General features: G+C 71.4%; 51 protein-coding genes (1 of these 51 only partly in view). 21 read left to right on the forward strand and 30 right to left on the reverse strand.

From position 1 onward, the window contains the following. The 3 genes in view from ACIGDI_RS16445 to ACIGDI_RS16455 are tightly spaced (each overlapping or abutting the next) and all read left to right on the forward strand, a layout consistent with a single transcriptional unit that may run on beyond the window. On the forward strand, window positions 1-565 hold the 3' portion of the coding sequence (locus ACIGDI_RS16445; RefSeq protein WP_399896491.1) for an ABC transporter permease. Its footprint begins 209 nt before the window's first position; the window shows 565 of its 774 coding nt (coding positions 210-774); its start codon lies off the left edge, out of view; it ends in the stop codon at window positions 563-565. Next, window positions 562-1341: an ABC transporter permease gene (locus ACIGDI_RS16450; RefSeq protein ID WP_200699653.1), complete on the forward strand. Its 780-nt coding sequence runs from the start codon at window positions 562-564 to the stop codon at window positions 1339-1341. Before ACIGDI_RS16445 ends, ACIGDI_RS16450 begins: the two co-directional genes overlap by 4 nt. Continuing rightward, entirely contained in the window at window positions 1338-2156 is an 819-nt protein-coding gene (locus tag ACIGDI_RS16455; RefSeq protein ID WP_399896494.1) for an ABC transporter ATP-binding protein, read from the forward strand. Before ACIGDI_RS16450 ends, ACIGDI_RS16455 begins: the two co-directional genes overlap by 4 nt. Before the next feature lie 3 nt (window positions 2157-2159). Here the strand turns inward: ACIGDI_RS16455 and ACIGDI_RS16460 are convergent, their stop codons facing one another. The 17 genes from ACIGDI_RS16460 to ACIGDI_RS16540 all read right to left on the reverse strand — a co-directional run bounded on the left by ACIGDI_RS16460 (window position 2160) and on the right by ACIGDI_RS16540 (window position 20478). Further along, on the reverse strand, window positions 2160-2555 hold the full coding sequence (locus ACIGDI_RS16460; RefSeq protein WP_399896498.1) for a group 1 truncated hemoglobin: 396 nt from the start codon (window positions 2553-2555) through the stop codon (window positions 2160-2162). 143 nt (window positions 2556-2698) lie between these two features. Then, window positions 2699-4840: a discoidin domain-containing protein gene (locus ACIGDI_RS16465; protein ID WP_399896503.1), complete on the reverse strand. Its 2142-nt coding sequence runs from the start codon at window positions 4838-4840 to the stop codon at window positions 2699-2701. A gap of 70 nt (window positions 4841-4910) precedes the next feature. Continuing rightward, window positions 4911-6509: a glycoside hydrolase family 13 protein gene (locus ACIGDI_RS16470; RefSeq protein WP_399896506.1), complete on the reverse strand. Its 1599-nt coding sequence runs from the start codon at window positions 6507-6509 to the stop codon at window positions 4911-4913. A gap of 30 nt (window positions 6510-6539) precedes the next feature. Beyond that, on the reverse strand, window positions 6540-7400 hold the full coding sequence (locus ACIGDI_RS16475; RefSeq protein WP_384810370.1) for a carbohydrate ABC transporter permease: 861 nt from the start codon (window positions 7398-7400) through the stop codon (window positions 6540-6542). Then, window positions 7397-8353: a carbohydrate ABC transporter permease gene (locus ACIGDI_RS16480; RefSeq protein WP_399896510.1), complete on the reverse strand. Its 957-nt coding sequence runs from the start codon at window positions 8351-8353 to the stop codon at window positions 7397-7399. The genes ACIGDI_RS16475 and ACIGDI_RS16480 overlap by 4 nt, the downstream gene beginning before the upstream one ends. A gap of 5 nt (window positions 8354-8358) precedes the next feature. After that, complete coding sequence (locus ACIGDI_RS16485; RefSeq protein WP_399896513.1) at window positions 8359-9708, reverse strand: ABC transporter substrate-binding protein; 1350 nt, start codon at window positions 9706-9708, stop codon at window positions 8359-8361. 149 nt (window positions 9709-9857) lie between these two features. Then, window positions 9858-10853: a LacI family DNA-binding transcriptional regulator gene (locus ACIGDI_RS16490; RefSeq protein ID WP_390627099.1), complete on the reverse strand. Its 996-nt coding sequence runs from the start codon at window positions 10851-10853 to the stop codon at window positions 9858-9860. A 56-nt stretch (window positions 10854-10909) separates the two neighbouring features. Further along, on the reverse strand, window positions 10910-11611 hold the full coding sequence (locus ACIGDI_RS16495; protein ID WP_385238803.1) for a GntR family transcriptional regulator: 702 nt from the start codon (window positions 11609-11611) through the stop codon (window positions 10910-10912). Between the two features lie 98 nt (window positions 11612-11709). After that, window positions 11710-12711 carry a proline racemase family protein gene (locus ACIGDI_RS16500; RefSeq protein ID WP_399896518.1) on the reverse strand — a complete coding sequence of 334 codons (1002 nt, stop codon included), beginning with the start codon at window positions 12709-12711 and terminating at the stop codon, window positions 11710-11712. Between the two features lie 14 nt (window positions 12712-12725). Further along, window positions 12726-13616 (reverse strand): dihydrodipicolinate synthase family protein, encoded by an 891-nt coding sequence (locus ACIGDI_RS16505; protein WP_399896521.1) that lies wholly within the window; start codon window positions 13614-13616, stop codon window positions 12726-12728. Next, window positions 13613-15022 (reverse strand): FAD-dependent oxidoreductase, encoded by a 1410-nt coding sequence (locus ACIGDI_RS16510; RefSeq protein WP_399896524.1) that lies wholly within the window; start codon window positions 15020-15022, stop codon window positions 13613-13615. Before ACIGDI_RS16510 ends, ACIGDI_RS16505 begins: the two co-directional genes overlap by 4 nt. Further along, window positions 15015-15317 carry a (2Fe-2S)-binding protein gene (locus tag ACIGDI_RS16515; protein ID WP_399896527.1) on the reverse strand — a complete coding sequence of 101 codons (303 nt, stop codon included), beginning with the start codon at window positions 15315-15317 and terminating at the stop codon, window positions 15015-15017. Before ACIGDI_RS16515 ends, ACIGDI_RS16510 begins: the two co-directional genes overlap by 8 nt. Then, the gene (locus ACIGDI_RS16520) at window positions 15314-16465 is read right to left on the reverse strand and encodes an NAD(P)/FAD-dependent oxidoreductase (protein WP_399896530.1); all 1152 of its coding nucleotides are present in this window, start codon (window positions 16463-16465) and stop codon (window positions 15314-15316) included. Before ACIGDI_RS16520 ends, ACIGDI_RS16515 begins: the two co-directional genes overlap by 4 nt. A 57-nt stretch (window positions 16466-16522) precedes the next feature. Beyond that, window positions 16523-17338, reverse strand: a complete 816-nt coding sequence (locus tag ACIGDI_RS16525) for an ABC transporter permease (RefSeq protein ID WP_399896533.1) — start codon at window positions 17336-17338, stop codon at window positions 16523-16525. Between the two features lie 12 nt (window positions 17339-17350). Continuing rightward, the gene (locus tag ACIGDI_RS16530; RefSeq protein WP_399896536.1) at window positions 17351-18214 is read right to left on the reverse strand and encodes an ABC transporter permease; all 864 of its coding nucleotides are present in this window, start codon (window positions 18212-18214) and stop codon (window positions 17351-17353) included. Window positions 18215-18217: 3 nt separating this feature from the next. Next, on the reverse strand, window positions 18218-19411 hold the full coding sequence (locus ACIGDI_RS16535) for an ABC transporter substrate-binding protein (RefSeq protein ID WP_399896539.1): 1194 nt from the start codon (window positions 19409-19411) through the stop codon (window positions 18218-18220). A 29-nt stretch (window positions 19412-19440) separates the two neighbouring features. Next, window positions 19441-20478, reverse strand: coding sequence for an ABC transporter ATP-binding protein (locus ACIGDI_RS16540; protein WP_399896542.1), 1038 nt, complete (start codon window positions 20476-20478; stop codon window positions 19441-19443). Between the two features lie 113 nt (window positions 20479-20591). Between ACIGDI_RS16540 and ACIGDI_RS16545 the strand changes: the two genes are divergently transcribed. Continuing rightward, on the forward strand, window positions 20592-21332 hold the full coding sequence (locus ACIGDI_RS16545; protein ID WP_399896545.1) for a FadR/GntR family transcriptional regulator: 741 nt from the start codon (window positions 20592-20594) through the stop codon (window positions 21330-21332). A 47-nt stretch (window positions 21333-21379) separates the two neighbouring features. Then, window positions 21380-22147, forward strand: coding sequence for a cache domain-containing protein (locus ACIGDI_RS16550; protein WP_399896548.1), 768 nt, complete (start codon window positions 21380-21382; stop codon window positions 22145-22147). 34 nt (window positions 22148-22181) lie between these two features. On the opposite strand, the gene ACIGDI_RS16555 is transcribed toward ACIGDI_RS16550, so the two are convergent. Beyond that, complete coding sequence (locus ACIGDI_RS16555) at window positions 22182-22844, reverse strand: hypothetical protein (protein WP_399896551.1); 663 nt, start codon at window positions 22842-22844, stop codon at window positions 22182-22184. A gap of 224 nt (window positions 22845-23068) precedes the next feature. On the opposite strand from ACIGDI_RS16555, the gene ACIGDI_RS16560 reads away from it, so the two are divergent. After that, on the forward strand, window positions 23069-23722 hold the full coding sequence (locus tag ACIGDI_RS16560) for a helix-turn-helix transcriptional regulator (protein ID WP_200704909.1): 654 nt from the start codon (window positions 23069-23071) through the stop codon (window positions 23720-23722). A 36-nt stretch (window positions 23723-23758) separates the two neighbouring features. On the opposite strand, the gene ACIGDI_RS16565 is transcribed toward ACIGDI_RS16560, so the two are convergent. Then, window positions 23759-24769: an alpha/beta fold hydrolase gene (locus ACIGDI_RS16565; RefSeq protein WP_399896554.1), complete on the reverse strand. Its 1011-nt coding sequence runs from the start codon at window positions 24767-24769 to the stop codon at window positions 23759-23761. Between the two features lie 220 nt (window positions 24770-24989). Between ACIGDI_RS16565 and ACIGDI_RS16570 the strand changes: the two genes are divergently transcribed. Next, complete coding sequence (locus ACIGDI_RS16570) at window positions 24990-25217, forward strand: hypothetical protein (protein WP_142144240.1); 228 nt, start codon at window positions 24990-24992, stop codon at window positions 25215-25217. A 29-nt stretch (window positions 25218-25246) separates the two neighbouring features. Here the strand turns inward: ACIGDI_RS16570 and ACIGDI_RS16575 are convergent, their stop codons facing one another. Continuing rightward, the gene (locus ACIGDI_RS16575; RefSeq protein WP_399896558.1) at window positions 25247-25930 is read right to left on the reverse strand and encodes a 4'-phosphopantetheinyl transferase; all 684 of its coding nucleotides are present in this window, start codon (window positions 25928-25930) and stop codon (window positions 25247-25249) included. A gap of 147 nt (window positions 25931-26077) precedes the next feature. Beyond that, window positions 26078-26938 (reverse strand): metallophosphoesterase family protein, encoded by an 861-nt coding sequence (locus ACIGDI_RS16580; protein WP_399896561.1) that lies wholly within the window; start codon window positions 26936-26938, stop codon window positions 26078-26080. A gap of 305 nt (window positions 26939-27243) precedes the next feature. Here ACIGDI_RS16580 and ACIGDI_RS16585 point away from each other — a divergent pair, with 305 nt between their 5' ends. Next, window positions 27244-28389, forward strand: coding sequence for an ATP-grasp domain-containing protein (locus ACIGDI_RS16585; protein ID WP_399896564.1), 1146 nt, complete (start codon window positions 27244-27246; stop codon window positions 28387-28389). A 145-nt stretch (window positions 28390-28534) separates the two neighbouring features. Further along, the gene (locus tag ACIGDI_RS16590; RefSeq protein ID WP_399896567.1) at window positions 28535-30220 is read left to right on the forward strand and encodes a carbohydrate binding domain-containing protein; all 1686 of its coding nucleotides are present in this window, start codon (window positions 28535-28537) and stop codon (window positions 30218-30220) included. A gap of 10 nt (window positions 30221-30230) precedes the next feature. Here ACIGDI_RS16590 and ACIGDI_RS16595 read toward each other — a convergent pair whose 3' ends face one another. The 5 genes from ACIGDI_RS16595 to ACIGDI_RS16615 form a co-directional block, all read right to left on the reverse strand. Then, the gene (locus ACIGDI_RS16595) at window positions 30231-31061 is read right to left on the reverse strand and encodes a sulfotransferase family protein (RefSeq protein ID WP_399896570.1); all 831 of its coding nucleotides are present in this window, start codon (window positions 31059-31061) and stop codon (window positions 30231-30233) included. Between the two features lie 203 nt (window positions 31062-31264). Continuing rightward, complete coding sequence (locus ACIGDI_RS16600) at window positions 31265-32515, reverse strand: alpha-L-fucosidase (protein WP_399896573.1); 1251 nt, start codon at window positions 32513-32515, stop codon at window positions 31265-31267. A 3-nt stretch (window positions 32516-32518) separates the two neighbouring features. Then, window positions 32519-35563 carry an alpha-mannosidase gene (locus tag ACIGDI_RS16605; protein ID WP_399896576.1) on the reverse strand — a complete coding sequence of 1015 codons (3045 nt, stop codon included), beginning with the start codon at window positions 35561-35563 and terminating at the stop codon, window positions 32519-32521. Window positions 35564-35632: 69 nt separating this feature from the next. Continuing rightward, window positions 35633-36970: a 6-phospho-beta-glucosidase gene (locus ACIGDI_RS16610; protein ID WP_399896579.1), complete on the reverse strand. Its 1338-nt coding sequence runs from the start codon at window positions 36968-36970 to the stop codon at window positions 35633-35635. Further along, complete coding sequence (locus tag ACIGDI_RS16615) at window positions 36967-37731, reverse strand: DeoR/GlpR family DNA-binding transcription regulator (RefSeq protein WP_399897644.1); 765 nt, start codon at window positions 37729-37731, stop codon at window positions 36967-36969. Before ACIGDI_RS16615 ends, ACIGDI_RS16610 begins: the two co-directional genes overlap by 4 nt. A 127-nt stretch (window positions 37732-37858) precedes the next feature. Here ACIGDI_RS16615 and ACIGDI_RS16620 point away from each other — a divergent pair, with 127 nt between their 5' ends. From ACIGDI_RS16620 to ACIGDI_RS16660, 9 genes are all read left to right on the forward strand, one after another. After that, a complete protein-coding gene (locus ACIGDI_RS16620; RefSeq protein ID WP_399896582.1) occupies window positions 37859-38908 on the forward strand; it encodes a carbohydrate kinase family protein in 1050 nt (349 codons plus the stop codon). A 56-nt stretch (window positions 38909-38964) separates the two neighbouring features. After that, window positions 38965-40242: an ABC transporter substrate-binding protein gene (locus tag ACIGDI_RS16625; RefSeq protein ID WP_399896585.1), complete on the forward strand. Its 1278-nt coding sequence runs from the start codon at window positions 38965-38967 to the stop codon at window positions 40240-40242. Between the two features lie 124 nt (window positions 40243-40366). Then, the gene (locus ACIGDI_RS16630) at window positions 40367-41251 is read left to right on the forward strand and encodes a carbohydrate ABC transporter permease (RefSeq protein ID WP_399897647.1); all 885 of its coding nucleotides are present in this window, start codon (window positions 40367-40369) and stop codon (window positions 41249-41251) included. After that, the gene (locus ACIGDI_RS16635) at window positions 41248-42096 is read left to right on the forward strand and encodes a carbohydrate ABC transporter permease (protein ID WP_399896588.1); all 849 of its coding nucleotides are present in this window, start codon (window positions 41248-41250) and stop codon (window positions 42094-42096) included. Before ACIGDI_RS16630 ends, ACIGDI_RS16635 begins: the two co-directional genes overlap by 4 nt. A gap of 53 nt (window positions 42097-42149) precedes the next feature. Further along, a complete protein-coding gene (locus ACIGDI_RS16640) occupies window positions 42150-43184 on the forward strand; it encodes an alkaline phosphatase family protein (RefSeq protein ID WP_399896591.1) in 1035 nt (344 codons plus the stop codon). Next, window positions 43181-46126 carry a glycoside hydrolase family 2 TIM barrel-domain containing protein gene (locus ACIGDI_RS16645; protein WP_399896594.1) on the forward strand — a complete coding sequence of 982 codons (2946 nt, stop codon included), beginning with the start codon at window positions 43181-43183 and terminating at the stop codon, window positions 46124-46126. The genes ACIGDI_RS16640 and ACIGDI_RS16645 overlap by 4 nt, the downstream gene beginning before the upstream one ends. 55 nt (window positions 46127-46181) lie before the next feature. After that, window positions 46182-48020 (forward strand): LamG-like jellyroll fold domain-containing protein, encoded by a 1839-nt coding sequence (locus tag ACIGDI_RS16650; protein WP_399896598.1) that lies wholly within the window; start codon window positions 46182-46184, stop codon window positions 48018-48020. A 17-nt stretch (window positions 48021-48037) separates the two neighbouring features. Next, complete coding sequence (locus ACIGDI_RS16655; RefSeq protein ID WP_399896601.1) at window positions 48038-49708, forward strand: histidinol-phosphatase; 1671 nt, start codon at window positions 48038-48040, stop codon at window positions 49706-49708. A 35-nt stretch (window positions 49709-49743) separates the two neighbouring features. Continuing rightward, window positions 49744-50577 carry a PaaX family transcriptional regulator C-terminal domain-containing protein gene (locus tag ACIGDI_RS16660; protein WP_399896604.1) on the forward strand — a complete coding sequence of 278 codons (834 nt, stop codon included), beginning with the start codon at window positions 49744-49746 and terminating at the stop codon, window positions 50575-50577. Here ACIGDI_RS16660 and ACIGDI_RS16665 read toward each other — a convergent pair. From ACIGDI_RS16665 to ACIGDI_RS16680, 4 genes are read right to left on the reverse strand one after another with little or no spacing between them, the layout of a single operon-like run. After that, window positions 50568-51023, reverse strand: coding sequence for a MaoC family dehydratase (locus tag ACIGDI_RS16665; protein ID WP_200705201.1), 456 nt, complete (start codon window positions 51021-51023; stop codon window positions 50568-50570). The genes ACIGDI_RS16660 and ACIGDI_RS16665 overlap by 10 nt on opposite strands. Before the next feature lie 11 nt (window positions 51024-51034). After that, window positions 51035-52543, reverse strand: coding sequence for a long-chain fatty acid--CoA ligase (locus tag ACIGDI_RS16670; protein WP_399896607.1), 1509 nt, complete (start codon window positions 52541-52543; stop codon window positions 51035-51037). A gap of 10 nt (window positions 52544-52553) precedes the next feature. After that, window positions 52554-53429, reverse strand: a complete 876-nt coding sequence (locus tag ACIGDI_RS16675; protein ID WP_399897650.1) for an amidohydrolase family protein — start codon at window positions 53427-53429, stop codon at window positions 52554-52556. Window positions 53430-53440: 11 nt separating this feature from the next. Then, complete coding sequence (locus ACIGDI_RS16680; protein WP_399896610.1) at window positions 53441-54358, reverse strand: SDR family NAD(P)-dependent oxidoreductase; 918 nt, start codon at window positions 54356-54358, stop codon at window positions 53441-53443. Window positions 54359-54578: 220 nt separating this feature from the next. Here ACIGDI_RS16680 and ACIGDI_RS16685 point away from each other — a divergent pair, with 220 nt between their 5' ends. The 3 genes from ACIGDI_RS16685 (at window position 54579) to ACIGDI_RS16695 (ending at window position 57215) form a co-directional block, all read left to right on the forward strand. After that, entirely contained in the window at window positions 54579-55004 is a 426-nt protein-coding gene (locus ACIGDI_RS16685) for a MarR family winged helix-turn-helix transcriptional regulator (RefSeq protein WP_142147491.1), read from the forward strand. Window positions 55005-55092: 88 nt separating this feature from the next. After that, window positions 55093-56463 carry an alpha/beta hydrolase family protein gene (locus ACIGDI_RS16690; protein ID WP_399896613.1) on the forward strand — a complete coding sequence of 457 codons (1371 nt, stop codon included), beginning with the start codon at window positions 55093-55095 and terminating at the stop codon, window positions 56461-56463. Continuing rightward, window positions 56460-57215 (forward strand): IclR family transcriptional regulator, encoded by a 756-nt coding sequence (locus ACIGDI_RS16695; RefSeq protein WP_399896616.1) that lies wholly within the window; start codon window positions 56460-56462, stop codon window positions 57213-57215. Before ACIGDI_RS16690 ends, ACIGDI_RS16695 begins: the two co-directional genes overlap by 4 nt. Window positions 57216-57671: the final 456 nt, after the last annotated feature.

Genomic DNA, 57671 nt, shown 5'->3' on the forward strand with positions numbered 1-57671 from the left:
CGCGGTCGGCGCGGGCGTGGTCGCCGGCGTGCTGATCGCGATCGTGCCGTACCTGCGGGAGACGACGGCCTCCACGATCGAGTTCCTGCGCCCGATCCCCTCGGTCGCCCTGATCCCGCTGGCGGTCCTGCTGTACGGCACCCAGCTGAGGTCGGTGCTCCTCCTCGTCGTCTACGCCTCCTTCTGGCAGGTCCTCATCCAGACCCTGTACGGGGTCCAGGACGTGGACCCGGTCGCCGAGGAGACGGCACGGTCGTTCGGGCTGGGCACCTGGGCGCGGGTACGGCATGTGCTGTGGCCGACCGCGCTGCCGTACGTCATGACCGGCGTCCGGCTGGCCGCCGCGGTGGCGCTGATCCTCGCCGTCACCGCCGAACTCGTCATCGGAGCACCGGGGTTGGGCCAGCGGATCGCGGTCGCGCAGGCCTCGCAGGCGGTGCCGGAGCTGTACGCGCTGATCGTGGTCGCCGGGCTGCTGGGCCTGGTCGTCAACGTCGGCGCGCGCACGGTGGAGCGGCGGGCTCTGGCCTGGCACCAGTCGGTGCGCGGGGAGGTGGCGGTGTGAGGCGTCCGCTGCTGCGGCTGGTGTTCGTCGTCGCCCTGCCGGTGGTGCTGGTCGCGGTGTGGTGGGCCGCGTCCGACGGCAGCACCGACCCCTTCTGGCCGCCGCTGCGCACGATCCTGAAGACCTTCCCGGACGTCTGGACGGCCGACCGGCTGCGCGCGGACGTCCTGCCGAGCGTCCTGCGCCTGGCGGCCGGGTACGCGCTCGCGGCGGTCGTGGGCGTCGCGCTCGGCACGTTCATCGGCTCCTACCGGCGGGTGCGCGCGGTGTGCGAGCCGGTCCTGGAGTTCCTGCGGGCGATCCCGCCGCCCGTCCTGGTCCCGGTGATCATGCTGTTCGCGGGGATCGGCGACACGATGAAGATCGTCGTGATCGCGAGCGGCTGTGTCTGGCCGGTCCTGCTCAACACCGTCGAGGGCGTGCGCGCGGTCGACCCGGTGATGCTGGAGACGGCCCGCGGTTACGGCATCACCGGCGTGGCCCGCCTGCGTGACCTGGTGCTGCGCTCGGCGAGCCCGCAGATCTTCGCGGGCCTGCGCCAGGCGCTGTCGATCGGCATCATCCTGATGGTCATCAGCGAGATGTTCGCGGCCAGCGACGGCATCGGCTTCACCATCGTCCAGTTCCAGCGCGGCTTCGCCGTCCCCGACATGTGGACCGGCATCCTGGTCCTCGGCCTGCTGGGCTTCCTGCTCTCCGTCCTCTTCCAGCTGGTGGAGCGGCGTGCCCTGGCCTGGTACCACGGCCTGCGCGCCGCCACCCGGCGGTCATCGTGAAGCTCGTGAAGGGGCGGCCCGTGCACGCGCTCGTCGTATCCGGCCTGCGGAAGGTCTACGAGGGTTCCGGCCGCCGCGTCGAGGCGCTGCGCGACCTCACCTTCACCGTGGAGGCGGGCGAACTGGTCTGTCTCGTCGGCCCTTCGGGCTGCGGCAAGACGACGCTGCTGAAGTGCGTGGGCGGGCTGCTCGCACCCACGGCCGGCCAGGTGGTGCTCGCGGGCCGGCCGGTCACCGGACCGCCGCCTGGCATGGCGTTCGTGTTCCAGGAGTACGGGCGCAGCCTCTTCCCCTGGATGCGGGTCGGGGAGAACGTCGAACTGCCGCTGAAGCAGAAGGACTTGAGCCGGGCGAGGCGGCGGGAGCTCGTCGCCGACGCGCTGGAGTCGGTCGGACTCGCGGATGCCGCGGGGGCGTATCCGTGGCAGCTCTCGGGCGGTATGCAGCAGCGGGTCGCCATCGCCCGCGCCCTCGCCTACGAGCCGCAGGTGCTGCTGATGGACGAGCCGTTCGCCGCCGTGGACGCCCAGACCCGCGCCGAACTGGAGGACCTGGTGCGCGGGCTGTGGCGGGAGCGCGGGATCACGATCCTGTTCGTCACGCACGACATCGACGAGGCCGTCTACCTCGGCGAGCGGGTGGTGGTGCTGTCCGCCTCGCCCACCGTCGTGCAGGAACAGCTGAAGGTGGATCTGCCCGTCGAGCGCGACCAGTTGCACACCCGCGTGGACCCGCGCTTCGCCGAGCTGCGCACGCATGTGTACGAGCAGATCCAGGCGGCGAAGCGCGGACCGGCGGCGTCCGGCCGGGGCTGAACGTCAGGCGGTGACGATGTCCGCCTTGAGCGGCAGCAGGGCCTGGGCGATCGTGCCGATGGTCGCCTCGTCCACCCCGGCCTCGGTGAGGGCGCCGGCCAGGTGGTCGACGACCTTGCCGAAGGCGTCGTCGGTGATGGCCAGATGCTCGTGCGCATTGCGCATGGAGCGGCCGGAGTAGGGGCGGGTGGCGCCCAGGGCCTGGCCGATGAAGCGGCGTTGGTGCTGCTTGAGGCGGTCCAGGTCCACCCCCGTGAAGTACGGCTGGAGATCGGGGTCGCCGAGCACCCTGTCGTAGAAGAGGTCGACGACGGCCCCGACGGCGTCCTCCCCTCCGAGCTGCTCGAAGAGGGTCGGGGAAGCGGCCGGGGCCGGCGTGCCGGAGGTGGTGTCGGTCATGGGGTCAGCGTCGCGACGCCGTCTTGCCGGAGCGTGAGGAGACGGTTTCCGGGCTGTCAGAAGGCCCTCCGGCGGCCCCGGGACCGCGGTGAACTCTTCGCAACCGGCTCCTCACCCGGCGAGTGGACGCCGGAAACAGTGGGTCAGCTGGTCAGGTACGCCTCCACCTCGCTGAACTGGCCCGCGGGCCAGCCGGTGTTGGCGCTCACCGACAGCCGCAGGTACCGCAGGTTCGTGCTCGCGGGCAGCGAGACGGTGGCCGTGTTGCCGGTCGCCGGGTCGAAGCGGTAGCCGGCGGAGCCGATGACGGTCGAGTAGGAGGAGCCGTCGGTGCTGCCCAGCACGGTGATGGTCTGGGTGCGCGCGCCCCACGCGGAGGACGGCGGCAGCTTCAGCACCAGTCGGCGGACGGCGTAGGACGAGCCGAGGTCGACCGTCCAGGACTGCGGGAAGGCGTTGTTGGCCGACTCCCAGTAGCTGTTGGCGTCACCGTCGACGGCCTTGCCGGGCGTGTAGACGTCCTGCGAACCGGTCGCGGTGGCCGGGCGGCCCTTGGCCAGGTTGCGGTTGGGGTCGGGGTCGGGGTTGCCCTGGCCCGGCTGCGGCCAGGTGGAGCAGTCCGCCCAGGTGCTGCTCCAGCCGGAGTTGCCGCCGCCGTCGGTGAGGCTGAAGGTGCCCGAGCTCGCCGGGTAGGGGCAGTTGTAGACGCCGGCGACGCCGACAGCGGCGGCGCTGACGTTGCGGAAGGTGGCGGCGCCCTGCGCCTCGGCCTGGACCACGACCGTGCCGGTGTTCTTCACGGTGGCGCCGTCCACGGTGACGTTGCGGACCGGGTAGCCCTGCCCGCCTCCGGAGACGAACTCGAAGGCGCTGTAGGGGCTGTCGGTGATCGTGGTGTTGGTGATGTTCACCGTCGCGTTGATCGCGCTGTCGTAGGAGTCGACGCGCAACGCGCCCATCGGGTGGTTCCAGTTGGGGTTCATCGCGCCCGCGCGGACGAGGGTGTTGCCGTCGACCGTGATCGTGCCGGCGAGCGGGGAGAACGGGTCGAGGAACTTCTGGTTGGAGATCGCGATGCCGCTGCCGAGGGCGTTGGTGTCGGAGACCAGGTTGTTCTTCACGGCGATGTCGGTGCCGCCGTAGATCGCGATGCCGTTGGCGAGGTTGGGCTGGGAGATGGTGTTGTTCTCGAAGCTGCTGTTGCTGTCCGCCCCGTTCAGCGACCACATGGCGAGCGAGTCGTCGCCCTGGTTGCGCAGGAAGTTGCCCCGCACCCGGACGCCGTGCGCGTTGCCGTTGAGGTTGAGGCCGTCGGCGGTGGTGTCGAGGATGCGGCTGTTCTCGACGACCAGGTTGTCGTTGTTGCCCATCAGCCACAGGCCGACCTTCATGTGCTGGATCCACATCCCGGAGACCGAACTGTTCGGCCCCAGAGCCCCGTTGACGAAGTTGTCGGGGTTGGAGTCGACGCGTTCGGTGACCTCGCCCATGACCGCGAAGTCCTTGATGTGGACGTTGCCGGAGGAGCTGGACTGGTCGATGAAGCGGGAGGTGTGCACGACCGAGTACCAGCTGCCCGCGCCTTGGAGGGTGACGTTCTGGACGCCGCCCAGGGAGGAGGTCAGCCGGTAGTCGCCCGGCGGGATCCACACCACACCGCCCTGCGCGGCGGCGATGGCGTCCCGGAAGGCCTGGGTGGAGTCGCCGCTGCCGGTGGGGTCGGCGCCCTTGGAGGTGACCGAGACGGAACCGGCGGGCTGGCCGGCGGCCTGGCCGACCTGCTCGAAGTCGGCGACGTCGACGGTGACCTGGGTGCCGGTGGCCTGGAAGGCGACCTTGTCGCCCTGCTGGACGTTCTGGCCCAGCAGGAGCCGGGAGTTGTCGAAGAAGTGGTGCGTCTTGGCGCCGGGGATCCAGCCGGTGTCGATGTAGGAGTACTTGGAGGTCACCGGCAGGGTCTTGGAGATCTTGGTGCCGTTGACGTACACGTCGAGCGAGCCCGACTGGCCGTCCGGGACGCTGTAGGCGAGGTTCACGGCGTTGGCCGCGCGCGGCACGGTGAACTCGACGCGCTGGCCGGCGGAAAGGCGTACCGCCTGCCGTCCGGAGGCCTCGGAGGCGAGGGTGCCCTGGGTGTAGTCGGGGCCGATCTTCGTGCCGGTGGTGGTGGCCGACTCGGCCTCGACCGAGGTGAAGTGCAGGGTGGCGCCGGCGGCCGCGTGGGCGGCGGGAGCGATCGCGGTGAGCAGGCCGGCGGAGAGGGCGACCACCATGGCGGCTGGCATGCCCCTGACAGTTCTGCGCATGTGCTGATCCCTTCGGGAGGTGGGGGTGGGGGGATGGCGCGACGCGGTCTCAGGCGCGCAGCCAGACCGCGGTGTCCTTCGGCAGCCGTCCCTCCTCGTCCAGGGGGCCGCTGCCGAGCAGGAGTCGGGAGTGGTCGGGCAGCCGTGCGGGCGTGTCGGCGAGGTTCACCACGCACAGGGCGTCGGCGCGGGCGAAGGCGAGGACGCCCTCGGGCGAGGGCAGCCAGGCGAGGGGGCCGGTGCCGAAGACCGGGCGGTGCCTGATGCCCGCGCGGTAGAGGGCGAGCATCGAGCCGGGATCGGCGGCCTGGAGGTCGGCGGCGTAGGCGGACCAGCCGGCGGGCTGCGGCAGCCACGGCTCCTGCCGCGAACCGAAGCCCGCGTGGGGCGCGTCGGCGGCCCAGGGCAGCGGGACCCGGCAGCCGTCGCGTCCGGGATCGGTGCCCTGGGAGCGGAAGTACATCGGATCCTGGATGCTCTCGCGCGGGATGTCGGCCTCGGGCAGCCCGAGTTCCTCGCCCTGGTAGACGTAGACGGCGCCGGGCAGGGCGAGCGAGAGCAGGGCGGCCGCGCGGGCGCGCCGGGTGCCGAGCGTGAGGTCGGTGGGGGTGCCGAACGCCTTAGCCGCGAAGTCGAAGCCGGTCTCCGCGCGGCCGTAGCGGGTGACGGTCCGGGTGACGTCGTGGTTGCACAGCACCCAGGTGGCGGGAGCCCCGACCGGGGCGTGCTCGGCGAGCGTGGTGTCGATGGACGTGCGCAGCCGGTCCGCCTCCCAGGGGCAGGACAGGAACGAGAAGTTGAAGGCGGTGTGCAGTTCGTCGGGGCGCAGGTAGCGGGCGAAGCGCTCGGCGTCGGGCAGCCACACCTCGCCGACGAACACGCCGTCGTAGTCGTCGGCGACGGCCCGCCAGGAGCGGTAGATGTCGTGGAGTTCGTCGCGGTCGACGAACGGGTTCGGGTCGCGGCCCGCGACGAAGTCGGGCAGTTCGGGGTCCTTGGCGAGCAGCGCCGCGGAGTCGATGCGGACTCCCGCCACGCCCCGTTCGAACCAGAAGCGCAGGATGTCCTCGTGCTCCTGGCGCACGGCGGGGTGGGCCCAGTTGAGGTCGGGCTGCTCGGGGGTGAACAGATGCAGGTACCAGTCCCCGTCCGGCAGCCGTGTCCACACGGGGTCGGTGGAGCCGACGAACTGGGACGGCCAGTCGTTGGGCGGGAGGTGGCCGCCGGGGCCGCGGCCGGGCCGGAAGTGGAACAGCTCGCGCTCCGGGCTGCCGGGACCCGCGGCGAGCGCGGCCCGGAACCAGGGGTGCTGGTCGGAGACGTGGTTGGGCACGATGTCGACGATGGTGCGGATGCCGAGCTCGCGCGCCTCGGCGATCAGCTTCTCGGCCTCGGCGAGGGTGCCGAACGCCGGGTCGACGACACGGTAGTCGGCGACGTCGTAGCCGCCGTCCTTCATGGGCGAGAGGTACCAGGGGTTGAACCACAGCGCGTCGACGCCGAGTTCGGCGAGATACGGCAGCTTCGAGCGGACGCCGGCGAGGTCGCCGGTGCCGTCGCCGTCACCGTCGGCGAAGCTGCGGACGTAGACCTGGTAGATGACGGCGGAGCGCCACCACTCCTGCTGGGCATGGCGGGGCTGTCCCACTGTGCTTGCCTTTCTGTCGGAGGGAGGGCGTCAGCCCTTGGTGCTGCCCGCGCTGATCCCGGCGATGATGTGCCGCTGGAAGACGAGGAACAGGGCGACCATGGGGATGCTGGCGATCACCATCGCGGCGATGAGCACGGTCAGTTGGATGTTCTGCGACAGCTGGACCAGGGCCACGCTGATGGGCTGCTTGTCGGTGTCGGAGAAGACCATCAGCGGCCAGAGGAAGTCCTGCCACACGGCCACCAGCGCGAAGATCGACACGACTCCGAGGACCGGTCGCGACATGGGCAGCACGATCGACCACAGCGTGCGCAGCTTCCCGGCCCCGTCGATCTCCGCGGCCTCGAGCACGTCGCGCGGGAGCTGGTCGAAGAACCGCTTGAGCAGATAGAGGTTGAAGGCGTTGGCGACGGCCGGCAGCCAGATCGCGACGGGATGGTTGAGCAGACCGAGGTCGGCCACGGTGAGGTACTTCGGTACGACGAGTGCCTGGGCCGGGACCATCAGCGTGGCCAGGATGCCCCCGAGGATCAACTTGCCGAAGGCGGGCCGCAGTTTGGACAGGGCGTAGGCAGCGGCGGTGCAGAACACCAGCTGGAAGGCCCAGGCGCCGGCCGCCTGGACCACGGTGTTCCACAGGTGCTGGGGAAGCTGCATCAGGTCCCAGGCGTCCGTGTAGCCGCCGAGGCGCCAGTGGGCGGGGACGAGGGTGGGCGGCGTCCTGGCGATCTCGTCCGGCGACTTCATCGCGCCGGTCACCATCCAGTAGACCGGGAAGAGGAAGGCGAGGGCGAAGAGCAGGACGACGGCCGTGAAGACGCTCCAGTACAGCGCCCTGCCGCGGGGGCGGGCGAGGACCGCCGGGGAGATCAGGGTTCGGGTGCTCACGCCTCCTCCTCTCCGGAGCGGGTCAGTCGCAGGTAGAGGGCGGAGAAGGCGCCCAGGAGCACCAGCAGCATGACGCTCAGCGCGCAGGCGCCGCCGAAGTCGTTGTAGAGGAAGGCGTACTTGTAGATCAGGTACAGGACGGTGACGGTGGCGTTCTCGGGGCCGCCGCCCGTGATCACGAAGGGTTCGGTGAAGACCTGCATCGTCGCGATGATCTGAAGGAGCATCAGCATCAGGATGACGAAGCGCGTCTGGGGGACGGTGACGTGCCGGACGCGCTGCAGCAGGCTCGCTCCGTCCAGTTCGGCGGCCTCGTACAGCTCGCCGGGGATGGACTGCAGGGCGGCGAGGTAGATCAGGACGGTGCCGCCCATGTTGGCCCAGGTCGCCACGAGGACGAGGGAGACGAGCGCGGTGTCGGCGCCGTTGGACCAGTTCGAGGTGGGCAGGTGCAGGAAGCGCAGCGCCTCGTTGGCGAGGCCGGCCCCGGGGTCGTAGAACCACTTCCACAGCAGGGCGCTGACCACCGGCGGGATCATCACCGGCAGGTAGACCACGACCCTGAAGAAGGCCTTGGCGTGCCGGAGTTCGTTCAGGACGAGCGCCATCACGAAGGGGATCGCGAACCCGATCAGCAGGGCGAGCAGGGTGAAGGTGAGCGTGTTGCGCCAGGCGGCGGTGAACTCCGGGTCGTGCCAGACGCGGGTGAAGTTGGCGGTGCCGACCCACTCGGGCGGGGAGCCCGGCGTGTACTTCTGGAAGGCGATCACGACGGCGCGGATCGCCGGGTACCAGGAGAACAGGGCGAAGCAGACCAGGCCGCCGAAGAGGAAGGCGTAGGCGCGGGCCTGTTCGGCCAGGCGGCGCCGCCCCCGGCCCCCTACCGGGGGCGGCGCCGGTTCGAAGGGAGCGGCGGCCTTGGTCACCTCTCGCCGCTCGGCCGTCTTGGTCATGCCGGTCAGTCCCTGGCCAGGATGCCGTCGATCTTGCCGGAGGCGTCCTTGAGCAGCTGGTCGATGTTCGCGTCCTTCTTGGTGAGGACGGCGGAGACGGTGCCGTCGAGGACGGAGTAGATCTGCTGGGCGTCCGGGGGTTCGATCTTCATCTGGAGGCTCTGGTTGCCGTCGAGGAAGGCCTGGTAGTTCTCGACCGGGACATTGGCGTTGGCCTTCTTGACCTGCTGGTCGGTGGCGTCGGCGGCGCCGGTGAACAGGCGCGGCTCGGGCAGGCCGACGGGCGCGTTCGCCTTCTTGGCGCGGGCGTAGTCGCCGAGGAAGCCCTTGCCGGGGGTGAGGAACATGTGGTCGAGCCACTTCAGGCCGGCGCGGATCTGGGCCGGGGTGTCGTGCTTGTTGAACATGTAGCCGTCGCCGCCGATGAGCGTGCCCTTGCCGCCGGGCATGGGGGCGAGGGCGAGGTCCTTGTAGTTGCCGCCCTTCTCCTTGACCAGGATCGGGATGTTGTCGGGGGCGGAGAGGTACATGCCGAGCTTGCCCGAACCCATCATCTGCTGCACGTCGTTGATGACGAGGAGCTGCTTGCTGCCCATCGAGTCGTCGGTCCACCGCATGTCGTGCAGGTTCTGCAGTACGGCGTGGCCCTCGGGGGTGTCGATGGTGGCCTTCTTGCCGTCGGCGCCGACGACGTCGCCGCCCTGGGAGTACAGCTCGGCGGTGAAGTGCCAACCCCCTTGGTTCTGGGCGCTGTAGTCGGCGTATCCGACGGTGCCGTCGCCGAGCGCGGCGATCTTCTTGGCGTCGGCGCGGACCTCTTCCCAGGTGGTGGGCGGCTTGTCGGGGTCGAGGCCGGCCTTCTGGAAGAGCTTGCGGTTGTAGATCAGGCCCATCGAGTAGCCGGTGCGCGGGACGCCGTAGATCCTGCCGTCGACGGTGTAGATGTCGCGCAGCTGCTTCTGGATGGTGCTGTAGCTCTTCAACTCCTCGACGTACGGCGTGAGATCGGCCGCCTGATGGATGTCGACGACGTGCTTGGCATCGGTGAAGTACGTGTAGAAGACGTCCTCCATCTGGCCGCCGGCGAGCTTGGCGTCGAAGGTCTTGGGGTCCTGGCAGGGGAAGGCGTCGTGGGCGACGACGTCGATGTCCGGGTGCTTCTTCTCGAAGGCGGCGACGTCCTGCTCGAAGAACCCGCGGTCGACCTTGGCGCTCTTGGGCGGTTCGCAGTTGACGGTGATGCGCGTCTTGCCGCCGGACGAGCCGTCGTCGCCGGACCCGCAGGCGGAGGCGGCGAGTGCGAGCGAACAGACGCTGAGCGCGGCGAACGTACGGCGGAACCCGGTGCTTGTCATGGGTGGACCCCTCGTGGCAGGAGCGTGGAAAGCCCACGGCGGCCTGCGAGCGCACACCACCGTGTCCGGCGCCGCACACTCAAGCACCGCCGACATCGCACCGCAAGATGTCGCGCAGAATCTGTAATTATTCGACAGCCAGGCGGATCTCAGGGACGAGGGGCCTGCGCGGTGGATCCGCGGACCACCAGCTCGGGCTCGAACAGCAGCTCCTCGGCGGCCACCGAACCGCCGCCGATCTGCGCGTTCAGCAGCTCCACGGCGGCCCGGCCCATGGCCTCGATGGGCTGGCGGACGGTGGTGAGCGGGGGTTCGGTGCAGTTCATGAAGGCCGAGTCGTCGTAGCCGACGACCGACACCTGCTCGGGCACGCCGAGCCCCTTGCGGCGGGCGGCCCGGATCGCGCCGAGGGCCAGCGGGTCACTGGCGCAGATGATGCCCGTGACGCCCCGGTCGATGAGCCGGGAGGCCGCCGCGTGACCGCCCTCGATGGAGAACATGGCCCGCGCCACGTGCTCGTCCGCAAGCTCTCCCATGGTCCGCGCCGCGGCCAGTTTGCGCGCCGACGGCATGTGGTCGTCCGGCCCCAGGACCAGCCCGATCCGTTCGTGCCCGAGGGAGGCGAGGTGCCGCCAGGCCTGTTCCACGGCCACCGCGTCGTCGCAGGAGACGCCCGGGAAGCCGAGGTCGTCGATGGACGCGTTGACCAGCACGACCGGGATGTTGCGCTCGGCGAGCCGGCGGTAGTGGTCGTGCGGGGCGTCGGCCTGGGCGTACAGGCCGCCGGCGAAGACCACGCCGGAGACCTGCTGCTGCAGCAGCAGGTCCACGTAGTCGGCCTCGGAGACGCCACCCTTGGTCTGGGTGCACAGCACCGGGGTCAGACCGAGCTGGGCCAGCGCCCCGCCGATCACCTCGGCGAACGCGGGGAAGATGGGGTTCTGCAGCTCGGGCAGGACGAGACCGACGAGCCGGGCGCGCTCGCCGCGCAGCTGCGTGGGCCGCTCGTAGCCGAGGACGTCCAGGGCGCTGAGCACCGCCTGCCGGGTGGGCTCGGAGACGCCCGGCTTGCCGTTGAGCACCCGGCTGACCGTGGCCTCGCTGACCCCTACCTTCTTCGCCACCTCGGCAAGTCGTCGCGTCATGCACGCAAGAATAGCGCAAGAAACGCAAACGGCTTGCGTAATGACGCGTAACGGCGTCAGTGTTCCTCGCGGGCGGCCCACAGACCGCGGACGTGCCCGAGGTGACGGTTCATGACCTCTCGTACGGCTTCCTCGTCCCGGGCCAGCAGGGCGTCGAGGAGTTCGAGGTGCTCCTGCGCGGAGGCCTCCAGCCGGCCCGCCTCCGACAGCGCCGTCAGTCCGTACAGCCGCGCCCGGCGGCGCAGGTCCCCCACGACCTCCACGAGGTGGTCGTTGCCGGCCAGCGCCAGCAGCCCGAGGTGGAAGCGCAGGTCGGCCTCGACGTAGGCGATGAGATCCCCCTTAGCGGCCGAGGTGACGATCTCCAAGGCGACCGGCCGCAGCGCCTCCAGGTCGGCGGGGTCGGCGGTCGCCGCGAGACCGACGGTCGTCGGGATCTCGATCAGGGAGCGGACGTGGGCGTACTCGTCGAGCTGCTTCTCGGACAGGGCGGTGACCCGGAAGCCCTTGTTCGGGACGATGTCGACCAGGCCCTCCTTCGCCAGCTCCAGCATCGCCTCGCGGACCGGGGTGGCGGAGACGCCCAGGCGGGGGGCGAGGGCCGGCGCCGAGTACACCTGGCCCGGGCGCAGTTCGCCGGCGATCAGCGCCGCCCGCAGCACGTCCACGACCCGCTCCCGGAAGTTGGGCTTCCGGCCGCCGAGCGCGGGCAGGGCGGGGGCGGGGAGGGCCGGGGTGGCGGGGCGTCGGGCGGGCATGGGCGTCTTCTCCTCGGCAGTGCAATGTCATGTGATACGTCATTGTCCCCGCCCCCGTCTCTCCCGGAGCCGCGCGTCCGGGCGGCGTCCGCCGGCCCCTACAGGACGAACCCGGCGGGGAACGGGTCGGTCGGGTCGAGCAGGTACTGGGCGGTGCCGGTGATCCAGGCGCGGCCGGTGAAGCTGGGCAGGACGGCGGGGCGGCCGGCGACCTCGGTGGTGCCGAGGAGGCGGCCGGTGAACCGGGTGCCGATGAAGGACTCGTTGACGAACTCGGTGTGCAGCGGGAGTTCGCCGCGTGCGTGCAGCTGGGCCATGCGGGCGCTGGTGCCGGTGCCGCAGGGCGAGCGGTCGAACCAGCCGGGGTGGATCGCCATGGCGTGCCGGGAGTGACGGGCGGTGGAGCCCGGTGCGAGCAGGTGGACGTGGTGGCAGCCGCGGATGGAGGCGTCCTCGGGGTGGACGGGTTCGTCCTCGGCGTTGATCGCGTCCATGAGGGAAAGGCCCGCGGCGAGGATGTCGTCCTTGCGGGCGCGGTCGAAGGGCAGGCCGAACTCCTCCAGCGGCAGGATGGCGTAGAAGTTGCCGCCGTAGGCCAGGTCGTAGGTGACGGTGCGCCCGTCGGCGAGGGTGGCCTTGCGGTCGAGGGCGACGGAGAAGGACGGCACGTTCCGCAGCGTGACGTTCTTCGCTGCGCCGTCCTCCACCGCGACCTCGGCGACGACCGGGCCGGCCGGGGTGTCGAGCCGGATGGTGGTGACCGGCTCGGTGACCTCGACCATCCCGGTCTCCACCAGCACGGTCGCCACGCCGATGGTGCCGTGCCCGCACATCGGGAGGTAGCCGGACACTTCGATGTAGACGACGCCCCAGTCGCAGTCGGGGCGGGTGGGCGGCTGGAGGACGGCGCCGCTCATCGCCGAGTGTCCGCGCGGCTCGTTCATCAGCAACTGCTTGATGTCGTCGCGGTGTTCGCGGAAGTACAGCCGTCGCTCGTTCATCGTGGCGCCGGGGATTGTGCCGATCCCGCCCGTGATCACCCGGGTGGGCATGCCCTCGGTGTGCGAGTCGACGGCGTGCAGGACGAGTCTGCTGCGCATGCGCTTCCCTCCCTCTAGGCCAGGCCGGCCGCGACGGCCCGCTCGGTGGCCGTGCGGACCGCGGCCTCCTGCTCGGGCAGCAGCGGGACGCGCGGCGGCCGGACGGGGCCGCCGTGGCGGCCGACGATGTCCATGGACAGCTTGATGGCCTGGACGAATTCGACCTGGGAGTCCCAGCGCAGCAGCGGGTGCAGTTGCTCGTACAGCTTCTTCGCGGTGGCGAGGTCACCGTCGACCGCAGCGTGGTACAGCGCGCTGCTCGCGGCGGGCAGCGCGTTCGGGTAGCCGGCCACCCAGCCCTTCGCACCCGCGATCGCGAGCTCCAGCAGCACGTCGTCGGCGCCGATCAACAGGTCGAGTTCCGGGGCGAGTTCGGCGAGCCGGTAGGCGCGGCGGACGTCTCCGGAGAACTCCTTGACGGCGTGGATCCAGCCCTCGCCGTGCAGTGTGGCGAGGAGTTCGGGCACCAGGTCGACCTTGGTGTCGATGGGGTTGTTGTACGCGACGACCGGGAGGCCCGCCTTCGCGACCTCGGCGTAGTGGGCGAGCACCGAACGTTCGTCGGCGCGGTAGGCGTTGGGCGGCAGCAGCATCACGCTGGCGCAGCCCGCGTCGCGTGCCTGCTCGGCCCAGCGCCGGGACTCCGCCGAGCCGTAGGCCGCGACCCCGGGCATCACGCGCGCGCCGCCGATCGCGGCGACGGCGGTCTCCACGACCCGGGCCCGCTCCTCGGGGGTGAGCACCTGGTACTCGCCGAGCGAGCCGTTGGGGACGACACCGTCGCAGCCGTTCTCGACCAGCCACGCGCAGTGCTCGGCGTACTTGTCGTAGTCGACGGAGAGGTCGTCGGTGAGCGGGAGCGCCGTGGCGACGAGGATGCCGCGCCAGGGGCGGTGGTCGGTCATGAGGGCCCTTCCTCGATGGGGTGGTCGTGCTGCTGAGCCAGGACGCCGAGCGGCACGGGTTGCGCGAACGGCCGTCTGGACGGGGCGTGTCGGCATCCCGCGAGCCCGGCGACCGCGGGTCCGCAGATCCGGCCCTGGCACCAGCCCATGCCGGCCCGGGTGAGCAGCTTCACGGTGCGCGGATCGCCGGCGCCGAGGTCGTCGACGGCGGCCCGGACGGCACCGGCGGTCACCTCCTCGCACCGGCAGACCAGGGTCTCGTCGGTCACCTGCTCGCTCCAGTGCGCGGGCGGCCGGTACACGCCGTCGAGGGCGGCGGCGAACTTCCGCATTCGTGTACGGGACTTGAGCTCGGTTTCCCACTCCGCCCGGTCGGGTTCGGTGCCCGTCAAGCGCGCCGCGGCGGAGCTTCCCGCGATGCGGCCCTCGACGAGCGCGAGGGCGGAGCCGCCGATGCCGGTGGCCTCCCCCGCTGCCCAGACCCCGGGCACGTCGGTGCGCTGCTCGTCGTCGACGTGGACGCCGTGACCGTCGAGGCGGCAGCCGAGGCTCTCCGCGAGGTCGGTGTGGGCCAGCATGCCGTGGCTCACGGCGAGGGTGTCGCAGGCGATACGGCGCCGGGTGCCCGGCCGGACGCGTCCCGCGGCGTCGAGCGCGGCGACGGTCACGGCCTCCACCCGCTCGGTGCCGTGCGCCTCGACCACCGTGTGCCCAAACAGCGGGCGGATCCGGTGCCGGGTCAACCGACCTGCGTACCGGGCTGCTTCGGCGAGCTTGCCCGGCTGGGAGACCAGTGGGCGAAGGTGCCGTGCGAACGCCCGGGGATCGGCGGACTCGACGAGGGCGGCCACCTCCACGCCCGCGGCCGCCAGCCCCGTCGCCACCGGCAGCAGCAGCGGACCGGTCCCGGCGACCACCGCGACCCGGCCCGGGACGACGAGCGTTCCCTTCAGCATGGCCTGGGCGCCGCCCGCGGTGACGACGCCCGGCAGGGTCCAGCCGGGGAAGGGCAGCACCTGTTCGTACCCTCCGGTGGCAAGGAGCACGGCGTCGGCGCGGACGGTGGCCGGGTCCTCCTGCTCGGGGCCGAGCAGCGCGTGCACCACGAAGTCCGAGGGCCGCCGCTCGACGAACCAGACATGATGGTCCGTCAAGTGCCGTACGATGCCTGCCCTCAGGTGGCCGCGCAGGTCGTCCCGCAGGCGCTCCCACACCCGCCACCGGTGGTGCAGGGCCTGCGGCCGGCGGGCGCGCAGCTCCGCCGCGGGCTGCCGGTAGAACTGGCCGCCCGCCTCCGCAGCGGAGTCGACGAGCGTGACGCGGAGCCCGCGCGCGGCCGCGGCGAGGGTCGCGGCGAGGCCCGCCGGGCCCGCGCCGATCACCACGAGGTGCGGTCGGTCAGTCATGGTGGCCGGTCCCCTCCTGCGTACGGATCACGTCGCCCGGGGCCAGCGGCACCAGGCAGGCGCGTTGGTTGGTGCGGCCGTTGACGGTCACCAGGCAGTCGAAGCAGACGCCGATGCCGCAGAAGACGCCGCGGGGGCGGCCGTCGCCCCGGGTGGTGCGCCAGGAGGTGACACCGGCCGCCCAGAGCGCGGCGGCGACGGTCCTGCCGGGCAGGACTTCGATCTCCCGGTCGTCGAGTGTGACCGTGAAGGCGGGGCCGGGACGGGCGTCGGCCAGGTCCAGCGGGGAGCTCACGCGGCCTCCTCGGGAAAGCGGTCGGGGCCGAACGGCGTCAGGTCCAGGTCGGGCTTCTTGCCGGTCAGCGCCTGGGCGACGAGGTGCCCGGTGCCGGTGGACAGCCCGATGCCGGCGCCCTCGTGGCCGCAGGCGTGGTACAGGCCGGGAACCCTGGGGTCGGGGCCGACGGCGGGGAGGTGGTCGGGCATGTACGGGCGGAAGCCGAGGTAGGCGCGGGTGGCGCGCACGTCGGCCAGGAAGGGGAACAGCCGGGTGGCGCCCGCGGCGAGTGCGCGGACGGCGGGCAGCGAGAAGGTCCGGTCGAAGCCCACCCGTTCGCGGCTCGCACCGATCAGGACGGGTCCGGCGGCGGTGCCCTCGACGACCGGCGAGGTCTGCAGGGCGGCCGAGTCGCTGGCCACGTCGGCCACGTAGTCGGCGGCGTACACCTTGTGGCGGACCCGGCGCGGCAGCGGCTCGGTGACCAGGACGAAGCCGCGGCGCGGCAGGACGGGGAGGTGGACGCCGGCGAGGGCGGCGACCTCGCCGCCCCAGGTGCCGGCCGCGTTGACGACGGCGGGGGCGTGCAGGTCGCCCCGGTCGGTGCGCACCCCGCGGACCGCGCTGTCCGGGCCGAGCTGCACGTTCGTCACACGGTGGCCGGTGAGCAGGCGGGCGCCCGAGGCGCGGAGCAGGTGGGCGGCGGCCAGGGCCGGCATGACCTGGCTGTCCTGGGGATAGTGGACGCCGCCCGGGAGTCCGGGGGCGAGGTGCGGTTCGAGCGCGTAGAGGGTGTCGCCGGCGACCGGTTCGGCGACGACGCCGGCGGCCCGCTGGGCGTCGGCGAAGCGCTCCAGGGCCGTCAGGCCGCCCGGGGAGGAGGCGACCACGACGCCGCCCTTGGCCTCGTACTCGACGGACGCTCCCAGCTCGGCGGCGAGCTCGGTCCACAACCGCCAGGACAGCAGGGCGAGTTCGAGCTCGGGTCCCGGCTCCTTGTCGGAGACGAGGACGTTGCCCTCGCCGGCACCTGTCGTGCCGCCGGCCACGCAGCCGCGGTCCACGACGAGGACGTCCAGGCCCGCGCGGGCCGCGTACAGGGCGCAGGCGGCGCCCACCATTCCGGCACCGATGACCACGACATCGCAGGTCAGTGGCTTGCTCACGCCAGTACTATGTCACATACCGCACTCGCTGGGAACGCCCCCGCGCCACCCCGCCCCTCAGACCCGGCTCCCGGTCGCCGTGTCGGCCGACAGCCGCTGGGCGACGTAGATCGGGACGACGGAGAGCAGCACGAGGACGGCCGCCACCACGTTCACCACGGGCGCCTGCTGGGGCCTGGTCATGTTGTTGAAGATCCAGATGGGGAGGGTCTCGATGCCGGGCCCGGCCGTGAAGGTGGTCACCACGATCTCGTCGAAGGAGAGCGCGAAGGCGAGCAGTCCGCCCGCCAGGAGGGCCGAACGCACCAGCGGGAAGGTGACGTCGACGAAGGCGCGGAAGGTGTCGGCGCCGAGGTCCATCGCCGCCTCCTCGTAGGAGCCGGAGGTGCGCCGCAGCCGGGCGACGACGTTGTTGAAGACGACGACGATGCAGAAGGTGGCGTGTCCGACGATCACGGTGAACAGGCCCAGGCCCACTCCGAGCGGTTCGAGGACCGTGTTGAAGGCCGAGTTGAGGGCGATGCCCGTGACGATGCCGGGCAGGGCGATCGGCAGGACGACCACGAAGGAGATCGTGTCGCGGCCGAAGAACCGGTGCCGGGCGACGGCGAACGCGATCAGCGTGCCGAGGACGAGGGCGATCGCGGTCGCCCCCAGCCCGGCCTTGATGGAGGTCAAAAGCGCCTCGCGGGCACCGGAGTTGTGCCAGGCGACGGACCACCAGTGCAGGGTCAGGCCGGGCGGCGGCCAGCTCGCGCTGCGGTCGGGGTTCAGGGAGTTGACGACGACCAGCAGCAGGGGCACGTAGATCACGGCGAAGCCGGCCCCGGCGGCGACGCGCAGGGCGATGCGCGCGGAACGCGAGAGTTGCACGGCGGGCTCCTTCTACAGGCTGCTGAGCGCGCCCGTACGCCGCATGGCGAGCAGGTACAGGACGATGACGACGACCGGGACCGTGCCGAGCGCGGCGGCCATGGGCAGGTTGAGCTCGATGTTGGAGTACACGAGGTTGCCGATCAGCTGGGTCTTGCCGCCGACGATCTGCACGGTGATGTAGTCGCCGAGGCTGAGCGAGAAGGTGAAGATCGACCCGGCGGCGACGGACGGCAGCACCATGGGCAGCACGACCGAGCGGAAGGTGCGCCAGGCCCTGGCCCCGAGGTCGGCGGACGCGTCGAGCAGGTTGGCGGGCAGCTGCTCCAGGGCCGTGTGGATCGGCAGGATCATGTACGGCAGCCAGAGGTACGTCAGGGTCAGTACGGCGGCCGGCAGACCGAAGCCGGGGCCGCTGAGCCCGAACGGCCTCAGCATCCAGTCGGCGAGTCCGCCCTCGGACAGGATCAGCCGCCACGCGTACACCTTCACCAGGTAACTCGCCCACAGCGGGGTGAGGATGGCGACGACGAGCAGCGGGCGCCACCTCGGCCGGGCGACCCGCGCGGTGTAGAACGCGACCGGGAAGGCGATGATCGCGCACAGCACGGTCACCGAGGCGGCGACCCCCACGCTCCGTACGATCACCTGCCGGTAGACGGGCGTGGTGAACAGCTCGTGGAAGTTGTCGGTCGACCAGACCCTCACGACCTCGGAGGTGAAGGAGTTCGTGGTCCAGAACGCGGAGACGAACAGCACCGTGAGCGAGCCGAGGTAGAGCACGGCCAGCCACAGCAGCGGGGCGGTCAGCAGCAGGGTCAGGCGGAGGCGGGGGCGGCGGTGCAGCGCCCCCGCGGTCCGGGTCAGCAGGGCCACGCCTCAGCCCTTGATCTCGGTCCAGGCCTGCACCCACTTGGCGTAGGGCACGCACTTGACGTCGGTGCGGCCGTCGAGGCACTGCTCGATGGGCGTGTTCCAGAACGCGATGTTCTTCCAGTAGCCCTCGTCGGCCGCGTGGTAGGTGATGCAGAAGTTCTTGTCGCTGGTGAGGTCGCAGGCCTTGGAGTTGGCGGGCGCCTCGCCGAAGTACTCGGCGACCTGGGCGTTGACCTTAGGAGAGACGATCCAGTTCAGCCATTTGTAGGCGCAGTTGGGATGCTTGGCCTTGGCGTAGACCATCCAGGTGTCGGACCAGCCGGTCGAACCCTCCTTGGGCACGAAGGCCTTGACCTTGGCGCCCTCGCCCGCGGCGAGGTTCGCGATGACCTGCCAGGTGGTGCCGACCACGGAGTCACCGCTCTTGAAGGCGGAGATCTCCTTCAGGTAGTCGCTCCAGTACTCGCCGATGTCCGCGTTCTGCTTCTTCAGCAGGCTCACGGCCGCGTCGAACTGCTTCTGGTCGAGCGCGTACGGGTCCTTGATCTTCAACTCGGGCTTGGTGGCCTTGAGATACAGGGCGGCGTCGGCGATGTAGATCGGCGAGTCGTAGGCGGTGACGTGGCCCTTGTACTTCGAGGCGTCGTCGAAGACGGCGGCCCAGGAGGTCGGCGCCGGGGCGACCTTCTGCGTGTTGTACATCAGCAGGTTGGCGCCGCGTCCGTGCGGGATGCCGTACATCTGGCCCTTGACGGAGTTCCAGGCGCCGTTCTTCAGGCCGCTGAAGATGTCCTTGTAGTTCGGTACGAGCTTGGTGTTGACGGGGGCGGCGTCGCCGGAGGCGATCAGGCGCAGGGAGGCGTCGCCGGAGGCGGAGACGGCGTCGTACTCGCCGGTCTTCATCAGCTTGACCATCTCGTCGGAGCTGGCGGCGACCTTGGAGTTCACCTGGCAGCCGGTCTGCTTCTCGAAGTCGGTGACCCAGTCGACCTTGGGGTCGTTGGAGCCGTCCTCGACATAGCCGGCCCAGGCGATCAGGTTGACCCTGCCCTCGGACTTGCCGAGTTTCGACTGCGCCTTGAGATCGGGGGGGTTGAGGCCGGTGGACGCCGAGCCGCCGCCGGAGTCGCAGGCCGTGGCGGCGAACAGGAGCGCGGCGGCACAGGCCGCGACCTGGAGGGTTCGGGTGAGGCGCACGTCGTTCTCCCAATCGAGGTGGAGCGGGATCAGGGGTGTTCCGGTACCGGGACGGTGTGGCGGCGGTGCCACTGCAGTCGCACCCGGGTGCCGCGGTAGGCGGCCACGTCCTCGGCGGACGTCTCCAGGTTCTGCTGGAGGGCGGTGAGGCGGCCGCCGGCGTCGAGGTCGACCAGGAAGCGGGTGGCGTCACCGAGGTAGACGACCTCGGCGACGGTGCCGACGGCGGTGGTGTGCTCCGGCTCGTCGGACTCGGCGGACTCCTTCAGGACGCGGATCTTCTCGGGGCGGACGCTGTAGATGCCCGGGGTGCCGACGACCCGCTGCGCGGACTCGCCCTCCAGCAGGTTGGAGGTGCCGACGAACGAGGCGACGAACGGCGTCGCGGGGCGTTCGTAGATCTCCGCGGGGGCGCCGACCTGTTCGATGCGGCCCTGGTTGAAGACGGCGATGCGGTCGCTCATCGTCAGGGCCTCCTCCTGGTCGTGGGTGACGAAGACGAAGGTGATGCCGACCTCGCGCTGCAGGGCCTTGAGCTCGACCTGCATCTGTTCGCGCAGCTTCAGGTCGAGGGCGCCCAGCGGCTCGTCGAGGAGCAGCACCCGCGGCCGCCCCACCAGGGCCCGGGCGAGGGCGACGCGCTGGCGCTGGCCGCCGGAGAGCTGGGCCGGCCGCCGCTTGCCGAAGCCCTCCAGCCGGACCTCGGTGAGGGCCTTGCGCGCCCGCACCAGCCGTTCGGCCTTGGGGACCTTGCGGACCCTGAGGGGGTAGGCGACGTTCTGCTCGACGCTCATGTGCGGGAAGAGGGCGTAGTCCTGGAAGACGGTGTGCACGTCCCGCTCGAAGGGGGCGAGGCCCGTGACCTCCTGCCCGGCGAGTTCGATGCTCCCGCCCGTCGGGGTCTCGAACCCGGCGATCATCCGCAGGACGGTGGTCTTGCCGGACCCGGACGGTCCGAGCATCGAGAAGAACTCGCCGTCCCGGATCTCCAGGTCGACCCCGGCCACGGCCACGGTCTCCCCGAACGACTTCCGCAGGTCCCGCAGCCGGACCGCAATTCCCTCCATGCAGGGGAACCTTTCTGGCGCTCTTCACCGTTTCACGGAAAGATATGAAGTCATAGTTCAAAGCTCAAGGCCCCCTTAGGGTAAAGCTTCAGTCAACGCACAAGGTGGTGGCGGTGAAGCAGCAGCAGACGGACGGCGGCGCCCGCGGAGCCGTGTTCGCCCCGGTCGACAGCCGGGCGCGGGTGGACGCGGTCGTCCGGCGCATCGGCGACGCCATCGAGCTCGGGCTGCTCGCCGACGGCGAGCAGCTGCCCGGCGAGACCGAGCTGGCCGGCCGGCTCGGTGTGTCCACCGTGACCCTGCGCGAAGCCCTCATGGCCCTGCGCCAGCAGGGCCTGGTCACCACCCGCCGGGGGCGCGGCGGCGGCTCCTTCGTCTCCCTGCCCGAGGTCCCCGGCGACGAGCGCCTCAAGGCCCGCCTGCGCGGCTGGAGCACCGACGAACTGCGCGACCTCGGCGACCACTGGGCGGCCCTGTCGGGCACGGCGGCACGGCTCGCCGCCGAGCGCACGGAACCGGACGACCTCCTCCAACTACGGCGTACGGCGGACGAGTTGGCGCACGCGGAGGACGCTGCGGCGCGCAGCCGCGTATACGGCCGCTTCCACGTCGAACTGGCCGCGGCCGCCCAGTCTGCGCGCCTGACCCGGGAGCAGGTGGCCCTGCAGACCGAGGTCGGAGCACTGCTGTGCCTTGTGCTGGGCGACGACGAATATCGTGAAGAGGTGGCGGACCGTCACCGCGCCGTAATCTCGGCCGTGCAGGATGGGGCCCACGAATCGGCCAGGCAGCTGGCCGAGCGGTGCGTCCAGGAGTCGACGACGCGGCTCATCGCCGTACGCCTGTCGCTCTAGAACCCCTGGCCGCGCCGCGTCCGGTCACCGTCCGCTGGAGGGCGCGCATGAGGCTCGCGACCACGGCGCTCGGCACGGCAGCGGAGGAGTCGGTCGCGGCCGGGGTCGGCTCCGCCCTTGAGCACGTGTTCGAGGCCGTCTCCGCCACCCGCTCCGAGACGGCCGCCCTGCTGGCCCGGGTGGCATCCGAGGGGCGCCGCCCCGCCACCGTGGACCTCGCCGCCCTGCGCCCCGGCCTGCACGCGCGGCTCGCCCGCCAGGAGCTGGTGTCCGGGGTGGGCTTCGTCGCCGCGCCGGGGCTGCTCACCGACGTGCCGGCCTGGCTGGAGTGGTGGCAGTCGGACGCGCAGGGGGACGTCCGGCCGCTCCTGCTCGACCTCGACCCCGATCACTCGGCCTACGCCGACTACACGCACTGGGACTGGTTCGCCCTGCCCCGCGACACCGGCGAGCGCGCGGTGGCCGGACCGTACGTCGACTACCTCTGCTCCGACGAGTACAGCCTCACGCTGTCCGCGCCGGTCGAGCTGGAGGGCCGGTTCGCCGGGGTCGCCGCCGCCGACGTGTACCTGCGGCACTTCGAGGCGGCCGTGCTGCCCCTCCTACGGCGGCTGCCCCGCCCGGCGCACCTGGTCAACGCGCGCGGCCGGGTGGCGGCCTCCGCGGACCCGGCGCATCTGGCCGGGTCCCTCACCAAGGGCCCGGACTTCGCCGCCGTACTGGAGCGGCGGCGGCCGACGACGGCCGGCGGAACACGCCTCGTGCCCTGCGGAGGCGTGCCGCTCGTCCTGGTGACGCACCGACCGCTGACATGACACCGTCGGCGACCTGAACGCCGGCGGGGTCAGGTCAGCGCTCGGCGGCCGGCACCACCCGCAGGTGCGCGCCCGCCGGCCGCGCCCTGCGGGACCGCGGACGGTCGCGCCGGGACTCCCGCAGCACCAGCGTCAGCCGCGTGTAACCCAACTCCCGTAGCGTCCGAGGCGTCTCGTCGACGACCCGGCAGTCGGTGGCACCCCAGCGCGGATCGGGGTGGAGCAGGGGCCGTACGGCGCCGTCGTGCTCCACGGCCCGCTCCCCCACGGCGCTCATCCAGTGGGGCAGCCCCTGCCGGTAGGCGGCGTCCATGATGGGGTCCTGGGCGATGTCCCGGCGGATGGCCTGCAGACCGTGGTCATGGCCGTACCGCTCCACGGCGGCCGCGAAGTGGGCCAGCATGGGCAGGCACCAGCTCGACTCGTGCTCGCCGAGCACGGTCCCCGCGTCGGGGTGGAACAGCACGAACCGCAGGAAGTTCTCGCCGGGCATGGCCGTCGGGTGCGGACCCACCCCACCGAAAAGTGACGCGAAAGCGTTGTTGGAGAGGACGACGTCCCACCGGTGGTCGAGAACGACGGACGGAAAGGGGACGGCGTCCAGGAGGGTGGCGTAGTCCTGCAGATACGCCTGGGCCTCAAGACTGTCGGGGACGGGCCGCGGTGCCGGCCGCCGCCCTCCTGCCTGATGTGCCATCGGGAGGTCACCCCTCTTGCCTATGCGGCCTTCACGCGGCGCCTTGATCCTGCGGCCCGGACGCGAGTGGTGTCAACTATCGTGGCATTTCGTGCCCGTTGACGGCCGAAACCGGCCACAGTTGTGGCGAGACCTGGATGTGAGTTCGAAACTCCCGGTAATGTCCGTCGAGTTCACGGCAACCGCTTGTGAGAATCCTGTTGGGAAACGTAGGAGATCTGTCGGTGACGGACGGCTTCGAGGCTCCGGGCACCACGCCGGCGACCGCCGCGCTCTCGGCAGTCGTCGCTCGCGTCGGCACGCTCGCCGACCGGCTCGGCGAGCCGCACACGGAGATCTTCGACACCCGCCGCCTCTCGGTCGCCTCCGGCGTTCCCGAACCCGTCGTCAGGGCCCTCCTGGGCGGCCGCCCGGCAGGCGAACCGGACGTCCAGGCCCGCTTCCTGCAGCGCCTGGACCTGCTGCGCCGTACCCGTCTGAAGCCCAACGGCCGCAAGTACACCCAGCAGGAGATCGCCGACGGCGCGGGCATGTCACGTCAGCAGGCCGGGGCCCTGATCAACGGCGACCGCCGCCCCACCATGGAGCACTGCGACGCCATCCAGCGCTTCTTCCGCGTCCACGCCGGCTTCCTCACCGCGGAGGACCCCGAGGCCCTCACCACCGCGCTGCAGGGCACCGAACAGGAACTCCTGCAGAAGCTGGCCGAACGCGACGAGGCCGCCGCAGCGGCGGACCCCCTGGAGAAGCTGCTGCAGGACCACGGCGTCCGCGGCATCGCCTGGCGGGCCGCCCAACTCCCCACCGACCAGCACCGCGACAAGGTGGCGGAGTGGCTGGACATGCTCCTGGAGGGCATCAAGCGGCCCGAGGGCTGACGCCGTCCCGCCCGGGGACGGCGGCCCGGACCGCCGTCACGTGGCGCTGCGCTCGCTCGCCTCCCGCAACCCCCGCTCCACACCGCGCCCCTGGCCTCCGCCGACCAGCAGCTCCCGCCACCGCTCCCGGCTCCAGTCCGCCGCCTCGGTGCCCTCAGTGAACTCCTCGACGAGCGCCACGAACCGCCCCGGGTCGCTGTGGAACGGGAAGTGCCCGGCCCCCTCGAAGATCTCCAGCCGGCTTCCCGGCATCGCCTCGTGCGCCCGATGGGCGTGCCGCACCGGCACCACACTGTCGCGGTCGCCCCACAGCAGCATGGTCGGCATGCCCTGCGTCAGGTAGCACCGGTCGAGCATGGTCACCACCTGCCCCCGCCAGTCGACCACCGCCCGCAGCGTGCGGATGAACGCGTTCCGGGACGTCTCGTCCGGCAGCGCGTCCACCAGCGTGAGCAGTTCGGAGGCGTCCTGTCCGAGATCGGTGTCCAGCAGTCTCATCAGCCGCACCGCGGCCCCCACTTGCAACCGCATTCCCGGCAGTCGCAGGGCGGAGAGCGCCAGATGGGCCCCCGGCAACGACACGAACCGCAGGACCGGGTTGACCTCCCTGCCCACTCCGCCCGCGCTGACCAGGATCAACCGCTCGGTCCGCTCGGGGAACTGGTAGGCGAACTGCATCGCCACTCCCCCGCCCAGGGAATGCCCCACCAGCGTCGCCGACTCGATGCCGAGCGTGGTGAGCAGATCGCGCACGCCGTTCGCGTACGCGGCCACCGAATAGTCCGCCCGGGGCTTGTCCGAGTCCCCGTGTCCGAGCAGGTCGGGCGCGATGACCGTGTGGGTACGGGCGAGATCGGGGATCAGTTCGGCCCAGGTGGCCGAGGAGTCGCCGATCCCGTGGATGAGTACCAGCGCCGGCCCCTGTCCCGCCATGCGGAAGGCACGCCGGTACCCGTGCACCACGCGGTACCGCAGCTGAAGTTCACCGTCGCGCACCGAGCGCAGCCGTACGGCGCGTACCGGGCGCGGGTGCGGGACGTCGACCACGCGCACACCTCCCCTGCCAGGGGCCGCCCGGAAGCGGCCGAAAGCCCTCGCTCTCCAGCGTAGAACCGCTTTCCCACAAGGGATTTCGAGGACGTTTCGCCTCCGCTAAGCGGGCGAACCGGAGCGTGCTCGAACCCCGTTGTCAGTGGCGGACGGCAAGCTGGACACACGCACTCGAGTGAATGCGTGACCGATGACGCCGACGCGGGGAGAGCCGACGATGCCGACTGCTGTACTGACCGACCGCGAGCGCACCGCCGTCCAGGCCTACCTGCGGCTGTTGCACACCGTACGAGCCGCCTTCGACGGTCCGCCCGGCGAGGTCCGACCACCCGTGGTACCGCCGTCCGTGCTCGCCGAGGCGGAGCAGGCGCTCGCGGCGGCGGGACTCACGGGGAACGAGGAGGAGTTCTTCCGGCTGCTGCAGAGCTGGTGCCCCGAGCCGTGAAGCCGTAGGACGAGATCGCCGACGGGGGCTCAGGCGGTGTGCGGGACCGACACCGCCGTCGCCACGAGCCCCCGCTGCACGGTCCAGCGGCCCTCGAAGTGCCCGAGCCTGCGACCGCCCACCACGGGCCCGGGGACGAGGAGTTCGGCGCGGAAGCCGCCGTGCCGCGGCCGGCCGGAGCCGACGAGCACCTCGATGTCGGCCTCGCCGAAGTCCAGCCAGCGGCCGGTGAGCGGGAACCACGCCTTGTAGACGGACTCCTTGGCGCTGAACAGGAGCCGGTCCCAGTGCACCTCGGGACGCTCCTCGGCCAGGCGGCGCAGCCGGGCAGTCTCCCCCGGCAGGAACACGGCGTCCAGCACACCGTCCGGGAGGGGCTGGTCGGGTTCGGCGTCGATGCCTATGGAGGCCAGGTCGGTGGCGCGGACGACGGCCGCGGCGGCGTAGCCGTCGCAGTGGGTCATGCTGCCGGCCAGGCCCGCGGGCCAGCGGGGCGCTCCGCGTTCGCCGGGCACCAGGGGCTGCGGCGGCACGCCGAGCTTCTCCATGGCGCGGCGGGCACAGGTGCGGACCAGGGCGAACTCGCGGCGGCGCTTGTCCACCGCCCGTTTGACGACCTCGGCCTCCTCGGGGAACAGCTGTCCGGGCTCGGCGCCGTCGTCACCGTGCGCCTCCACGACCACCACCTCGTTCGGCAGCAGCTCCTCGATCACCCGACCCCGACCTCCCTCGTCCGGCACCGACCACATGGTGCGCCCGCAGGATCCATCATCCGGCAGCCACCACCCAGATCCGTAGCCGTCCCCGTTCCCCTGCCCTTCCCGTCGGCCTCCCGGAGCACCCGGCACCGACCACCGCGTTCACCCGGCGCCGTCGGCCGGCGACAGCACCCGCCGCAGCCTTCCCGGTGGCTGCGACCGCTCGCGCCACTCCCGTGGGTATCCGACGGAGACCTCCTCGAAGCGGACGCCGTCGTGCCAGGTCGTCCGGGGGATGTGCAGATGGCCGTAGACCATGGTCTCCACGCGGAAGCGGCGGTGCCAGCCGGCGGTCAGCCCGGTGCCGCACCACATGGCGAACTCCGGGTGCCACAGGACGTCGCAGGGGTGCCGGTCCAGGGGGTAGTGGTTGACGAGGACGGTGGGCAGGTCGTCCGGGAGGGCGGCGAGCCGGCGTTCGGTCTCGGCGACCCGGGCCCGGCACCAGGCCTCCCGGGACGGGTAGGGGTCGGGATGCAGGAGGTACTCGTCGTTGCAGACGATGCCGGTGCCGTGCGCGTAGGCCAGTCCCTCGTCCTTGGTGGCACAGCCGGCCGGCAGGAACGAGTAGTCGTACAGGAAGAAGAGCGGTGCGACGGCCACGGGTCCGCCGGGGCCGTCCCAGACGGGGTAGGGGTCCTCAGGGGTCGTGACGCCCAGGTCGCGGCACATCTCGACGAGGTGCTCGTAGCGGGCGACACCGCGCAGCCCGACGGGGTCCTTCGGATGGGTCCACAGTTCGTGGTTGCCCGGCACCCAGATCACCTTGGCGAACCGGCTCGCCAGGGTCTTCAGCGCCCAGCGGATGTCGGCGGCGATCTCCGAGACGTCGCCGGCGACGAGCAGCCAGTCGCCGTCGGACCCGGGGCGCATCGCCTCGACCAGGGCCCGGTTCTCCGGGTATCCGACGTGCAGGTCGCTGATGGCCAGCAGCTGCCCGGCACCCTCGGCCGTCGACGTCACCTCTCGCCCCCTCCGCGCCCTGTACCGCTTCCGGACCAGACCAACGGGACCATATTCAGGGCGCCCGGACAAGGCGGCTTGCGCGGCCGTGCGCAGGTCCGGCGCCGCGCGGGCCGGCCCGGCCGGGCGGGAGCGGCCGATCCGTAACACGCGCGTTGCACGCGCAGCCCCGGGAAAGCCGTATGATCGCCCCACCACCACCGCTACGAAATTCCCTTCACAGGGGCGGTTTGGTGACCCTCCATCTCCCCTGCCCGGGCACGGGCTGCTCAGCCCTGCCCGCGAACCGTGAAAGGACGGCTTGCATGGTCTCTCGCGTACGCGTCTGGCTCAACCGCACGTACGCGGAGAACGTGTTCTTCATGGATCAGCTGCGGCGAAATCCGAGCGATCGCGCGGTCGAGATCCATGCGACGCACGGTGACGCCGACTCGCCCGTGCTGGCCGCCGCCGACACCGCCGACCTGGAGCCGGAGGGCCTGTCCTCCGCCGCGTACGTCGAGTACGCGCTCGCCCAGTGCCGGCGCCGCGGCATCGACGTGTTCGTGCCCCGGCTGGAGCAGTCGGCGATCGTGGCGCACCGTGCGGAGTTCGAGGCGGTCGGCACGGCGCTGCTGGCGCCGCCGCCGGAGGCCGTGGCCGTCTTCGAGGACAAGGTGATCGCCTACGAGGCCGTGCAGGCGATCGGCGTGCCGGTGCCGCCGTGGTGGCGCGTCCGTGGGGTCGACGAACTCGTCGCCGCCGTCGAGGAGTTGGAGGCGGCCGGGCACAAGGCGTGCTTCAAGCCGGCGTCCGGTGCGGGCGGGGTGGGCTTCCGTGTGATCACGCGCACGCCCTTCGCGATGTCGCACCTGACCGGGTTCCCGAGCCCGTACGTACCCATGGACCTGGTCGTCTCCGCGCTCAAGGACAGCGACGAGCCGGTGGACTGGCTGGTGATGCCGCGGCTGGAGCAGCCGGAGGTGTCGGTGGACTGCCTGACCGGGCCGGACAACCGGGTACGGCTGGCCATCGGCCGTACGAAGAACGGCCGTCGGCGCGGGTTCACGCTCAACGAGCAGTGGCTGGAGCCGGCGCGGCGGATCGCGGAGGGGTTCGGTCTGCACTACCTGTCCAACATCCAGTTCCGGATGTTCGGTGACCGCCCGGTGCTGATGGACGTCAACACGCGGCCCGCGGGCGGGCTGCACCAGCTGTCGCTGTGCGGGGTCAACGCCCCTTGGGCAGCAGTGCAGTTGGCGCTCGGGGAGGACCCGGGCGAGATGGCGCCGCCGTTCCTGGGGCAGGACTACACGGTGGTGTCGGGGCCGCGGCCGCTGCGTGCCGTCTCCCTTCCGCAGCAGCGGGCCGAGGAGCCCGGGACGCTGCTGCCGGCGGTGCCCGCGCAGACGACGGAGCCGATCGAGGTCACACCGTCCGAGACGGTCGGCCGGGCCATCGCACCGGCCTAGGCCTTACCCGGACCACACCCCACCGGTCTGGACCAATCATGGCTCAGCATCTTGACACCGTGACTGGTCCAGACCAACTTGGTTGCGCACACCCCTGCTCTTCTCTCTGCACTCCCGAACACCCCCATTCCTCCAGGGAGATCGCGTGCGCAACACACTCAGACGTTCCAGACACCGGCTCCTCGCCCTGGTCGGCTCCGCCGCTCTCGCGCTCGCCGGAGCCATCGCCCTGCCGGGCACGGCCCAGGCGGCCAACATCCTGACCAACCCCGGCTTCGAGTCCGGCAGCCTGTCCCCCTGGACCTGCACCGGGAACCTCGGCTCGGTCGTCTCCTCACCCGTGCACGGCGGCTCCAAGGCGCTGCAGGGCGCGGTGACCGACAGCGACAACGCGCAGTGCACCCAGACCGTGTCGGTGCAGCCGAACACCACGTACTCGCTCAGCGGCTGGGTGCGCGGCTCCTACGTCTACCTGGGCGTCAACGGCGGTGCGTCGACCTGGACCACCTCACCGTCGGCGTACAGCCAGTTGAGCGTCTCGTTCACCACCGGCGCCTCGCAGACCAGCGCGCAGATCTACGTGCACGGCTGGTACGCGCAGGGAACCTACTACGCCGACGACATCAGCCTTGACGGCCCCGGCGGGGGCGGAGGCGGCGACACCCAGGCGCCCAGCACGCCCACCGGGCTGACCTCCACGGGCAAGACCTCGTCGAGCGTGTCGCTGAAGTGGAACGCCTCGACCGACAACGTCGGCGTCACGGCCTACGACATCTACAGCGGCTCCAACAACGTGCTCTCCGTCTCCGGCACGTCCGCGACGGTCAGCGGGCTCTCGCCCAGCACGGCCTACACCTTCACCGTCAAGGCGCGGGACGCGGCCGGGAACACCTCCGGCGCCTCCAACTCCGTGAGCGTGACGACCGACGCGGGCGGCGGGGGCGGGACCGGCTTCAAGCAGGCCGCGCCGTACCTGTACGAGGGCTGGGGCGATCCGCCGAACCCGTCGACGGTGATGAGCGCGACCGGCGTCAAGTGGTTCACGATGGCGTTCGTGCTGGACTCCGGCGGCTGCACGCCGGCCTGGGACGGCAGCCGGGCGCTGACCGGCGGCGTCGACCAGACCGCCATCAACCAGATCCGTTCCGCCGGCGGTGACATCGTGCCGTCGTTCGGCGGCTGGCAGGGCAGCAAGCTCGGCGCCAACTGCTCCTCCGCGAGCGCGCTCGCCGGGGCCATCCAGAAGGTGATCGACGCCTACGGTCTCAAGGCCGTCGACATGGACATCGAGAACACGGACGAGTTCGAGAACGAGGCCGTGCAGGCGAAGATCCTGACCGCGCTGAAGACGGTCAAGGCCAACAACCCCGGTCTGAAGACGATCGTCACCTTCGGGACGTCCACCACCGGGCCGACGTACTACGGCAACCGGCTCATCGAGCAGGCCCAGTCGCTCGGCGCGAACATCGACGTCTTCACCATCATGCCGTTCGACTTCGGCGGCGGCTCGGACATGTACGGCAACACCGTGAACGCGGCCGAGGGCCTGAAGGCGAAGCTGAAGTCGACGTTCGGCTGGGACGACGCGACCGCCTACGCGCACATCGGCATCTCCGGCATGAACGGCCTGTCCGACCAGCAGGAGAACACCACTCCGGCGATCTGGACCCAGATCAAGGACTGGTCCAACTCCCACCACATCGCGCGGCTCGCCTTCTGGTCGGTCAACCGCGACCGGCCGTGCCCGGGCGGCGGCGTGGTGAGCAACTGCTCCGGCATCAGCCAGAACAACTGGCAGTTCACCTCGATCACGGCCGGCTTCACCGGCTGAGCCGATCGTGTCAACGGCGTGGGGGTGTCCCGACCGGATACCCCCACGCCTTCGTCAACTCCGCCAGCCGAGGCGGCAGTTCGGTCTCGGCGGTAGCGGTCCGGGCGGGCTGGACGCGGCCCGACCTGATGGTCTTCGACCAGTCGCCGAGCTGGGGGCGGAAGGTACCGTGGTCCTTGCCGCCGTAGTCGAGCATCGCGGGCTCCCACTCGACGCCGAGGTAGCCGCACAGGGCGCGGGTCGCTCTCTCGGGGTCGGCGGTGAGGTCCTCGTACCGCAGGACGTGCGCGTCCAGGTTCCGCCGTGCCTCCTCCAGCTTCTCGGCGTAGCCGAGGACCTCGGCGCGGATGGCCCCGTGGTCGGGGTCGGTGCGGCGGTCGGTCAGGGAGGCGATGACGGCGGCGGGGTGGCGCAGCAGCAGGATGTAGCGGGCTCCGGGCCAACATCGGTGCAGGCGCGGCCAGATGAGGGTGTTGGGAGGGGTCTTGTCGACGATGACGTCCTTGCCGCTGCGGGTGAGTTCGAGGTGCAGCACCCGGTCCCACAGCAGGTGTTCGAGCTCGTCCTTGTCGAGTCGGAGTGCCTCCATCGCGTCCGCGGTGAACGCGCGGGAGAGGTGGACGTGCAGGGTGCGCAGGTGCATCTCGTGCGGGGCGCGGACGCGGCTGTGGCTGTTGAGCAGGACCCTGAGCAGGGTCGAGCCGGAGCGCACCGAGGACAGCACGAAGACCGGGGACTCCACCAGGCGCGGGGCGGGCGGCGCCGTGTAAGACGGTTCCGTGGCGCGCGGGGACGGGATGGCGTCGAGTGTCCGCCGCGGCGGGCTCACGGCCTGTGCCATCAGCCTCCCCCGCCGCCTCAGGCCCTTCCGTATCGCCGATATACGCCGGTCACGCACGCTGACACCTCTTTCTCGCCGTTGGTCCGCATCCCAAAGGGGGCGGGCGAACCCCAGGTGTCGCGCAGAAGAACGGCCCTGGTCGCAGACCTCCACGAGGCGTCTGCGACCAGGGCTTTTACCGCTTTCTTAAGATTCGATGGAAATCAGGACCGGCCCGACCCCCGGTACAGCTCCAGCTCTCCGTCCAGTTCGACGGCGAGCACGGTGGCGTACGGGTCGAGGTCGGCCGCCGACGGCGGGTCGATCCACAGCACGCCGACCGCCTCGTGCAGGCCGCCGACGACCCGGTGGCCGAGCTCGGTGCCGCTGCCGACCACCCTCACCCGACGCACCTCGGTGGCCAGCCCCCGTACCCCGATCTCGGCGCGCGGGACGTCGAAGAGGGTGAGGTAGAGGGTGCGGCGGTCGGCCGAGAGGGTGCTGGGCCCGTAGTGGTGCCCGGCGGGCAGGCCGCGCACCGTGCCGTGGACCGCCTCCGCGTGCCGGCGGATCCACTCCCCCAGCCCCTCCAGCCGCTCGACCTGCGGCCGCGGGATGGTGCCGTCCTCCATCGGGCCGACGTCGAGCAGCAGGTTGCCGCCCCCGCCGATCGTCTCGGTGAAGTAGCGGATCAGCTGCGAGAGCGACTTGTGGTTGTGGTCGTGGTGCTGGTACCCCCACGAGTCGTTGATCGTCAGGCACAGCTCCCAGGGGCCCTGCGGCGGCACGACGGGCGCGCCCTGTTCCGGCGTCGCGTAGTCGCCCTCGCCGAGCATGCGGGCGTTGAAGACGACGTCGGGGACGTACGACCGGACCAGCGCGGCCAGCTCGGGGATCCGCCACTGCTCCTCGCTGCGCTCCCACTCGCCGTCGAACCACATCAGGTCGGGACGGTAGCGGGAGGCCAGCTCGCGGACCTGGCCGTCCCGGTAGGCGATGAAGCGCTCCCAGGCCGCCAGGTCCTCGTCCTCGGCCGCCACTTCGGAGTAGCGGTTGTCCTCCTGCTCCGGCGGGCGGCCCGGCTTGCGCGTGGAGGCGTAGTCGGGGTGGTTCCAGTCGGAGTGGGAGTAGTAGAGCCCGACCTTGAGGCCCTTGTCGCGCAGGGCCTCGGCGTAGGGGCCGAGGTAGTCCTTTCCGAGGTGGAGGTCGCCGTACGCGGTGTCCCACAGGGCCACGCCGTCGTGGTGACGGCTCGTCAGCACCGCGTACCGCGCCCCGGCGCGGGCGAACAGGTCCGCCCACGCCTTCGGGTCGTAGCGAGCGCCCTTGAACCGCTCCAGCTGGGACATGTACCGCTCGTGCGGCACGACGTCGTCGTAGAACGACCAGGATTCCTGGACGCCGTCAACGGCGTAGATGCCCCAGTGCACGAAGATGCCCAACTTGGCGTCGGTGAACCACGGTTGCATCGCCATGGGTCAGCCCCGCCGCAGCCGGAGCGTCAGGATCTGGAAGGGGCGCAGGGAGACCCGGATGCCACCGTCGACGACCTCCGCGTCCTCCAGGGGGCGCTCCAGCAGGTCGGTCACCTGGGCGCCGGCCGGCGGGAAGCCGGTGCGCAGGACGCCGGTCGCGCGGCCGCCGCGGGACTCGTAGAGCCGGACGACGACGTCACCGGACTCGTCGTCGGCCAGCTTCACGGCCTCGACGGTGACGCCCTCGCCGTCGACCGAGACCACCGGTTCCGGCACGCCCGCCGAATCGGCCACCCGCAGCGGCAGGTTGAGGGCGTAGCCCTCGGCCACCGCGTCCTCGATGCTCGCGCCGGGCAGCAGGGAGTAGGTGAGACGGTGGCGGCCCTGGTCGGCGCCCGGGTCCGGGATGCGCGGGGCGCGGACCAGGCTGAGGCGGACCGTGGTCGTCGTACCGCCGTCCTCGCGGACCGTGCGGGAGACGTCGTGGCCGTAGGTGGAGTCGTTGATGACGGCGACGCCGTAGCCGGGTTCGGCGATGTGCACCCAGCGGTGGCCGGAGACCTCGAAACGGGCCGCCTCCCAGCTGGTGTTGGTGTGGGTGGGCCGCTGGATGTGGCCGAACTGGATCTCGGCGGAGGAGTGCGGGGCGCGGATGTCGACCGGGAAGCCGGCCTTGAGGAACTTCTCCGCCTCGTGCCAGTCGATGTCCGTCTCGAAGTCGATCCGGGGGCTGCCGGCGCGCAGCGTGATCGTCTGGACGATCTTCGAACCCTTGCCGAAGGAGCGCGTGACGCGGATCGAGCCGAGCAGCGGGTCGTCGTCGACGATCTCCACGGAGTCGGCGTCGAGCAGGTCCGTGTAGCGGTTCCTGTAGTGCTTGTCGACGTCCCAGGCGTCCCAGTAGTTGGGGAGGTCGGTGTGCAGGCGCAGCAGGTTGCCCGCCTCGGCGAGGACCTCGCGGCCGCCGGCGCGCAGGTCGCGGACGGAGGCCAGGGTGCCGTCCTCGGCGACCTCGACCCGGACCAGGCCGTTGTCGAGGACCCGGCCCTCGACCGTGACCGGGGCCGGGGGTTCGGCCGCCGCGACCGGCGCGCTGCCGTTGGCCGGCACCTCGACGAACGTCGGGAAGCCGGTCGCCGTACGGATGACCTCGGCGCGGTCGAAGGGGCTGGTGTTGAACACCCGGGTGCCGCCCTCTCCCAGCGCGGCGACGGCCTCGGCGGTCAGCGCCTCCAACTCCTCGGCCACGCGCGCGTATTCGGCCTCCGCCTCGCGGTGCACCCAGGCGATGGACGAGCCCGGCAGGATGTCGTGGAACTGGTGCAGCAGGACCGTCTTCCACAGCCGGTCCAGCTTCTGGTACGGGTAGGCGTAGCCCGGTGCGTGCAGCGCGGCGGTGGTCGCCCACAACTCGGCCTCGCGGAGCTTGTGTTCACTGCGCCGGTTGCCCTGCTTGGTGCGGGCCTGCGAGGTGTAGGTGGCGCGGTGCAGCTCCAGGTAGAGCTCGCCGACCCAGACCGGGGCGTCCGGGTACTCCTCGCGGGCCTTGGCGAAGAACTCGTCCGGGTGCTCGACGACGACCTTGGGCGAGCCCTCCAGGTCGGCCAGCCGGCGGGCCCGCTCCATGATCTCGCGGGTGGGGCCGCCACCGCCGTCGCCCCAGCCGAAGGGGGCCAGCGAGCGGGTGGCGTTGCCCTTCTCGGCGTAGTTGCGGACCGCGCGGGCCATCTCCTCGCCGCTGAAGCGGGCGTTGTAGGTGTCGACCGGCGGGAAGTGGGTGAAGATGCGGGTGCCGTCGATGCCCTCCCACCAGAAGGTGTGGTGGGGGAAGGTGTTGGTCTGGTTCCAGGAGATCTTCTGGGTGAGGAACCACTCGTTGCCGGCGAGCTTGGCGAGCTGCGGGTAGGCGGCGTTGTAGCCGAAGGAGTCGGGCAGCCAGACGCCCTTGGTCTCGATGCCGAAGTGCTCGATGAAGAACCGCTTGCCGTGGACGAGCTGGCGGGCGATCGCCTCGCCGCCGGGCAGGTTGCCGTCGGACTCCACCCACATGCCGCCGACCGGCGCCCACTGGCCCTTCTTCACCGACTCCTGGATGCGGGCCCACACGTGCGGGTAGTTGTCGCGCACCCACTCGTACTGCTGGGCCTGCGAGCAGGCGAAGACGAACTCCTCGTACTCGTCGGCCAGGGCGGTGACGTTGGAGAAGGTGCGGGAGGTCTTGCGCTTGGTCTCCCTGATGGGCCACAGCCAGGCGGAGTCGATGTGGGCGTGGCCGACGCCGGAGATGACGTGGGCGCTGGCGTTGGCGGGCTTGGACAGCACCGGCCGCAGGGCCTCGCGCACGGCGGCGGCCGAGCCGGCGACGTCGTCCAGGTCGAGCAGGTCCAGGGAGCGGTCGAGGGCGTGCAGGATCTCGTGCCGGCGCGGGTCGTGCTCGCCGAGCTCCACCATCAGCTCGCGCAGCACCTGCAGGTCGAGGTCGAGGTGGAAGACCTCCTCGTCGAGGACGGCGAGGTCGGCCCGCTGGAAGGTGTACAGCGGCTTGTCGCCGGCCGTGCGGACGTCGCCCAGCGGGGTCGGCGCGGTGAAGTTGTTCGCGAGGATGTCGGGGTTGGAGGCGGCCTCGACCAGGTAGTCGATCCGCTCGCCGCCCTGTGCCGGGTTGGCGACGGGCACGTACTGGTTGAGCGGGTTGACCGCCTTCAGCGGGCGCCCGTCGGGCAGGTGGACCAGGGCCTCGGCCTGGTTGCCGGGCCAGTCGCCGACGAAGCCGAGGTCGATGACCGCCTCGACGCGCCGGCCGGCCCACTCGGCGGGCACCTGTCCGCTCATCCGGAACCAGGTCGTGCCCCACGGCGGGCCCCACGGGGTGTCCATGGCGAAGGGCGCGTAGCGCTGGGAGGCGGCCTCCTCGAAGGAGACGGGCTCGCCCGGCGCCTGCCAGGCCTCGACCGTCATCGGGACGGTGGCCGCGTAGAGCGCGGGCTTGATGCGCTGGGTGTGGAGGCGCTCGGCGCGCTCCTCGATCCGGCGGCGTTCGTCGTGCATCAGGAGTCTCCAGAAGGGCGGCGGAGGGAGTGGCTGAGGAGGACCTGGAAAGCGCTTTCCAGATGCCGGTCACCTAAGGTACGCGAGGCCAGGATGGACCGCGGTGTAGCCCTCGACCAGACGTCTGGCCACGTTCACGGAGTCGACGAGCGGGTGCAGCGCGAAGGCCTTGGCGGCCGTCGCGCGGGAACCGGACTCGGCGGCGGCCAGCACCTCGCGCTCGACGGCCTTGACCGCGCAGACCAGACCGGTGGCGTGGTCGGGCAGCGGGTCGACGGCGACCGGGTGGGCGCCGTTGGCGTCGACCAGGCAGGGCACCTCGATGACCGCCTCGGAGTCGAGCACCGAGAGGGTGGTGCGGTTGCGGACGTTGAGGATCAGCGTGGTGCGCTCGTCGCGGGCGATGGCCCGCATCAGGGCGAGGGCGACCTTCTCGTAGCCGCCGGAGAGGTCGTCGGCGTCGCGTTCGCCGGCGCCGGCCGTCTCCCGGTTCTCGGCCATGTACGTCGCCTCGCGCTCGGCGCGGGTGCGGTCCCAGATCTCCAGGGCGGAGCCGTCCGAACGCCCGACCTGCTCGTAGAAGCCGGCCTGCTGGTCGCGCAGGAAGGCGCCGCGGGTGCGCTCGGCCTGCTGGTAGGCGCGCACGGCCTCGCGGTTGAAGTAGTAGTAGTGCAGGTATTCGTTGGGGATCGCGCCGAGGGACCGCAGCCAGTCGGTGCCGAAGAGCTTGCCCTCCTCGAAGGAGCCGAGCAGGTCGGGGTCGGCGAGCAGCCGCGGGAGCTCGTCACGGCCGGCGACGTGCAGGCCGCGCACCCAGCCGAGGTGGTTGAGTCCGACGTAGTCGATCCAGGCCTCCTTCGGGTTCGCGCCGAGCACCCGGGCGATACGGCGGCCGAGGCCGACCGGCGAGTCGCAGATGCCGATGACGCGGTCGCCGAGGTGGCGGGACATGGCCTCGGTGACCAGGCCGGCGGGGTTGGTGAAGTTGATGACCCAGGCGTCGGGGGCCAGCCGGGCCACCCGGCGCGCGATCTCGACGGCGACGGGGACGGTCCGCAGGCCGTAGGCGATGCCGCCCGCGCCGACCGTCTCCTGTCCGAGGACGCCCTCGGCGAGGGCCACCCGCTCGTCGTCCGCCCGTCCCTGCAGGCCGCCGACGCGGATCGCCGAGAACACGAAGTCGGCGCCACGCAGGGCCTCGTCGAGGTCGGTGGTGGCGGTCACCGTGGGCGCGTCCGCGACCCGGGCGGCCTGCTCGGCGAGGACCCGGGTCACCGCGGACAGCCGGCCGGCGTCCAGGTCGTGCAGCACGACCTCGCTGACCCTGCCCTCGCCGCGGTCGCCCAGGAGGGCGCCGTACACGAGCGGCACACGGAACCCGCCGCCGCCCAGAATCGTCAGCTTCACTCTCGCACCTTTCCTGCCACGACCACCTCGACGCCCGCCTCCTCCAGGGAGGAGCGGGTCACCGGGTCGGCCGGGGCGTTCGTGACCACGACGTCCAGGTCCTCGGGACCACAGACCTTCGCCATCCCCGTACCCGGGAACTTGGCGGTGTCCGCGAGCAGGACGACCTTGTCGCTGGCCTTGATCATGGCCCGCTTCACCGGCACCTCGACGACGGTCGTGTCCATCACCTGCCCACCCGGGCGCACTCCACTGGTGCCGAGGAAGAGCCAGTCCGCGTGCAGCTGGCGCAGGTTGTCCTCGGTGAGGAAGCCGACCAGGGAGCGGTACTCGCGGCGGAGCATGCCGCCGAGCAGGACCAGCTCGATGCCCTCGTCGTCGGCGAGTTCCTCGTAGACGACCAGGTTGCTGGTGATCACCGTCAGCCGGCGGCCGTGCAGCCGGCGGGCGAGCCGGTAGGCCGTGGTGCCGATGTCGAGCAGGACGGACTGGCCGTCCCGCACCATCGCCGCGGCCCGCTCGGCTATCGCGTCCTTCTCGGCCACGCGGACCTCGGCGACCTCGGCGAAGGGCTGGTCGCCCTCCTCCACGACGGCGCCGCCGTGCACACGGGTGAGCAGCCCGTCCTCCTCGAGCTTGACCAGGTCGCGCCTGACCGTGGCGGGGCTCACACCCAGCTGCTCGGAGAGATCGGTCACGGACGCGGGGCCGCCGGAGCGCAGGGCCCGCAGGATGAGTTGGTGTCGTCGTTCTGCCAGCACGGCGTGCACACTACTCGTCATCTTCAATCAAATCCATGCTCACTTCTGCTCGGGTATTGACCAATCTCGTGGATCAGCGCACGATTCCCGTCATCGAAATTGACGGGTTTTGACGAGAGGCGCTCCCGTGGACGACGACAGGCCCGATGTGCTGCTGACCGGGCTGCTCTTCTACGACCTCGTCCTCACGGGGCTCGGGAAGCCGCCCACGCCGGGCGAGGAGATCTGGACGGCCGGCATGGGCTGCGGCCCCGGCGGCATCGCCAACCTCGCGGTGGCCGCGTCCCGGTTCGGCCTGCGCACCTCGCTGGCCACGGTCTTCGGCGACGACTTCTACGGCGAGTACTGCCGGGACGTCCTGTGCGACCAGGAGGACATCGACCTCTCGCTCTCCCGGACCGCGGACGGCTGGCCCACCCCCGTCACCGTCTCGCTCGCCGCCGGCGACGACCGGGCGCTCGTCACCCACGGCCAGGAACCCCCGTACTCGCAGGACGCGCTGATGGGCGACCCGCCCGAGGCCCGCACGGCCCTCGTGCACATCGAGGCCGAACCGCGCGAGTGGCTCGCCAGGGCCGCCGCCAACGGCACCCACATCTACGCCGACGTCGGCTGGGACCCCACCCAGGAATGGTCCACCGACCTACTGGACCAGCTCAAGCTGTGCCACGCCTTCCTCCCCAACGAGACCGAGGCAATGGCCTACACCCGCACCGACAGCGCGGTCGCGGCCCTCGGCACGCTCGCCGAACTCGTGCCCGTGGCCGTGGTCACCCGGGGCGGGACCGGCGCGGTCGCCGTCGACCAGACCACCGGCGAGTACGCGGACGTACCGGCCCTCGCGGTCGACGTGCTGGACGCGACGGGCGCCGGTGACGTCTTCGGCGCGAGTTTCGTCGCGGCCTCGCTCGGCGGCTGGCCGCTCGAGGAACGGCTGCGGTTCGCCGTCCTCGCGGCCGGGCTCTCCGTCCGGCGGCACGGCGGCGCCCTCGCCGCCCCCGGCTGGTACGGCGTCGACCGCTGGTGGCGGTCACTGACCGACCCCGGCCTGCGGCACGCCTACGGCTTCCTGGCCGACCGTGTTCCGGCGGACCCCGGCCCGCCCGTGCAGTACGCCCCCGTCACCCCGCCGGCCCCCGCGGCCCCCGGCCCACGCACTCCCGAACGGCGGCACTGACCCTCCCTCTCCTCCCCTCCCCTCTCCACGTCGAACAGCAACAACAGGAGTGACCCGTGGACCTTTCTCGCAGAGGCTTCCTCCAGGCCGCCGCGCTCACCGCGGCCGCGTCCGGCCTGACCGTCGCATGCGGCGGCGGCTCCGGTTCGGGCGGCACCAAGAACGGCAAGAACCTCACCTTGTGGTACTGGGGTGGCGCACTCAGCGACAAGGTGGTCGCGGAGGCGAAGACGCACTTCGGCGGCCAGGTCAAGCTGACCACCGCGTCCATCGGCGGTGACTTCAAGCAGAAGCTCACGACCACCCTCGCGGCGGGCACCTCCGTGCCCGACATCACCGGCATCAAGGGCGAGGACATGGCGTCCTTCCTGCCCAACGCCGCCCGCTTCCTGGACCTGAACGACCTGGGCTTCAAGAAGATCTCGTCCCAGTACCTGGGCTGGAAGACCAAGCTCGCCCAGACCGAGGACGGCAAGCAGATCGGCTTCCCGATCGACATCGGCCCCACCGCGCTCTTCTATCGCGCCGACCTGTTCGAGAAGGCCGGGCTGCCCACCGACCCCGACAAGGTCGCCGCCGAGGCGAAGACCTGGGACGACTACTTCGCGCTCGGCACCCACCTGAAGAAGAAGGTGCCCGGCACCTACCTGGTCAACAACCTCGGCGCGGTGTTCAACATGACCGTCGGCCAGGGCACCCAGCGGTTCATCGACAAGGACAACCACTTCATAGGCGACCAGGACCACATACGCGCCGCCTGGACCACCGCGATCCGCCCCTACACGCTCGGCCTCGACGCCAAGATCAACGACAACAGCTGGAACGCCGCCATCGGCAAGAGCCTGACCACCGAACTCGGCGCCGCCTGGCACGCGCTGGACATCGAGCAGGCGGCCCCGGGCACCAAGGGCAAGTGGCGGGTGTGCGCGATGCCCGGCGGTCCGGCCAACCAGGGCGGCTCCTATCTGGCCCTGCCCAGGCAGTGCCGCAACCCCGAAGAGGCCTTCAAGATCATCAGCTGGATCCTGAGCCCGACCAACGACGCCCGCGGTTTCACCGACGCCGCCATCTTCCCCGCCGCCCCGGCCGCGTACTCCATGCCGGCCATGACGGGCCCCGACGCCTTCTTCGGCGGGCAGAAGATCATCGAGGTCTTCGGGCCGGCCGCCAAGGCCATCCCCGACAGCTACGAGGCGCCCGCCGACGCCGCCGTCATGGCCCCGTACATGACGGAGCTGACCAACATCGAGTCCAAGGGCAAGAAGCCCGACGACGCCTGGAAGGACGCCGTCAGCCAGGCCAAGCAGATCGCCCGCCGGCAGGGGGTGAGCTGAGGTGTCGTCCCCTCCGGTCACCGGCCCCGCCGAGGCGCCCCAGCACCTCGGCGGGCCGGTCCCGGCCCGCTTCCGCCCGCGGCGCACCCCGCCGGCGGGTTCTGTGCGGCCCAGGCGTCGCGGGCTGCTGTCGTACTGGCGGCAGTACCTGGCGATCTCGCCCTTCTATCTGATCTTCCTGGCCTTCTCCTTCGTCCCGGTCTTCTACTCGCTGTACCTGGCCTTCCAGCGCTGGGACGGCCTGGGCGAGATGCAGTACGTCGGCGTGCAGCAGTTCAAGTTCCTGTGGTCGGACCCGGTCTTCTGGCTGTCGGTCCGCAACACCCTGGTGATCTGGGTCCTGTCCACCGTGCCCACGCTGTTCGGGGCGCTGGTGCTGGCGACCCTGCTGCACTCCGTGCGCCGCTTCAAGGGCTTCTACCGCATCGCCCTGTACGTACCGAACGTCACCTCGATCGTCGCCGTGTCGATCTTCTTCGGCGCGGTCTTCAGCAACAACTTCGGCCTGGTCAACGCGATCCTGGGGACGGTCGGCATCTCGCCCGTGCCGTGGCTGAGCAACCCGTGGCTGATCAAGGTGGTCATCGCCCTGCTGATGACCTGGATGTGGACCGGCTACAACATGATCATCTATCTGGCGGGACTGCAGGCCATCCCCGCGCAGATCTACGAGGCGGCCAAGCTGGACGGCGCCGGACCGATCCGCACCTTCTTCCAGATCACCATGCCGATCATGCGGCCCATCATCCTGTTCACGGTCGTCATCTCGACCATCAACGGACTGCAGAGCTTCAGCGAACCGCAGGTCCTGTTCGGCTCCAACGCAGCCAACCCCAACCTCGGCGGCCCCGGACAGGCGGGCCTGACCACGCTGCTGTACTTCTACCAGTCGGCCTTCGTCAACAACGACTACGGCTACGGAGCGGCCATCGTGTGGGCCTTCTTCGTCCTCATCATGGTGCTGGTCGTCGTCAACTGGCGCATCGTGCAGCGCGGGAGGAAGTCATGACCGCGACGATCACCGGGCGCTCCCGGCGCCCCAGGGGCCTGACCGCCCACATCGTCCTGGTACTGGCCGTCCTGATCTCGGTCTTCCCCTTCGTGTGGACGATCGTCATGGCGACCAACACCACCCAGGACATCTACAAGAGCCCGCCGAAGATGACGCCCGGTTCGCATCTGCTGGAGAACGTCCGGCACGTGCTGGACACCATCGACTTCTTCGGGTCGATGGCCAACACGCTCGTCGTCGCGACCGTGACCACCGTGCTGGTGCTGTTCATCGACTCCCTGGCGGCCTTCACCTTCGCCAAGTTCGACTTCCCCGGACGCAGGGTGCTGTTCGCCACGCTGCTGGGGTTCATGATGCTGCCGCTGCAGCTGGCGGTCCTGCCGCAGTTCATCCTCATGGGCCACATCGGCTGGGTCGGCACCCTCAAGGCCCTGGTGCTGCCCTCCCTCGCCAACGCCTTCGGCATCTTCTGGCTGCGCCAGTACATCGAGAACGGCGTCCCGGACGAGCTCCTCGACGCGGCGCGCATCGACGGCGCCGGGTTCTTCCGCCAGTACTGGAGCATCGTGCTGCCGATGATCAGGCCGGCGCTGTCGTTCCTCGCGATCTACGCCTTCGTCAACGCCTGGAACGACTACATCTGGCCGCTGGTGGTGCTCACCGACCCCACCCACGTCACCCTCCAGGTGGCGCTCGCCCAGCTGCACGTCGGCCACACCACCGACTACAGCATGGTCATGGCCGGCGTACTGCTCGCGGCCGTCCCGCTGGTCCTGGTCTTCACCGTCTTCGCCCGCGGCTTCATCGCGGGCGCCACCGAAGGAGCCGTACAGGGAAGCTGACCGCCGGTCGGTCGGCGCGGTACGGCAGGCACGAGCAGTGAGGAGGCGCCGCGATGACGGATGCCGGCACCGACGGCGGACGGACGGCACAGGCGACGGGACCTTCCGCGCGGCTGCCGTTCCCCCGCCGCCGCGCGAGCACCGGCAAGGTGCTGGTGGTGGGCATGGACGGACTGCGCTACGACCTGCTGGCCCGCCACCGGCCCTCGGCCGCGCCCGTGCTGCACGGCCTGATGGCCGCGGGCGCCCACGGCACCAGCCTGCTGCCGTACGGCGAGGCGGACGGACAGGCCGCGGACGGGCCGTCCACCAGCATGGCCTACACCGACTCCGGACCCGGGTGGTCGAGCGTGCTGACCGGCGTGTGGCCCGACCGTCACGGCGTGACGGGCAACGACTTCACCGGCGCCGACTTCACCCGCTACCCCGACTTCCTCAGCCGCGCCGTCGCCGCCCGGCCCGCCCTGCGCACCGCGGCCGCGGTGTCCTGGCCGGAACTGGTCCACCGCGGCGTCCTCGGCCCCGCCATCGGCCACCGGGTCCACCACGACGGCGAGTCGGACGGCTACGACACCGCGGACCGCCTGGTCGCCCGCGCCGCCGCCCGCTGGCTCACCGAGGAGGACCCGGACGCCGTGTTCGTGTACTTCGGCGCCACCGACGAGGCCGCCCACCGCACCGGCCCGTTCAGCACCGCCTACGAACGGGCCCTGCTCGCCCAGGACACCCATCTCGGCTGGCTGCTGGCGGCCGTGGAGGACCGGCGCCGCGACCCCGCCCGGGCGGACGAGCACTGGACGGTGCTCGTCACCACGGACCACGGACACCTCGACGCCGGCGGCCACGGCGGCGACACATCCGCCGAACGCGAGGTCTTCGTGATCCTCGCCGAGCCCGGCGCATCCCGCGGCACCCGCCTCGACACCCCCCGGCTGATCGACGTCGCCCCCACGGTCCTGGACCGGCTCGGCATCACCCCCGACCCGGCCTGGGGCCTGCAGGGCCGTGTCCTGCCCCGCCCCCGGCCGGGGCGGTCCACGCACGACCCGACATCACCCACGTCACCACCGACTCCGGAACGGTCATGACCGACGCATCTCCCGCGCCCCGCCCCGCCGACCCCCTGATCGCCCTCCGCCCCTGGGCGGCCCCCGAGGTGACCTCCTGGGGGCGCCTGCCCATGAACGCCGTCGACCGGCGCTCCGGAGCCCTCTCCCTGGACGGCGACTGGCGCTTCCAGCTGCTGCCCGCTCCGGACGCGCCGGTCGGCGGTGCGTGGTCGTCGTCGTACGTCCCCGGCGCCTGGACCCTGCAGGGCACGGACGACCTGCCGCAGTACACCAACGTCCGCATGCCGTTCCCCGACTTCCCGCCGCACTCCCCCGCCGCCGATCCGGCCGGGGTGTACGAGCGTGCGGTGGACGTACCCGGCGAGTGGGCCGGGCGGCGGATCGTGCTGCAGGTCGGGGCCGCCGAGAGCGTGCTGCTGGTACACGTCGACGGGCGGCCCGTCGGCATCTCCAAGGACTCCCACCTCGCCGCCGAGTTCGACCTCACGGACGTGGTGCGCCCCGGCGAGCGTTCGGTCGTCCGGCTGACCGTCGTGAAGTGGTCGGACGCCTCGCACATCGAGGACCAGGACCAGTGGTGGCACGGGGGCGTCACCCGGTCGGTGCTGCTCTACGCGACCGACCCGCTGCACCTCGCCGACGTGACCGTCCGGGCGCGGCGGGACGGCGAGCTGCGCATCGACTGCCTGGTGCGCGACGCGCGCGGCGCGCTGCCCGGCGGCTGGTACGTCAGCGCCGAACTGGACGGCCAACTCCTCACGCAGGACAGCGAGTTCGACCGGGTCAACGCCGAGGACGACCGGGTCTCCGACTTCCTCGGCGAGGCCCGCGTGCACGGATTCGTCCCCGACGTGCGCACCTGGAACGCCGAGACGCCCGAGCTGTACGTCCTCACCGTCCGCCTGCACCGCCCCGACGGCACGGTCGCCGACGCCTCCCGCCACCGGGTCGGCTTCCGCGACGTCGAGATCGTCGGCCGGGACCTGCTGGTCAACGGCGAGCGCGTGTACATCCGGGGCGTCAACCGGCACGACTTCCATCCACTGACCGGCCGGACGGTGTCGTACGAGGACATGCGCGCGGACCTGGTCCTGCTCAAGCGCTTCGGCTTCAACGCGATCCGCACCTCCCACTACCCCAACGCCCCGGCCCTGTACGACCTCGCCGACGAGCTCGGCTTCTACGTCGTCGACGAGGCGGACATCGAGTCCCACGACCACGCCCACGAGATCGCCGACGACCCCCGCTACCTGAACGCCTTCGTCGACCGCGTCTCGCGCATGGTGCTGCGCGACAAGAACCACCCGTCGGTCATCGTCTGGTCGCTGGGCAACGAGTCCGACTACGGTGCCAACCACGACGCCGCGGCCGGCTGGGTACGGCGGCACGACCCGACCCGGCCCCTCCAGTACGAGGGCGCGGCCAAGCTCGACTGGGCGGCCACGGACGACTGCTCCGACATCGCCTGCCCGATGTACGCCCCGCTGGAGGACTGCGTCGCCCACGCCCGGTCGGGCCGGCAGACCAGGCCGCTCATCCAGTGCGAGTACTCCCACGCCATGGGCAACAGCAACGGCACGCTCGCGGACCATTGGGCGGCCATCGAGTCCACGCCGGGTCTTCAGGGCGGGTTCATCTGGGAGTTCTGGGACCACGGCATCCTCCAGCGTGTGAACGACGGCAGACCGGTCGGGCGTGGGGGCGCCGGGCTCTATGACAACGGTGTCGCCGCGCCGGGCCATCGCTGGGCGTACGGCGGCGACTTCGGCGAGACGATCCATGACGGCGCCTTCATCGCGGACGGGGTCGTCTTCCCCGACCGCACCCCGAAGCCCGCGCTGTACGAGCACCGCGAGATCGCCGCGCCGGTGCGAATCGAGTGCTTCCGGCACGAGGGCGTCGTCCTCGGCAACCACCAGCACTTCCGGGGCCTGGACTGGCTGGCCGGCGAGTGGGAGCTGTCCCTCGCCGACGGCCGGACGCTGACCGCGCCCGCGGAACTTCCCGCCCTCAGGCCCGGCGAGACGGCCGCCGTGCCGCTGCCCTTCGAACTGCCCCGCGACGGCGGCGAGGCCTGGCTGACGCTGCGGGTGACGACCGCCGAGGACCAGCCGTGGGCGCCGCGCGGCACCGAGGTGTGCGTGCCGCAGGTGCGTCTGCGCGGGCCCGCCGTCACCGAGGACACCGTCGTGGACGGGTCCGTCGAGGTCGACGGCGAGGGCCTGCTCGTCCACCCGTCGCTGACGGCCGCACCGACGCTGTCGCTGTGGCGGGCGCCCACCGACAACGACGAGCTGGGCGGCATGGCTCCGCGCTGGCGGACGTGGGGGCTGGACTCGCTCGTCCGCAAGGTGGTGTCGGTGCGGACGGACGGCGGCCGGGTGACCGTGGACGCCGAGTACGCGGGCACGGTCGGCGTGGTGCGGCACCGGCAGGCGTTCACGCGGGTCGAGGGCGGCATCCGGATCGACGAGGAGGCGGAGCTGCCCGAGGAGTTCGACGACGTGGCGCGCGTCGGCACGGTCTTCGAGACGGCGCCGGGACCGGACCTGCTGGAGTGGTTCGGGCAGGGGCCCTGGGAGTCGTACCCCGACCGGAGCGCGGGAGCGCCCGTCGGCCATCACTCGCTGCCCGTCGAGGCGACGTTCACCCCCTATCTCCGTCCGCAGGAGAGCGGCGGCAGGCACGGTGTACGACGGTTCACGCTGTCGGCGCCGGACGCCACCGGCCTCGCGGTCGTGCTGGACGAACCGCGGCAGGTCTCCGTCACCCGGTACCGGGCCGAGGACCTGACCGCGGCACGGCACCACGACGAACTGGTGCCGCGTCCGGGCTGTGTCGTGCACATCGACGCGGCGCACCGGGGCCTGGGCACGGCCTCGTGCGGCCCCGACACCTTTGCCTCCTACCGCGTCGCGGCGGGCGTCCACCGCTGGAGCTGGACGCTGCGCGTGCTGTAACCCCCGCCTTTCTGTCCCATGTCACATGTGACATGTCACATCTCACGGAGCACACGTGTGCACTTCGCATGACCACCCCCAGGGCGAGGCCGCGCAGGCCGCCGCCGGAAGACGCAGTCTGCTCAGGGCCACCGCGCTGCTGGGCGCCGCCGCGGCGGCGGGCCTCGCCCTGCCGGCCGGCGCCGAGGCGGCTCCCGCTAGCGCGAGCGCCTGGCGTCCCGATCCCGAGTCCCGCCGCTTCACGCTCGCCGTGATGCCGGACACCCAGTACCTCTTCGACGGGCCCAGCATCGACAAGGCCCCGGTGGAGGCCTCCCTGCGGTATCTGCTGGAGCAGGGCGGCGAATCCGGCGAGAACATCGTCTTCCTCTCCCATCTGGGCGACCTCACGCAGAACGGCGCGCAGGCCGAATTCGCCGCGATCGGCGAGGCGTTCGGGCTGCTGGACCGGCGGGGCGCGGGCTACAGCGTCCTGGCGGGCAACCACGACGTGAAGTCCTCGTCGGACGACCAGCGAGGTCCGACGCCGTACCTGGACGCGTTCGGGCCGCGGCGCTTCAAGGGCAGACCCACCTTCGGCGGGGCCTCCGCGGACGGCTACAACACCTACCACCTGTTCCGGGCGGCGGGCCGCGAGTGGATGGTGCTCGCGCTGGACTGGCGGCTGTCGGAGAAGGGCTACGCCTGGGCGAAGGACGTACTCGCCGCCCACCCGAGGACGCCGGTCATCCTCACCACGCACGAACTCGTCGTCGAGGACGGCCGGTTGTCGGACTACGGGCAGCAGATGTGGGACCGGCTGATCGAGGACCACGACCAGATCTTCCTCACCCTCAACGGCCACTACTGGCCGGCGGCCCGCGCGACCCGCAGGAACGCGGCCGGCCACGACGTGCACCTGCACCTCACCAACTACCAGAACCGCTACTTCGGCGGCGCGGCGATGATCCGCCTGTACCGCTTCGACCTGGACCGCGACGTCATCGACGTGGAGACGGTCTCCCCGTGGATCCTCGGCCGGGCCGGGAAGGGCCTGAACGAGCTGGAGCGGCAGGAGGTCGAGCTGAGCGGCGACGCCGACCGCTTCTCGGTGGAGATCGACTTCGCCGACCGGTTCTCCGGCTTCGACCCCGTACCGGCCCGTGCGGCGCGGTCGGTGTCGAGGATGCTGATCCCGGGCACGGTCGCCTACTGGCGGTTCGACTCGCCCGTCTCCGGCACCGTCCGCGACCTGTCGGGACGCGGCAACGACCTCGCCACCGTCACCGTGGGCGGCGGTTCGCTCGGCTGGTCGGCCGACCACCATCCCGACCAACCCGGCCACGGCAGCCTGGAGTTCCAGGGATACAAGTCGCCGCTGAAGGGCGCGTACCTGCGGACGGTCGACGCAGCGCCGCTCAACTCGGCGACATTCGAGGGCGGTTACACCATCGAGGCGTTCTACCGCCTGCCCGCCGACTGGGATCCGGACCATCACGCCTGGTCCGGCATCGTCGGCCGCACCGGCACGGGCGGCGCGGCCGGCAAGACGGGCGACGACCCCGACGAGCCGCTCGCCACCCTGTCCCTGTCCAACGACCGTGAACCGCAGTGGGCGATGCGCCCGCTCAACCAGCAGGGCATCGCCACCAACTGGGGCCAGGAGACACCGCTGGAGACCTGGTGGCACCTGGCGGTCGTCAACGACGGCAGGCACACCACGCTGTACGTCGAGGGCTGCCCGGTCGTCCGCAACCCCAAGGCCCCCGCGGTCGGCATCGCCTCGGTCGGACTGCCGTGGCTGCTGGGCGGCTACGAGTACGCCGGGAAGATCGACCAGATCCTGCACGGCCGCCTCGGCGACGTCCGCATCGTGTCGCGGGCGCTGCCCGTCACCTCCTTCATGAACCACTGAACGCACAGGGACCGAAGATGACCGAGCAGCAGCTGCCCGCCTGGGCCGACCCGTCCGTCTCCCCCGCCCGCCTCGACGCCCAGGGGGTGTCCCGACGCGGACTCCTGCGCCGCGCGGGCCTGTTCGGCGCCGCGTTCGCCCTCGGGTCGGCGGCGGCGCCCGCACTCGCCTCCCCGCGAGGGGGCTTCGGCGGCGAGGACCCCCGCCTCGCCTACCTCGTCGGCGACCACCATGTGCACTCCGTCTACAGCCACGACGCGAAGTACACGTTCTCCCAGCAGGCGCGGGCCGCGGCGAAGTACGGCCTGGACTGGATGGTGTTCAACGAGCACTCCAACTTCGGGCACGCCTACCACGGCGCGAAGCTGGAGCACGCCGAGATCCTCAAGGCCCGCGCGGAGAACCCCCGTCAGCTGATCTTCCAGGGCCTGGAGTGGTACATCCCGGCGGCCGAGCACTGCACGGTGTTCGCGGCACCGGGCCCCCACGAGACCGACCTGCTCACCCAGTTCGAGCTGGCCTACGACGGCAAGCTCCTGGGATACACCGAGGGCTCCGCCGGCGCCGCGGACACCGCCCGCAACGAGGCCCACGCCGTCAAGGCGATCAAGTGGCTGGCGGAGCAGCGTCGTTCAGGTTATGTCGACGACGTCCTCGTCCTCGCCAACCACCCGCTGCGCCTGGGAATCGACTCCCCGCACGAGATGCGCGCCTGGCGGGACGCGGCCCCCGAGATCATGGTCGGTATGGAGGGCGCGCCCGGCGCCCAGGGCGCGGCCATACCCGGCTGGCGCGGCAGCACCTCCATCCGCGGCGAGTACGAGAACAAGCCGACCGCACAGTCCTGGTCGGGCTACCCGGCCGACGCGTTCCTCACGTACGGCGGCTTCGACTGGGCGACGGCGACGGTCGGCGGCCTGTGGGACTCGATGCTGGCCGAGGGCCGCCTGTTCACGATCACCACCAACTCCGACAACCACCGCACGGTCTTCGACACCTGGAAGAACGGTGACTGGCCGGCCGGGCAGAACTTCGACAACACCGGCAAGCTGCCCGACCCGGTGAACACCGACACCCCGCAGCCCGGAAGCGACTTCTGGCCGGGCGAGTTCAGCCGCACCCACGTGGGCGTGACCCGCTACGGCTACCGCGCCGTGATGGCGGGCCTGCGCGCGGGCCGGGTCTGGCTGGACCACGGGCATCTGCTGGACGGGCTGGACGTCCGGCTGAAGCGGGACTGCGACGCGGGCCGGGGCGTCACACTCGGCGGCCGGCTCCGGGTCCGCAAGGGCGAGAGGATCACCCTGTACGTCACCGTCACCACGGCCTCCCGGCCCAACCCGCAGGGAATCCTGCCCGAGTTGGCGCACGTGGACGTCATCCGGGGCGCGGTGCGCGGCCCGGTGGACGACCGGGACACCTGGCGGGCGCCGGACACCAGGGTCGTACAGACGAGGGACGTCTCCGGCCGCAAGGGGACGTACACCCTGCGCGTCCCGCTGACCGCCGGCGACGAGTCCTTCTACGTGCGGCTGCGCGGCAGCGACGGCAACCGGCACGGCGCGGGCTACCTGGGCGCCGCCGTCGACCCGAACGGCCCGGTCCCGCACGAGCCCGGGAACGGCGACCCGTGGGCGGACACCTGGTTCTACTCGAACCCGATCTTCGTCGACGTGGCAGGTGACTGAGCCGCACTGATCCAAGACGTCGTACCGTGGGCCGCATGAACGGTGAGGAATCGTCCTTGCGGCCCCAGTCCCTGCTGCTGACGTTCCTGGGCGACCAGGTGCTCGGGCGGGACGTCTGCGTGTACTCCGGCAGCGTCATCGACGTCTTCGAGCGCGCCGGGATCGGCGAGCAGGCGACCCGCTCGACGCTGACCCGGATGGTCAAGCGCGGTCTGCTGCGACGCCAGCGCGAGGGGCGCCGGATGTACTTCGGACTGACCGAGCACTCCACGGCGGTCCTGCGGGACGGCGAGCACCGCATCTGGCAGGCCGGGGCCGTCAACCGCGACTGGGACGGCACCTGGACCCTCCTCGGCTTCTCCCTGCCGGAGTCCTGGCAGCGCCAGCGCCACGACCTGCGCTCCAAGCTCACCTGGAGCGGCTTCGGCCCCCTGTTCAGCGGCCTGTGGATCGCCCCCGGCGAGGTCGACGTCTCGGACCTGGTCTCCGAGCTCGGCCTCTCCGCCCACGTCAAGGTCTTCCGCACGCACGCCGACGCCGGCATGGACATCGGCGCGATGATCGAGGAGACGTGGGAGCTGGCGGAACTCGCGGCGCGCTACGCGGAGTTCGTACGACGCTGGCAGCCCTGGGAGACCGCCTCGCCCGAGGCCGAGGAGGCCCTCGTGCTGCGCCTGCGCCTGCAGGCCGAGTGGCTGCAGATCATCCGCCGCGACCCACGCCTGCCGGTGAAGCATCTGCCGGACGACTGGCCGGCGGAACAGGCCGAGAAGACGTTCCGCGCGGTCCACGATCGGCTGACGCCGCTCGCGCGGGACGCCGCGACACGCCTTCTCGACCTGGTGCCTGTGCGCCCGGATCAGACGTAGAACCGCGACAGACTCTGCAGCACCGCCGCCGGCTTCGCGCCGCCCTCGATCTCGATCGTGCCGTCGACGGTGATCTGTACGCCGCCCGGCACCTCTTCCACTTCCGCCAGGCGGCCGGCGAGCCGGATCCGCGATCCCACCTTCACCGGGGAGGGGAAACGGACCTTGTTGAGGCCGTAGTTGACCTTCGTGGTGACGCCCTGGACGTCCAGCAGTTCGGTGAACAGGGGGATGAACAGGGAGAGGGTGAGGTAGCCGTGGGCGATCGGGGCGCCGAAGGGGCCCTGGGCGGCGCGTTCGGGGTCGACGTGGATCCACTGGTGGTCGCCGGTGGCGTCGGCGAAGGTGTCGATGCGCTCCTGGGTGACCTCGATCCATTCGCTGGTGCCCAGGTCGCTGCCCGCGAGCTTCTTCAGTTCCTCGACGCCGTTGACGGTGACGCTCATGTAACTTTCCTTCACTGGGAGTTGATGCCGTAGCGCTTGCGCACGCGGGACTTGAGGAGTTTTCCGGAGGCGGTGCGCGGGAGTTCGTCCGCGAGGACCACCGACTTCGGGATCTTGTACTTGGCGAGGCGGCCGGCCAGTGAGGCCAGCACCTCGTCGGGGTCGATCGAGGCACCCTCGCGCGGCACGACGACCGCCCGCGGCACCTCGCCCCACTTGTCGTCCGGCACGCCGATGACCGCGCACTCGACGATGTCCGGGTGGGCGAGGAGCTGGTCCTCGATCTCGGCGGGATAGACGTTCTCTCCCCCGGAGATGATCATGTCCTTGATGCGGTCGACGATGAAGACGTACCCGTCCTCGTCGACCCGGGCCGCGTCCCCGCTGCGGAACCAGCCGTCCGCGAAGGAGGCGGCCGTCTCCTCGGGCAGCCCCCAGTAGCCGGGCATGACGTGCGGTCCGCGGACCACGACCTCGCCGGTCTCGTCGACGTCGACGGGGGTGAGGTCGGGCCGGACCACCCGGACGTCGCTGAAGAAGTGCGGGACGCCCGCCGAACCGGCTTTGCCGACCGCGTGTTCGGCGTCCAGGAACAGCGTGCCGGGCGACGCCTCCGTCATGCCGTAGCCCTGGAGGAAGGTGAGCCCGCGTTCCTGGTAGGCGGCGATCAGCGGGCTCGGCACCGGGGAGCCGCCGCAGGTCAGGATGCGCAGCGAGGAGAGGTCCGCGGACGGCCAGCGGGGGTGGCGGGCCACCTGCTCGAACATCGTCGGGACGCCGAACATGAAGGTGATCCGGTGTTCCTCGATCAGGTCGAAGGTGGCCTCCGGGTCGAAGGCCTCCACCAGTACGCAGGTGCCGCCCTTCAGCAGCACCGGCAGGGTCAGCATGTTCAGGCCGGCCGTGTGGAACAGCGGCGCGGAGACCAGGGCGCGTTCGTCGGCGATCAGGTCGGTGTCGACCAGGACGTTGAGCGCGTTCCAGGTGAGGTTGCCGTGCGTGAGCATGGCGCCCTTGGGGCGGCCGGTCGTCCCCGAGGTGTACATGATGATGCAGGTGTCGTCGGGGAGCACCGGCTGGTCGACCGGCTCGTACGGGGCTGCGGCCACCGCCTCCTCGTACTCCGCGCCCACCTCGATGTAGGTACGTACGTCCGTGTCGCCCGGCAGTCCGGCGACCAGGCCGGCGTGCGAGGGGCCGTAGACGAGTGCCTTGGCGCCGGAGTCGGCGAGCTGGAAGGCGATCTCCGGGCCGGCGAGGCGGGTGTTGAGCGGGACGAAGACCGCGCCGAGCGTGCCCGCCGCGAACAGGGTCTCCAGGTAGGCGGGATGGTTCGGGCCGAGGTAGGCGATGCGGTCGCCGCGGCGCACCCCGCGGGCGCGCAGGGCGTGGGCGAGGCGGGTGGTGCGCTCGTACAGCCGCGCGTACGTGAGCGAGGTGCCGCCGTGGATCAGGGCGGTGCGGTGCGGGGTCTTGCGGGCCCGGCGTGCGGGCCACGAGCCCAGTCCCTCGTTGCGCATCTACGGCCCCTTACGGCTTGGTGAGCCCGAGCAGGCGGGCGGCGTTCTCCTTCAGGATCCTCGGCCTCACCTCGTCCTTGATCGACAGCTTGCCGAAGTCGGCGAGCCAGCGGTCGGGGGTCAGGACGGGGAAGTCGGAGCCGAAGAGGACCTTGTCCTTCAGCAGCGTGTTCGCGTACTGCACGAGCTGCGGCGGGAAGTACTTCGGCGACCAGCCGGACAGGTCGATGTGCACGCCCGGCTTGTGCGTGGCGACGGCGAGGGCCTCGTCCTGCCAGGGGAAGGACGGGTGCGCCAGGATGATCTTCAGGTGTGGGAAGTCGGCGGCCACGTCGTCGACGTGGAGCGGGTTGGAGTACTTCAGGCGGATGCCGCCCCCGCCGGGGACGCCGGCGCCGATGCCGGTCTGGCCGGTGTGGAAGAGGGCGATGGTGCCCGTCTCCTCGATCACCTCGTACAGGTCGTACGCCACCGAGCGGTCGTTGGGGAAGAAGCCCTGGATGCTGGGGTGGAACTTGAAGCCCTTGACCCCGTACTCCTCGACCAGGCGGCGGGCCTGCTTCACGCCCGCCCTGCCGCGGAAGGGGTCGATGGAGGCGAAGGGGATGAGGACGTCCGCGTTGGCTGCGGCGGCCTCGGCGACCTCCTCGTTCGGGACGGGCGCGGTGCCGGTGGCGGACTCGGCGTCCACCGTGAAGATCACCGCGGCCATCTTCCGCTCGCGGTAGTACGCCGCCGTCTCCTCAAGGGTCGGCTTCCGCTTGCCCTCCACCTTGAAGTAGGCCGAGGAGGCGTCGTGCAGGTCGTCGTCCAGGGAGGAGTGGCCCTTGGAGGAGACCTCCGCGTGGGTGTGGACGTCGATCGCGACCAGGCCGTCGACGTTCATCGAGGGGGACATCACGCCTCCGGGAACTTGGGCGCGGGGATGCCGACCGACTGGAGTTCGGCGCCCACCGACGTCGGGAAGGCGTCGGCCAGCGTCTCGGGGGTCCAGCCGCCGTCGGCGTACGCCGTCCTGATCTCCTGCGGATGCGACCAGAGTGCCACCTTGTCGCCGCCGATGCCGATGGCCTGGCCGGTGATGGAGCGGGCGGCCTCGGAGGCGAGGAAGGGGACGAGGGCCGCGCAGTCCTCGGGGGTGCCGAAGCCCTCGCCCTTGCGGAGGAAGGCCGGGAGCGGCTCGCCGTTCCTCATGGCCTCGATGTACGGGGCGAAGGCGGGGATGGTCTCGGTCATGGCGGTGGCGGCGACCGGCACGATCGCGTTGACGGTGATGTTCGCCCGGCCCAGCTCCATCGACCAGGTGCGGGCCATGGCGGCGATGCCGGCCTTGGCGGCGGCGTAGTTCGTCTGCCCGAAGTTGCCGCGCTGGCCGGCCGGGGAGCCGACCAGGATCAGGGTGCCGCCCTCGCCCTGCTCGCGCATGCGGACGGCGGCGGCCCGGGCGCAGGTGAAGGTGCCCTTGAGGTGGGTGGTGACGACCGCGTCGAAGTCCTCGTCGGTCATCTTCCACAGCACCTTGTCGCGCAGGATGCCCGCGTTGGTGACCAGGACGTCCAGCCGGCCGAACTCCTCGACGGCCCGGTTCACCAGCCGTTCGGCGGCCTCGGTCGTGCCGACCGGGACGACCTCGGCGACGGCGGTGCCGCCGGCCTCGGCGATGGACTTCACGGCCGCCTCGGCCACGGCCTCGTCGACGTCGTTGACGACCACGGACGCGCCGTGGGCGGCCAGGGCGTGCGCGTAGGCGAGGCCGAGGCCCCGGCCGCTGCCGGTGACGACGGCGACCTTGCCGGTGAGATCGATGCTGGGCACGGGTGGGTCCCTTCACGAGCTGATGCGGGTGGTGCGGCCGTTCCACGCCGGCCGCGGCTCCGAGATCGAAGCTAAGAGCAATAATTGTTGACGTCAATAGTTGTTGGCGACCCACAGGTGCGACATGCTGGAATCATCACGACGCATCGAGCACCGGGAGCCCGCCATCACACGCCAGCACGTCACGAACCCGAGCCCCATCGACGCGGACGAGCCGTGGATGCGCGGACTGCACGCGGACACCGGTTACCTGCTGTACCGCCTGGGCCTGCGCTCGGGTCAGCTGTTCAACACGTTCCTGCAGGAGTCCGGGCTGCGTCTGCGCCACTACGCGGTGCTGCGCTTCCTGGCCGGTTCCGAAGGCGCCCTGCAGCGGGAGCTGAGCACCCGCCTCGGCTACGACCCGAGCGCGATCGTCGGCCTGGTGGACGACCTGGAGAAGCTCGGCTTCGCCGAGCGCCGCCCCTCTCCCGACGACCGGCGCAGCCGGATCGTGGTCCTCACCGCCGAGGGCCGCGCCTTTCTCCGGGACACCGACGAGGCGGGCCTGCGCGTGACGAACGACCTGCTGGGCCCGCTCGATCCGGCGGAGCGGGAGACGCTGCACACCCTGCTGCTGCGGATCGCGGAGGACGGACTCGGCTGAGATGTTGTGCAAGTTATTGACTGCCGACTCATAAGTGCCTAACTTCACCGGGGCCTCGTCCCGCACTCCCCCCACGGAAGGGACCCCCGTGAAGACCCGCACCTGCCTCGCCGTACTGACCCTCACCCTGAGCGCGGCCACCGCCCTGCCCGCCCGGGCGGTCACCGACACCCATCTCTCGGGCGAACTCCCCTCGGGCGCCGCGTACGTGATGGACGTGCCCGCCGCCTGGAACGGCACCGTGCTGCTCTACAGCCACGGCTACACCCCCGCCGGAGTCCCCAACCCGGCCCGGAACGCGCCCGGTTCGGGCACCCGGACCACACTGCTCGCCGAGGGCTACGCGCTCATCGGCTCCTCGTACGCCACCACGGGCTGGGCGGTGACGGACGCCGTGCCCGACCAACTGGCCACGCTGGACGTGTTCACCCGGAAGTTCGGACCGGCGCGGCGCACCCTCGCCTGGGGCACCTCCTACGGCGGCTTCGTCACGACGGCCCTCGCCGAGCGGCACGCCGACCGCTTCGACGGCTCGCTGTCGATGTGCGGGCTGGTCCAGGGCGGGGTGGCCAACTGGAACAGCACGCTGGACCCCGTCTTCGCGCTGCGCACGCTGCTCGCGCCCGGCGAGGACATCCCGCTCACCGGGTTCGCCGACCAGGCGTCCGCGGCCGCCGCCGCGAAGTCGCTCACCTCGAAGACCGCCGCGGCCCAGCAGACGCCCGCCGGGCGTGCCCGCATCGCCCTCGCCGCCGCCCTGCACAACATCCCCGGCTACAACGACCCCTCGCAGACCGAACCCGGCCCGACCGACTGGAACGCCCAGGAGGCCGGCCAGTACACGGCGGTCAACGGGCTGCTGCAACTGCCCGCCTTCAGCTGGCGGCAGGAGGCCGAGAGCCGGGCGGGCGGCAACATGTCCTGGAACACGGGTGTCGACTACACGTCGATGCTGGGCCGCTCCCCGCTGTACAAAGAGGTGACCGAGCTCTACAAGGAGGCGGGACTGTCCTTGCGCACCGACCTCGAGGCCCTCGACGACGCGCCCCGGATCTCCGCCGACCCCGCGGCCGTACGGTGGATGCGGCACACCAGCGTGTTCGGCGGCCGTCTCACCGACCCCCAGCTGGACATCCACACCACCGGCGACGCCCTGATCCCGGTGCAGGCGGAGAGCGCCTACCGGCGGGCGGCCACCGCGGCGGGCCGGGGACCCCTGCTCCGCCAGGCCTACGTCGACGGGCCCGGACACTGCGCCTTCACCGACGGCGAGATGCTCGGCGCCCTGCACACCCTGGAACACCGGCTGGACACCGGCCGCTGGGACGCCTCGGCGGGCACGCTCAACGCCCGTGCGGTGCAGGAGGACCCGGCGAGCGCACCGCGGTATGTGACATACCACCCGGCCGCCTACCCCCGCCCCTACGACCTCGCCCACCCGGGGGACGCCCGGCCATGACCCTGCGCTCCGCCCCCGACCGGCTGCTGTCCGTCCTCGCCGCGTTCGACCACGAACACCCGGCGCTGTCCCTGACGGACATCAGCCGGCGGGCCGGGCTGACCCTCACCACCGCACACCGGCTGGTGGCCGCGCTGACGGAGTGGGGCGCCCTGGAGCGGGACGCGTCCGGTGTCTACCACGTCGGGCTGCGGCTGTGGGAGGTAGCGGCCCTCGCCCCGCGCGGGCTGGCCCTGCGGCAGATCGCGCTGCCGTACCTGGAGGACCTGTACGAGGCCACGCACGAGAACGTGCAGCTGGCGGTGCGGGACGGGTCGGAGGTCGTCTACATCGAGTGGATCTCTGGGCGTTCGGCCGTCGGCGTGCACATCCGGGTGGGGGCGCGCTGGCCGCTGCACGCCACCGGCGTCGGGCTCGCGCTGCTGGCGCACGCGGGCCAGGAGGCGCAGGAGGAGTACTGCGCGGCCCCGCTCGCCCGCTTCACGCCGCACACCATCACCGATCCTGCGAAGCTGCGCCGGATGCTGGCCGAGGTGCGCCGCACGGGTGTCGCGGTGAGCTCCAGGCAGGTCACCGAGGACGCCCTGTCGGTGGCCGCCCCCGTGCGCGGGCCGGGCGGGGTGGTGGCCGCCGCGGTGTCCGTGGTGGTGCCGCAGGCCGACGCGCAGGTACCGGTGCTGGTACCCGCCGTGCGGCTCGCGGCCCGCGGGATATCGCGGGCACTGGGGTGGCGGCCGCCGAAGGAGCCGTAGGACGCCGACGGGGCCGCAGAACGCCGACGGGGCCGCAGACTGCCGACAGGGCCGCAGATCGTAGACGGAGCCGCAGACCCTCGAAGGGGCCGCAGGCCGCCGACAGGGCCGCAGACCATCGACGGGGCCGCACACCGTAGACGGGGCCGCAGACCGCCGACAGGGCCGCAGACCGCCGACAGGGCCGCAGACCGTAGACGGGGCCGCAGGCCGCCGACAGGGCCGCAGACCCTCGACGGGGCCGCACACCGTAGACGGGGCCGCAGACCGCCGACAGGGCCGCAGACCCTCGACGGGGCCGCACACCGTAGACGGGGCCGCAGACCGCCGACAGGGCCGCAGACCCTCGAAGGGGCCGCACACCGTAGACGGGGCCGCAGACCGCCGACAGGGCCGCAGACCCTCGAAGGGGCCGCCGAGCATCGACGGAGCCGCAGGCCGTCGACAGAGCCGCAG

The organism is Streptomyces sp. NPDC085900, from assembly GCF_044540925.1.
Classification (GTDB): domain Bacteria; phylum Actinomycetota; class Actinomycetes; order Streptomycetales; family Streptomycetaceae; genus Streptomyces; species Streptomyces gilvifuscus.

Excerpts from the sequence above, each read along its gene's own strand:
- ACIGDI_RS16570 (WP_142144240.1), top strand. The coding sequence starts at position 24,990 with ATGCCGACTGCTGTACTGACCGACCGCGAGCGCACCGCCGTCCAGGCC.
- ACIGDI_RS16480 (WP_399896510.1), bottom strand. The coding sequence starts at position 8,353 with ATGACCAAGACGGCCGAGCGGCGAGAGGTGACCAAGGCCGCCGCTCCC.
- ACIGDI_RS16555 (WP_399896551.1), bottom strand. The coding sequence starts at position 22,844 with ATGGCACATCAGGCAGGAGGGCGGCGGCCGGCACCGCGGCCCGTCCCC.
- ACIGDI_RS16540 (WP_399896542.1), bottom strand. The coding sequence starts at position 20,478 with ATGGAGGGAATTGCGGTCCGGCTGCGGGACCTGCGGAAGTCGTTCGGG.
- ACIGDI_RS16675 (WP_399897650.1), bottom strand. The coding sequence starts at position 53,429 with ATGAACGTCGACGGCCTGGTCGCGATCGACGTCCACACCCACGCGGAG.
- ACIGDI_RS16595 (WP_399896570.1), bottom strand. The coding sequence starts at position 31,061 with ATGGCACAGGCCGTGAGCCCGCCGCGGCGGACACTCGACGCCATCCCG.
- ACIGDI_RS16645 (WP_399896594.1), top strand. The coding sequence starts at position 43,181 with ATGACCGACGCATCTCCCGCGCCCCGCCCCGCCGACCCCCTGATCGCC.
- ACIGDI_RS16550 (WP_399896548.1), top strand. The coding sequence starts at position 21,380 with ATGAGGCTCGCGACCACGGCGCTCGGCACGGCAGCGGAGGAGTCGGTC.
- ACIGDI_RS16485 (WP_399896513.1), bottom strand. The coding sequence starts at position 9,708 with ATGACAAGCACCGGGTTCCGCCGTACGTTCGCCGCGCTCAGCGTCTGT.
- ACIGDI_RS16605 (WP_399896576.1), bottom strand. The coding sequence starts at position 35,563 with ATGCACGACGAACGCCGCCGGATCGAGGAGCGCGCCGAGCGCCTCCAC.
- ACIGDI_RS16685 (WP_142147491.1), top strand. The coding sequence starts at position 54,579 with ATGCGCGGACTGCACGCGGACACCGGTTACCTGCTGTACCGCCTGGGC.
- ACIGDI_RS16695 (WP_399896616.1), top strand. The coding sequence starts at position 56,460 with ATGACCCTGCGCTCCGCCCCCGACCGGCTGCTGTCCGTCCTCGCCGCG.
- ACIGDI_RS16490 (WP_390627099.1), bottom strand. The coding sequence starts at position 10,853 with ATGACGCGACGACTTGCCGAGGTGGCGAAGAAGGTAGGGGTCAGCGAG.
- ACIGDI_RS16640 (WP_399896591.1), top strand. The coding sequence starts at position 42,150 with ATGACGGATGCCGGCACCGACGGCGGACGGACGGCACAGGCGACGGGA.
- ACIGDI_RS16670 (WP_399896607.1), bottom strand. The coding sequence starts at position 52,543 with ATGCGCAACGAGGGACTGGGCTCGTGGCCCGCACGCCGGGCCCGCAAG.
- ACIGDI_RS16495 (WP_385238803.1), bottom strand. The coding sequence starts at position 11,611 with ATGCCCGCCCGACGCCCCGCCACCCCGGCCCTCCCCGCCCCCGCCCTG.
- ACIGDI_RS16505 (WP_399896521.1), bottom strand. The coding sequence starts at position 13,616 with ATGACCGACCACCGCCCCTGGCGCGGCATCCTCGTCGCCACGGCGCTC.
- ACIGDI_RS16655 (WP_399896601.1), top strand. The coding sequence starts at position 48,038 with ATGACCGAGCAGCAGCTGCCCGCCTGGGCCGACCCGTCCGTCTCCCCC.
- ACIGDI_RS16460 (WP_399896498.1), bottom strand. The coding sequence starts at position 2,555 with ATGACCGACACCACCTCCGGCACGCCGGCCCCGGCCGCTTCCCCGACC.
- ACIGDI_RS16500 (WP_399896518.1), bottom strand. The coding sequence starts at position 12,711 with ATGCGCAGCAGACTCGTCCTGCACGCCGTCGACTCGCACACCGAGGGC.
- ACIGDI_RS16465 (WP_399896503.1), bottom strand. The coding sequence starts at position 4,840 with ATGCCAGCCGCCATGGTGGTCGCCCTCTCCGCCGGCCTGCTCACCGCG.
- ACIGDI_RS16510 (WP_399896524.1), bottom strand. The coding sequence starts at position 15,022 with ATGACTGACCGACCGCACCTCGTGGTGATCGGCGCGGGCCCGGCGGGC.
- ACIGDI_RS16600 (WP_399896573.1), bottom strand. The coding sequence starts at position 32,515 with ATGGCGATGCAACCGTGGTTCACCGACGCCAAGTTGGGCATCTTCGTG.
- ACIGDI_RS16635 (WP_399896588.1), top strand. The coding sequence starts at position 41,248 with ATGACCGCGACGATCACCGGGCGCTCCCGGCGCCCCAGGGGCCTGACC.
- ACIGDI_RS16660 (WP_399896604.1), top strand. The coding sequence starts at position 49,744 with ATGAACGGTGAGGAATCGTCCTTGCGGCCCCAGTCCCTGCTGCTGACG.
- ACIGDI_RS16665 (WP_200705201.1), bottom strand. The coding sequence starts at position 51,023 with ATGAGCGTCACCGTCAACGGCGTCGAGGAACTGAAGAAGCTCGCGGGC.
- ACIGDI_RS16585 (WP_399896564.1), top strand. The coding sequence starts at position 27,244 with ATGGTCTCTCGCGTACGCGTCTGGCTCAACCGCACGTACGCGGAGAAC.